Origin of the sequence: Actinomadura miaoliensis, from assembly GCF_039536785.1 — a bacterium.
Taxonomy (GTDB): Bacteria; Actinomycetota; Actinomycetes; order Streptosporangiales; family Streptosporangiaceae; genus Spirillospora; species Spirillospora miaoliensis.
In genome coordinates this window covers 56,915-114,585 of the sequence record NZ_BAAAZG010000020.1, presented here as the reverse complement: position 1 = coordinate 114,585, position 57,671 = coordinate 56,915, and the positions used below count along the sequence as shown (strand labels likewise).

The window sequence follows — 57,671 nt, the reverse complement described above, 5'->3', positions numbered from 1 at the left end:
CTTCCTGCATGAACGCGACGGCGGCCGCTACATCGGCACCGACGACCTGGTCATCATGCGCGACCCGGACGACGGCTGGGTGAACATCGGGACGTACCGGGTCATGGTGCACGGTCCCGACCGGGTGGGCCTGTGGATGTCACCGGGCAAGCAGGGCAGGCAGATCCGGGAGAAGTACTTCTCCCGCGGCGAGCCGTGCCCGGTGCTGATCTCCTGCGGCCACGACCCACTACTGTTCCTGGCCTCGGGGAACGAGCTGCGTTATGGCCTGTCGGAGTACGACTACGCCGGGGGCCACCGGGGCGTTCCGTTCGAGGTGGTGGAGTCCGAACTGCACGGGCTGCCCATGCCCGCCGCCGCCGAGCTGGTCCTGGAAGGCGAGATGTACCCGGGTGAGGTCGCCCCGGAAGGGCCGTTCGGCGAGTTCACCGGCTACTACGCGGGCGGGCAGTCCGACCAGCCGGTGGTGCGGATCCGCAGGGTCTACCACCGCGACGACCCCATCGTGACCGTCGCCTCCCCCATCCGGCCCCCGTCCAACTTCTCCTACAGCAAGTGCGTGATGAAGGCCGGGATGATCTGGGACGAGGTGGAGCGCGCGGGTCTGTCCGGCGTGCGGGGCGTGTGGTGCCACGAGGCCGGTGCCGCACGGCTGTTCAACGTCATCTCCATCAAGCAGGCGTACGACGGGCACGCCACGCAGGCCGGGCTGCTCGCCGCCTCCTGCCAGTCCGGCTCGTACCTGGGCCGGTTCGTCGTCGTGGTGGACGACGACATCGACCCGACCAACACCTTCGACGTGCTCTGGGCGATGTCGACGCGGTGCGATCCGGCCGAGGACATCGAGATCATCCGCCGGGCGTGGAGCGGGCCGCTGGACCCGCGCATCCCGCGCGGGCAGACCCACAACTCGCGCGCCGTCATCTCGGCGGTGCGCCCCTACCACCGCCTCGCCGAATTCCCGCCGGTCGCCGAGGCCGGCCCCGAGCTGCGCGACCGGGTCGAGCGCAAGTTCGCCGACGTCCTGGCCCGGCTCGACGCTCCCCTCTCGTCATCGGAGGACCTGAAATGAGACGACTTCCCCTCGTCGCCGCGGTCGCCGCGCTCCTGGGCACCGCCGGGTGCGGGGGCGCCGGCGCGGCGAGCTCCGGCGGCTCCACCACCCTCAGGTACGGAATCTACGAACCGGGCGCCGACTCGGGCTACCTGCTGATGGGCCAGGAGAAGAACTTCTTCGCCAAGCACAAGGTCAAGGTGGAGGTCGTCCGGTTCAACAGCGTCCAGCAGGCGTTCCCCGCGCTGCTGGCCAAGCAGGTCGACGTCGTCCAGGGCAATCCGAGCGAGGCGCTGCTCGGCACGCAGAAGGGCGCGAAGCTGAAGTTCGTCGGCTCCACCATGCCCGGGCAGAACTACGCGCTGTACGCCAAGCCGAGCGTGACCTCCTTGTCCGCCGTGTCGGGCGCCACGCTGGGCGTCTCCACCCCGACCGGGCTGCCCGCCGTGGTCGCCAAGGCGATGCTGCTGCAGTCGGGGGTGGACCCGTCCAAGGTGAAGCTGGTCAACGCTGGGGGCTCGCCGGACCGGTACAAGGCGGTCGTGTCCGGCCGCCTCCAGGTGGCCTCCGCGCCGCTGGACTACAGCTCCCAGGCGCAGAAGGACGGCATGAAGGTCCTCGCCCGGGCCAAGGACGTGGTCCCCGACTTCCCCCGGTACGCGCTGATCACCCGCGACGACGTGCTGAAGTCCAAGGGCGCCGAGGTGACGGGTCTCATCGCCGGGCTGGTCGAGGGCATCCGGTACGCCGACACGCACAAGGACGAGGCGGCGGCGCTGGCCGCCAAGACCCTCAATGTCGCGGTGACCGATCCGGTGATCAGCTCGACGTACCAGGAGTTCCACGACGGCGGCTATCTCGCCATGAACGGCGAGATCCCGGTCGAGCAGATCAAGTACCTCGCCGACCTGCAGGTCAAGCTCGGCATCACCAAGTCGCCGGTGCCGGTGGACCCGATGGTGGACGACAGCTACCGCAAGAAGGCCATCGCCGAGATCGGCGAGGTGGCGGCCAACTACTACGGAGCCGCCAAGTGACCACCAAGGCCTCCCCGTCCCGGACCGGGGCGGACCGGGACACCGATGTCATCGTGGACGTGCAGAACGTCTGCAAGTCCTTCCGGGACGACCGGGGCCGCGAGGTCCACGCGCTGCGCGACGTGTCGTTCCAGGTGCGGCGGTCGGAGATCGTGGCGCTGACCGGCCAGAGCGGCTGCGGCAAGACCACGCTGCTGAGGATCATCATGGGCCTGGAGCGGCCCACCTCCGGAGGCGTGTCCGTGAACGGCGTGCGGGTGCGCGGCTGCGGACCGGACCGGGGCATCGTGTTCCAGAACGCCGAACTGCTGCCCTGGCGGACCGCGCTCGGGAACGTGGAGTTCGGCCTGGAGGCCCGCGGCATGCCCAAGGAGAAGCGGCGGGAGGTCGCCCGGCAGGCGATCGAGCTGGTCGGGCTGGGCCATGCCGCGCACCGCAGGCCGCACGAGCTGTCCGGGGGCATGCGCCAGCGGGTGGGCATCGCCCGCGCGCTGGCCATCGATCCCGCCGTGCTGCTGATGGACGAGCCATTCTCCGCGCTGGACGCCCAGACCCGGGAGAACATGCAGGCCGAGCTGCTCGACATCCACGCCCGGACCGGCAAGACCATCGTGTTCGTCAGCCACGACCTGGACGAGTCGGTACTGCTCGCCGACCGGGTGGTCACGCTGGTGCCCGACCCGGGCCGGGTGCACGGCGTACTCGACACCTCCGTCGGCGCCGGGACGCCGCTGGACGAACGGCGCGGTTCACCGGAGCTCGCCGCGCGCCGCCATGAGCTGTGGCGGCTCATCCACGGCCGCGAGGTCGAGCGGCCTCAGAAGGGGCCGGAGCCGCACGAGTCGTACAAGGAGGAGCGCGCATGACGGCGTTGGCGGAACCTGCCGCCCCGGGCGCCGAGGACGAGGGCGCCCTGGCGGGGAAGTCTCGGGCGGGGCGGCGGTCCTGGCGCGACCGGCTGGTGACGGCGGGCGCCGTCATCGTGCTGCTGGCGATCTGGGAGATCGCGGCCCGGCAGGTGGAGCCGATCCTGGCCGCGCCGCCCAGCAGGGTGCTGCGGGCCATGGTCACCATGACCCAGGACGGCTCGCTGCCCAAGGCGGTGCTGGAGACCGCCAAGCCGTTCGCCGCGGGTTACCTGCTGGCCATCGTGGCCGGCGTGCCGATCGGGCTGCTCGTCGGCAGGTTCCGGGTCGTCGAGGCGGCCCTGGGCTGGCTCGTGATCGCGGGCTATGCCATGCCGATGATCGCGCTGATCCCGGTGTTCGTGCTGTGGTTCGGGCTGGGCTTCGCGGTCAAGACGGTGATGGTGATGGTGATGACGGTCTTCGCCATCATCATCAACACCTGGAACGGGGTGCAGAACGTGCCCCGGACGACGATCGAGGTGGGCACGGCGTTCAACGCCTCGCAGGCGCGGATCCTGCGGCAGATCGTGATCCCCTCCGTGATTCCGTCGATCATGACCGGGCTGCGGATCGGTATCGGCAAGGCCGTCATCGGCATCGTCATCGCGGAGTTCTTCACCGCGCTCGGCGGGCTCGGCGGGGTCATCGTGGAGGCCGGGCACAGCTTCCAGCCGGACCGGATGTTCGCCGCCGTCGTGGTGCTGATGGTGGCCGCCGTCGTGCTGACGTGGCTGATCGGCCTCGCGGAGCGGCGGATCGCACCATGGAACCGCTCGCTCACCGGAGACGGGCAGTGAGCGCGCCGCGCCGGGTCATCGTCGGCGTGTCGGGCGCGACGGGCACCGCGCTGGCGGTGCGGACGCTGCGGCTGCTCGGCGCAGCGGGGATCGAACGGCATGTGGTGGTGAGCCCGGCGGCCCGGCGGACGGCCGCCCACGAGATGCCGGACGCCGAGTTCGGCGAGCACGCCGAGGCGGTGCACAACTTCCGCGACATCGGCGCCTCCATCGCCTCCGGGTCCTACCCGGTGGACGCCATGGTGGTAATCCCCTGCAGTGTCCGGACGCTCGGCGCCATCGCCGCCGGGATCGCGGACAACCTGCTGGTGCGGGCCGCCGACGTCACGTTGAAGGAGCGCAGGCCGCTGGTGCTGTGCGTCCGCGAGACCCCGCTGCACCTCGGCCACCTGCGCGCGATGGTCACCGCCACCGAGATCGGCGCGATCATCGCACCCCCGATGCCCGCCTTCTACGCGGCCCCCGAGTCGATCGACGATGTGGTGGACCACACGGTCGCGCGGACGCTGTCGCTCATCGGGGTTGAGGCGCCGGGCGCCCCGCCGTGGCAGGGCACCCGCTCCTCCTAGAGCCGGACGGGCGCGGACGATGACGCTGGAGCGGGCCGAGCCGGCCCGCTGCCTGTGAGCGCGCCCACCGTCCCGGCCGGTCGGGATCCTCGCGGCCCCCGGCCGGCCGGCGGCGATCGGTGAAGCGGGGACGGACGCAGGAGCGCGCCGCGTTCAGTCGGGGATGGACTGTTCGGTCCAGATGGTCTTGCCGCTGCAGGTGTAGCGGGTGCCCCAGCGTTGGGCGAGGGCGGCGACGAGCTGCAGGCCGCGGCCGCCCTCGTCGGTGGGGGCGCTGCGGCGGATCAGGGGGGTGGTGAGGCTGCCGTCGGACACCTCGCAGATCAGCGTGCGGCTGCGCAGGAGGCGGACGCGGAGCGGGCCCTTGGCGTGCCGGATGACGTTGCCGACCAGTTCGCTCACCAGGAGCTCGGTGGTCATGAGCAGATCAGAGAGGTCCCAGGCGGCCAGCTGGCGCCGGACGAGCTCGCGGGCCTGGCCGGCGGCCTTGGGGTCCTCGGGCAGCGCCCACGAGGCGATGTTGTCGGGAGCGAGCCGATGCGTGCGCACGAGCAGGAGCGCGGCGTCGTCGCCGGCCCGGTGGCTCGGCGGGATGAAGGCGGCGGTGAGGGTGTCGCACACCGTCTCCAGCGACGCGGCCGCCCCGTTGCGCGCGGTGGCGCTGAGCGTCCGCGCGAGCTGCGCCATGCCCTTGTCGATGTCGCGGTCGGCCGCCTCGACGAGTCCGTCGGTGTAGAGGACCAGCAGGCTGCCGTCGGGCAGGTTGACGGAGGCCGTGTCGATCGGCGGAGAGGCCGCGCCCAGCGGCGGGTTGCCCGCGGTCGTCAGGTAGGTGACGGTGCCGCCGTGCGAGACGACGGCGGGCGGGGGGTGGCCGGCGCAGCCGAAGGCGAAGTCGCCCGTGACCGGGTCGTAGATGCCGTACAGGCAGGTGGCGTAGCTGTCCTCGCCCAGGTCGCCGACGATGCCGTTGAGGCGGTCGAGGATGTCATCGGGGGCCAGGTCGAGGTCCGACAGGGTGCGGACGGCGGTGCGCAGGCGCCCCATGGTGGCGGCCTCCGACAGGCCGTGGCCCATGACGTCGCCGATGACCAGGGCGACCCGGTCGGCCGACAGCGGGATGATGTCGTACCAGTCGCCTCCGACCTCCGTCCCGTTCCCGGCGGGCTGGTAGTGGGCGGCGGCCGAGACGGCGGGCAGTGACGGCAGGTCGCGGGGCAGCAGGTCGCGCTGGAGCTCCCGGGCGCGCGCGGCGGCGGCGTCGTACAGGCGCGCCCGTTCCAGCGCCTGGGCGATCAGGCTGCTGAGCGCGGTGAGCAGGGTGCGTTCCTCCTCGCCGAGACGGCAGGGCCGGTCGAACGAGAGGACGCCGACGCCGATGGCGCGTCCCGACGCGATGAGCGGCAGGAACACCCGGGCGTCCTTGTCCACGGACATGGGGAAGTCGCCCACCTGGGGGTAGCGCGCGATCAGTTCGTCGCCCGACTCGAAGAACAGCGGGATGCGGGTCCGCAGCACCTCCCCTATGGGCGAGTCGTCGGGGAACGGTTCGCCGGAGAGCTGGTCGATCAGCTCGCCGCTGTAGCCGGTGATGCCGACGAGGTAGAGGCGGACGTTCTCCACCGTGGCGATGATGAGTCCCGAGGCGTGGAAGGCCGGCAGGACGCTGTCGGCGAAGGCGGTGACGACGTCCTGGGTGGTCACGGCCTCGGCGAGGGCCCAGGTGAGCTGCTCCATGAGCGCCGCGCGGTCGGCGGCCTGCCCGGTGCCCCCGGGCCCGGCCCCGGGCGGGCACCGGTCGGAGATGTCGGTGATGGTGAGGGTGAAGCCGTCGGGGACCGGGATGATCCGCAGGCGGTACCACCAGTCGCCGCCCGGCAGGGTGATCTCCAGGTCGGCCGGCACGTCGTCGGCCATGGCCGTACGGCAGCGGTCCGCCAGCTCGGGCACGCCGCGGAACGCGGGCACGTCCCACAACCGCCGTCCGATCATGCGGTGCGAGGAGCCGAGCAGGCGGTCCGCCGCCTCGTTGGAGTAGGCGATCCGCCCGTCCGCCTCGACGAAGAGGAAGCCGTCACTCATGTGCCGCAGGGCACGCCCGACCGAGCCGAGGGCGGCGTACGTTTCGGTACCGCCTCCCGCGGCGCCGACCAGTCCGACCGACCGGCCCTCCCCAGACCATTCGTTCACCGAGCCCCCTCCCCCGGACGAAGCCGTCCCGGCACCGCCGTGGCCGACCTGCTCCCGGCGGCGGGACCTTTTGCTCCGAGGAGCGGGAAATTTCCGATTCCGCCAGTAACGATAGAGGCCGCCGGGCATCCGGCGTGGCGAGCGTTCTGCCGCCCGCCGTTGTTTTTAGGGATATTTGAGAATTTCTTGGAGACGGTCACAGCGCTTCACGGAACAGCTGCTCGACGTCGCTCTCGGTCGCCTCGCGCGGGTTGGTCGCCATGCAGGCGTCCTTGAGGGTGGTCGCCGCGAGCCGGGGGATCGCCTTCTCCGTCAGGCCGACGGCCCTCAGCCCCCCGGGTACGCCCACCGCGTCGGCCAGCCGCTCGACCTTGTCGGCGAGCAGGTACGCGGCGTCCTCCGGGGAGCACCTGCCGACGTCGATGCCCGCGGCGGCGGCCAGCGGGACGTAGCGGCTCGGGTCCGTCCGCGCGTTGAACCTGATCACGTGCGGGAGCAGCACGCCGTTGATGACGCCGTGCGGGGCGTCCAGCAGGCCGCCCACCTGGTGGCTCATGGCGTGGGTGGCGCCGAGGATGGCGCTGGTGAAGGCCATTCCGGCCTCCAGCGCGCCCTGGGCCATCGCCATCCGCGACCCGGCCTCCTCGGGACGGTCCATGGTGCGGTCCAGATGGCGGACCACCAGGCGCACCGCGTCCAGCGCCCGCCGGTCGGTGAGCGGGCTGTGCGCCCGCGACACGAACGACTCGATCCCGTGGGTGAGGGCGTCCAGCCCGGTCGCGGCGTTCAGCCACTCCGGCATCGTGGTCAGCAGCCGCGGGTCGATGATCGAGATGTCCGGCACGACCGCCTCGCTGATGATGACGGCCTTCACCAGGTGCACCGTGTCGGTGACGACCGCGAACTGGGTGACGTCCGATCCGGTGCCCGAGGTGGAGGGCACCATCATGGTGGGCGGGAGCGGCCGCGTGACCCGGTCGACGCCCTCGTAGTCGAGGATCCGGCCGCCGTTGCCGGCCAGGATCGCCACGCTCTTGGCCGCGTCGATGCAGGAGCCGCCGCCCAGGCCGATCACCATGTCGCAGGAGTTGTCCCGGTAGGCGGCGAACGCCGCCTCGACCTCGTAGTCCTTGGGGTTCGGCGTGATGTCGTGCCACACGACGGGACGGAGTCCCGACAGACGCAGGTGCCCGACGGCCTCGGCGACCCATCCCGCCTCGACCAGGCCCGGATCGGTCACCAGGAACGGCCGGTGCGCGCCGCCGCGCAGCGCGCAGCAGCCCACGTCGGCCAGCGCCCCGGGGCCGAAGACGATCTCGGGGGTGCCCGTTCTGGCCACTCTCGTCTGAGCGGGGACCGACTCCAGATTCTTCGTCCGCGGGCCAGTGAGTTCCACCGCGTCCACGCTTCCGCACATCCGGAATATCCGTCCCGCGCCGGACGGTCGTCCATGCGGCGCCGGCCGGATGCCAAGGAATTCCGGTGCGCTCACTGGTGAGAAAAGCCTTGGCCGTAAAAAGTATACGCGCAGGTCAGCCGCCTTGCCTGCCTCGTCGCGCCCCACGAGACACAACGCGGCTGCGGAATTCAGGTGCGCGAGTGGCGGCGGCGGACCAGGCGGCGGGAGCGCCGGGGCGGGGGCAGCCATTTGGTGCGGAACCACATCTGGACCTGGGCGCCGCCCAGGACGGAACGGTGGATCCGCAGGTAGCCGCCGGTGGCTTCGGCGGCGCGGCGGGCGATGTCCAGGCCGAGGCCGGTGGAGCCGCCGCCGCTGCGGCCCCGCTGGAGGGCCGCGTCGGGGTCGGCGATGCCGGGGCCCGCGTCGGCGACCAGGATCCCGGTGATGCCCTCGCCGACGTGCAGGGTGACGGCGAAGCCGGTGCCTTCGGGGGTGTGGCGGAAGACGTTGCCGAGAAGGGCGTCCACGGCGGCGGCCAGCTCGGTGGCGGGCAGCGGCAGCGGCGCCGGGCGGTCGGCGCCGATCAGTTCGCAGCCGCGGCCCTCGTCCTCGGCCAGGACGGACCAGAACTCGACGCGTTCCCGCAGCACCTTGGCGGCGTCGCAGCTGCCGCGGCCCTGCGGGCGGCGGACGGTGCGGATGATCTGGTCGACCTCGCGTTCGATGCGGTCGACGGCCTCGCGGGTCTGGTCGGCCACGGGACCCGCGCCCAGGGCCTCGGCGTTCAGCCGCAGCGCGGCGAGGGGCGTGCGCAGGCGGTGGGACAGGTCGGCGGCCATCTCCCGTTCGGCGGCCAGGAGCTGGACGACGTGGTCGGCCATGGCGTTGAAGGCGGTGCCGGCCTCGACCAGTTCGGGCGGGCCGTCCGGTTCGATGCGGACGCTCAGGTCGCCCGCGCCGAAGGCGCCCGCCGCCTCGGCCAGGCGCCGGGTGGAGCGGATCATGCGGGCGCCCAGCCGGTCGGCGACGGCGACCGAGCCGGCGACCAGCGCGGCGGCGACGGCGGTCATGACGCTCCACGCCTGCCAGACGCCCCGGGTCAGTTCCTCGTCGGGGATGAAGACCTCGACGACGGCGGTGCGGCCCGCGTCCAGCGCGACGGGCTGCAGCAGGGCCCACCCGCCGGGGACGCGGGCGGTGTGCCAGCGGCCGCGGCGGCCGGCCTCGGCGAGCTGCTCGGGGCGGGCGCGGACGGCCTCGCCGCCGGTCTGCTCGGGCACCACGGTGCCGTCGGGCATGTGCACGGCCATCCGGCGGGCGGCGCCCGCCTGGGTGCTGGCGACGGCGCGTTCGAGGGCGGCCGGGTCCTCGGTGACGACGAGCACGGGGCCGAGGGCGCTGGCCTGCCGTTCGGCGGTGGTCAGCGCCCGGTCGCGGGCGATCTCACGCACGGTCAGCGCCAGCGGGATGAGGAACGCCAGCGCGACCATGGAGGTGACCGCCAGCGACACCAGCACCAGCGTGCGCCTCACGCTCGCCTCCGCGCCACGACACCGTCCCGGCGAGTCGTACGGTCCGCGGCCGGCCGCGGTTCGATCACGCCCTGTCGTCGGGCTCGGCGAGCCGGACGCCGACGCCGCGCACCGTGTGCAGGTAGCGGGGCTTGGCGGCGGTCTCGCCCAGCTTGCGGCGCAGCCAGGACAGGTGGACGTCGATGGTCTGGTCGTCGCCGTAGGCCTGGCGCCACACCTCGGCCAGCAGCTCGCGGCGCGCCACCACGCGGCCGGGACGGGCGGCCAGGTAGGCCAGCAGGTCGAACTCGCGCCGGGTGAGCTCCAGCGGCGCGCCGTCCAGGGTGACCTCGCGGCGGTCCAGGTCGATGCGCAGGCCGCCCACGCGCAGCTCGGCGGTCGGGCCCGAGCGGGACGCGCGGCGCAGCACCGCGGTGAGCCGGGCGCTCAGGTGCTCGGCCGAGAACGGCTTGATCAGATAGTCGTCGGCGCCCGCGTTGAGCAGCCGCACGATCTCCGGCTCGTCGTCGCGGGCGGTCGCGATGATGACCGGCACGTCCGACACGCCGCGCAGCATCTTCAGCACCTCGCCGCCGTCCAGGTCGGGCAGCCCGAGGTCGAGTATCACCACGTCGGGAGGCGTCTGGGTGACCTCGCGCAGCGCGTCCATCGCGGTCCCCGCGCTGCGCACCACGTGCGACCGCGCGCTCAACTCCCGGATCAGGGCGGTACGGACGTTCGCGTCGTCCTCCACCACCAGCACACTCGCCATGCCCGAACCGTATGCCACCATGTGGTAGTGCGTCGCGGGATGTCATATGTTGCCCCTGGGGACCACATTTCCTCGGTGATTGCCAGTCGGTACCGGCACGCCCCGATCGTGCGGATGTACGAGTATGTCGGACAGGTCACCCCAGACCGCACAACCCTTGATCAGGTCGCGTGTCGCACCCCGTACCGCGCGGCGAAGTCGATGAGCGCCGGGACGGCGTCGCGGGTGCGGGTCCAGGGGCGGACGATCAGACGGTCGACGCCCAGGCGTTCCCAGTGGCGGATCTCGTCGGGGCCGGACAGTTCGTAGGCGTGCACGGTGATCTCGAACGGGGCGTCGGCGCGTCCGGCGGTGGCGCGCAGCTCACGGAGAAGGTCGAGTTTCGGGCGGACGCCCCGCAGGGTCTGCGGCATGCTGATCCAGCCGTCGCACAGGGTCGCGGCGCGGCGCAGGGCGGCGCGTGACTCGCCGCCCGCGTGGACGGGCAGCGGGCGCTGGACGGGTTTGGGTTCGAACGCCACCTGGGGGAAGTCGAAGAACTCGCCGTGGTGCTCGACCGTCTTGTCCGTCCACAGGCGGCGGGAGACGGCGATGGCCTCGTCGAGGCGCCGGCCGCGGGTGGCGAAGTCGACTCCGGCGGCCAGCCATTCGCCCTCGTACCAGCCCGCGCCGACGCCGACGACGGCGCGGCCGCCGGAGATCTGGTCCAGGGTGGCGAAGGCGCGGGCGGCGATGAAGGGGTGACGCAGTCCGTAGAGGTAGACGGCGGTGCCCAGCCGTACGTGTTCGGTGACGGCGGCCAGCGCGCACAGGTAGGCGGGCGCGTCGAACAGCGGCGTCTGCGGGCGGATGCCGGGTTTGCCGGTGCCGGGGTAGGTGGCGGTGGACAGGTCGGTGGTGAAGACCAGGTGTTCCGGCAGCCACACCGATTCGAAGCCGAGGCGGTCGGCCGCCACGGCGAGGTCGCGCCAGGCCCCGGGGTGGACCAGTCCGAGCGGTACGCCGAACCTCACGACCCCTCCCAGTGGGTGACGCGGCCGTCGGCGAGGTCGCGTTCGACGGCCTCGGGCGCGCGGGCCGCGGGGTCGCCGTATCCGCCGCCGCCCGAGGTCTCGACGACCAGGGCCTCCCCGGCGGCCAGCGGCTGGCGGGTGGCCTTGGTGCCGAGCGGTTCGCGGGTGCCGTCGGCGCGTTCGCGGTAGTAGCCGCCCGCGCGGCCGGGACGGCCGCCGGACGCGCCGGGCGGGGGACGCAGCAGCCGGTCGCCGCGCGTGTCGACGCGGGCGTCCTCCAGCATGCGGATCACGGTGCGGGTGCCGAGCCCGCCCCGGTGGCGGCCGGCGCCGCCCGAGTCGGGGATCAGCGAGACCTCCTCGATCCGGACGGGCAGCCGCGCCTCGATCGGCTCGGCCTGCGGGATGATGTTGCGTCCGCCGCCGAACAGCGCGCCGGTGGCGTCGGGGCCGTCGCAGCCGTCGCGGGCGCCCATGCCGCCGAGATCGAACGACATGTGCAGCCAGGGGCGGCGCGCGCCGCTGACGCTGAACGCCTGCAGGATGCCGGACGCGGCGACGCCGCCCGTGGGCAGCGCGCCGGTGAGGGCCGCGAAGATGGCCTCCTCGGCGGCGGCCACGGTGCCGAAGCGGCCTCCGCCGGGGTACGGGGGCGTGCAGTTGACGAGGGTGCCGCGGGGCATGCGCACGTCGACGGGGGCGAAGCAGCCCTCGTTCATGGGCAGGGCCGGGTCGACGAAGCAGCGCAGCGCGTACATGACGCCGCCGTGGGTCTGGGAGAAGCCGGAGTTGACGGGCAGCGGGACCTGCTCGTCGGTGCCGTCGAAGTCGACCACGGCGCCGCCGGCGCCGTCCACGGTGACGGCGACGCGGACCAGGTGGCCGTCGTCGAGCCGGTACTCGCCGTGGTGGGTGCCGGGCGGCAGGGCGGCCAGGCCGTCGCGCATGCGGCGTTCGGTGTGGGCGAGGTAGTCCTCGACGCCGCGGGCCAGGCCGTCCGGGGTGTGGGCGTCGATGATCTCTTCGAGGCGGCGGGCGGCGACGTTCGCGCCCGCGACGAGCGCGCGCAGGTCGCCGACGAGCCGGTCGGGGGTGCGGCTGTTGGCGGCCAGCACGCGCACCATCTCGTCCACCAGGCCGTCGGCGGTGGCGACGCGGACGGGCGGCAGCTGCAGGCCCTCCAGGTAGACGTCGGTGGCGTCGGAGGCCATGCCGCCCGCCGACAGCCCGGACAGGTCGGCGACGTGGATGAGCGTCCCGGTGAAGTAGGCGGGGGCGCCGTCCACGAAGACCGGGCGGAACACCAGCAGGTCGTTGGCGTGGATGCCGCCCTGGTAGACGTCGTTGAGCGCGAACACGTCGCCGGGGCGCATCGTGGCGGGCGGGTAGGCGCGCAGGACGTACGGCAGGGCGCTGCGCAGGCTGGCGCACTGGATGAGCGCCGTCGACAGGGAGTGCGCGACGAGGCGTCCGCGCGCGTCCAGGACGGCGGCGGCCGCGTCGGCGCCCTCCACGATGAACGTGGAGTAGGCCGAGCGCACCACGACGATGCCCGCCTCCTCGGCGGCCACGCACAGCGCGTTGCGCAGGATCTCGGCGGTGAGGTCGTCGCCGCCGCTCATGTCGTGCCTCCTTCGAGGAGCAGGGCGCCGTCCCGGTCGACGGTGCCGCGCCAGCCGGGCGGGATGAGGAGCGAGCACTGGGGCTCGGTGACCAGGCATGGGCCGGGCAGCTCGGTACCTGGGGCGCAGCCGTCGCGGGGGTGCACGGGGACGTCGCGGAAGGCGCCGTCCAGCCACACCGGGCGGGTGCCGTCCGATGGCGGGCCGTGGCGTGCCGTGTGCGTCGACGTGACGGACCCGGACGGCAGGACGACGCGCACCCTCGCCGTGGTCACCTCCACCGGGTCGCGCAGCTCGATGCCGTACGACTCGTGGTAGCGCTTGTAGAACTCGTCGGTGGCGCCCTGCACGACCTCGGGCGTGACGGGGCCGGACGGCAGTTCGACGGTGAACGCGTGGGCCTGCCCGATGAACCGCATCCCCAGCGACCGCACGACCGTGCCGGGCTCGCCGGTCTCCAGGTCGGCGCGTGCGGCGCGTTCCAGGTCGGCCAGGACGGACGCCAGTTCGCCGAGCGTGTCGCGGCTCGCCGAGCAGGAGACGAGCGTGCTCACCGGGGCGAGGAACGTGCGGGCCCGTTCGATGGCCAGGTCGGCGTACAGCAGCCCGACGGCGGAGCCGACGCCGGCCTGCGGCGGCACCAGCACCCGGCCGATGCCGAACCGCTCGGCCAGCCGGACGACGTGCGTGGGGGCGGCGCCGCCCAGGGCGACCAGGGTGAAGCCGCGCGGGTCGATGCCGCGCCGCACGGTGACGACGTGGACGGCGGCGCCCATCTGCGCGTTGGCGATGTCGTGGATCGCGGCCGCCGCCTCCACCACGTCGACGCCGAGCGGGCGGGCGACGTGCTCGGCGATCGCGGCGCGCGCCAGGTCGGGCGACAGGCGGAACTCGCCGAAGCCGCCGGGGTCGAGGTGGCCGAGGACGAGGTCGGCGTCGGTGACGGTGGGCAGGGTGCCGCCGCGTCCGTAGCAGGCGGGTCCGGGGTCGGCGCCGGCGCTGCGCGGGCCGACGCGCAGGGTGCCCGCGTCCACCCAGGCGATGGAGCCGCCGCCCGAGCCGACCTCGGCCAGGTCGATCGCGGGGACCTTGATGGGCACGCCGGTGCCGGGGCGGCGTCCGCCGAAGCTGCCCTTGCCGCCGACCTGGAACTCGTGGGTGATGCCGGGGCGTCCGCCCCGTACCAGCCCGGCCTTGGCGGTGGTGCCGCCCATGTCGAAGGAGATGAGGTCGGCCAGGCCGCGTCGCGCGCCCTGTCGGGCGGCGGCGATGACTCCGGCGGCGGGACCCGACTCGATGGTGTAGACGGCGCGGGCGGCGGCGAGCGCGGCGGGCAGCACGCCCCCGGCCGACTCCATCACGTGCACGGGGGCGGTGACGCCGAGGGCGCGCAGCCGTCCGCCGAGGCGTCGCAGATACGCCGCCATGACGGGGCCGACGTAGGCCGACATCAACGTCGTGGTGGCCCGTTCGTACTCGCCCAGTTCGGGCCACACCGACGACGAGGTGACCACGGGGGTGCCCTGGGGGAGCCGCGCGGTGATGATGTCGGCCAGGCGGTTCTCGTGGACGGGGTTGAGGTAGGAGTGCAGCAGGCATATCGCCACCGCCGACACGTCCAGGGACGCGATGTCGTCGGCGACGCGCGCGGCGGCGTCCTCGTCCAGGGGCTGGAGCACCGCGCCGTTGGCGGCGATGCGTTCGGGCACGGCGAACGTGTGCGTCAGGGGGACGGGCGGTTCGGGGGGCTCGAACGCCAGGTCGTAGCGCTCCTCCTCCACGCGGGCGCGCCGCCCGAGCGCCAGCATCGACCGGAAGCCGCGCGTGGTGACGAACGCGACGGGCACCCCGGTGCGTTCCAGGATGACGTTGGTGGCGAGTGTGGTCGCGTGGACGAACCGGTCGACGGCCTGCGGCGGCGTGCCCGACGCGGCGAGCACCTGCTCGACGCCGCGCAGCAGCCCCTCGGTGGGGTCGGCGGGCGTGGTGAGCGTCTTGGCGACGTGCACCCGGCCGTCTGTCCCGGCAAGGACCACGTCGGTGAACGTGCCGCCGACATCGCTGGCAAGGGTGATGCCCATGGACGCGTCCTCCCCGCTGCCGGCGGCCCGCCTGACCGCCGCCACCAACCTAGCGACCGCTTGGTACGCTAGCCGTCATGATGCTGGACGGCAAGGTCGCGGTGATCGCCGGAGCCGGGCCGGGGCTCGGCCGGACGCTGGCGGTCCTCATGGCCCGCGAGGGCGCGGACGTGGCGGTGGCGGCGCGCAGCGCGGACGTCCTCGACGCGATCGCCGCCGAGGTCGCGGCGGAGGGCCGGGCCGCGCTGGCGGTGCCGGCCGACGTGTCCCGCCCGGACGACGTCCGCCGCCTGGCCGACGCGGTGACGGGGCGTTTCGGCCGCGTCGACGTGCTGGTCAACGCCGCCTTCCCCGGCAGCCACCGGCGCGCCGTCCTGGACATGGACGAGGAGCACCTGGAGCGGTGGCGCGCGGCCGTGGAGATCGCCACCTACGGGACGCTGCTGACCTGCCGGTACCTGGCGCCGCACATGGTCGCGGCGGGCGGCGGCTCGATCGTCAACGTCACGTCCATGTCCAGCCGCACCGGCTACGCGGGCCGCAGCGACTACGCGGCGGGCAAGGCCGGGGTCCACCTGCTGTCGCACTGCCTGGCCGACGAGCTGGGGCCGTCCGGCGTGCGCGTCAACTGCGTGGCGCCGGGCTGGATCGCCAGCGACGTCCTGGACGACTGGATGCGCACCCGGGCCGCCGCCGAGGGCGTGACGTTCGAGGAGATCCGGGCGCGGGACGTGGCCGCGATGGCGCTGCGCCGGATCGCCACCGAGGAGGACGTGGCCCGCGCGGTGATCTTCCTCGCGTCCGACCAGGCGCGATCCACCACCGGAGCGACGCTCGACGTCAACGGCGGCCAGTTGTTCACGTGAGGACACCCGGCGACGGCCGTGATTCGGACCACATCCGCCGGTTTGCCGACTGATCTTTCCGGGGTATCACCCTGCCCGGAAAAGCCGCGATCGGGGGCGGAAAGGAGAGTCCCCGATGGTGCTCGATCCCGGCGGGCCCGGCCGCGCCCGCGGCGTGGACACGGCCGCGCGACGCGACCAGGTGCGCAAGGCCGCCGTCGCCAGCGTCGTCGGCACGTCCATCGAGTGGTACGACTTCTTCCTCTACAACACGGCCGCGGCGATCGTCTTCAAGGACGTCTTCTTCCCCAGCTCCACCGACTACGCGGGCACGCTGTCGGCGTTCGCCACCTACGCGGTCGGGTTCGCCGCCCGGCCGGTCGGCGCGGCGCTGTTCGGCCACTGGGGCGACCGGCTCGGCCGCAAGGCCACGCTGATCGTCACGCTGCTGCTGATGGGGATCTCCAGCGCGCTGATCGGCGTGCTGCCCGGCACCGAGACGATCGGCGTGGCCGCGCCGGTGCTGCTGGTGGCGCTGCGGATCCTGCAGGGCATCGCGGTCGGCGGCGAGTGGAGCGGCTCGGTGCTGCTGGCCATGGAGTGGGGCGACCAGCGGCGGCGCGGGCTGATGGCCAGCCTGCCGCAGATCGGCGTGCCGATCGGGCTGATCCTCGGCACCGGCGCGATGACCGCGATCGCGCTGTCGGCCGAGGACGCGTTCACCTCCTGGGCCTGGCGGGTGCCGTTCCTGCTCAGCCTGGTGCTGGTGGCGGTCGGGCTGTGGGTGCGGCTGCAGGTCCTGGAGACCCCGCTGTTCGCCGAGATCGTCGAGCGGCGCGAGGTGTCGCGGGTGCCGGTGGCCGAGGTGGTGCGGCGCCATCCCCGGGAGATCGTGCTGAGCGCGCTGCTGCGCTGCTCGGAGCAGATGCCGTTCTACATCTTCACCTCCTTCGCCCTGACCTACATTCATGACGACCTGGGCATGGCGCAGGGGCTCGCGCTGGGCGCGGTGACGCTGGCGGCCGTGCTGGAGCTGTTCGCGATCCCGGCGGCCGGGCACCTGGGCGACCGGATCGGCAGCCGCCGCGTGTACGCGACGGGGGCGCTGCTGGTCGCGGTGCTGGCCTTCCCGTACTTCGCGCTGCTCAACACCGGGATCGCCGTCGTGGTGGTGGTCGCGGTGGTGCTGGCGCAGATCCCGCACTCCCTGCAGTACGGGCCGCAGGCGTCCATGATCGCCGAGAGCTTCCCGACCCGGCTGCGCTACGGCGGGGCGGGCCTGGGCTACCAGCTCGCCTCGGTCGTCGCGGGCGGCCCGGCGCCGCTGCTGGCGACCTGGCTGCTGCACGACTACGGCTGGTGGGCCATCTCCGCCGCCATGGTCGTCGCCTCGGCGCTGACGCTGACGGCGATGGCGCTGCTGCCCGACCGCTCCCGCGCCGACATCACCGCCGACGACGCCTACTCCGCGTCCGCCCCCTCAGCGCCTACTCCGCGGCCTGAAGCACCTCGGGGCTGAGGCCGCGGGGCAGGACGAAGACGGCGGTGGCCTCGACCGTCACCGTGCCGTCCGGGGCGATGATGCGGGCGGCGGTGTGCGTGCGGCGGCCCACGACGCCGGTGACCTCGGCCTCGCCACGCAGCGGGACGCCGTAGGGCGTGGGCCGCCGGTAGCGCAGGTCGAGCGCGGCGGTCATGCCCGGCGCGCCGGCCGCGTGGGCGGCGGCGCCGAGCAGCTGGTCGAGGACCATCGCCGACACGCCGCCGTGCACGAACCCGGGCGGGCCCTCGTAGACCGACGTCAGCGTGAAGTCGCAGAACACCGTGCGGTCGGGACGCGTCTCGATCGTCACCGGCGGGGCGATCGGGTTGAGCGGACCGGTGACGGGGTTGGCGAGCTGGCGGCCGATCTGCGGCGCGCCGGGGACGGGCGCGGCGATCGGCGGGGCGGAACGGCGCGCGGCCGACAGCCGCCGGGTGAGCGCCGCGATCTCCTCGCTCACGGCGGCGACCTCGGCGGCGTCGACGTCGGTGTGCACGACGGCCTCGGTCAGCTCGCGGACCCGCGCCGCCAGCCCGGCCAGCTCCGCCACCCGCGACTCGTCCAGCGCGGCCCGCTCGCCGTCCACGAAGACCCGACGCATCGCCGCCCCGGCGCCGCTCATGCCGCCTCCCGTTCCTGTCGACCGAGTCGGATTCTAGAAGGCGACCCCGTCCCCGTCCCGCACCGGGGGTGCGCCCTCAGGAGGGTCGTCCTTCATGACCGCCGACCGTAGCGCAGGGCGCGGGCCAGGAGCTGTGCCAGGTGCAGTCCCTCCCGGTGCGTCCCCTGGGCGATCTGCGTGCGGCAGGAGAACCCGTCGGCGAGGACGAGGTCGTCGCCGGAGGCGGCCCGCACCTTGGGGTACAGCTCGCGTTCGGCGCAGCCCTGGGACACCTCCCAGTGGCCCGGCTCGAAGCCGAAGTTGCCCGCCAGCCCGCAGCAGCCCGCGCCCACCACGTCGGGGGCGACGTTGAGGCGTGCCAGGACGGCGCGGTCGGCGTCGTAGGAGCCCTTGGCCTCCTGGTGGCAGTGCACCTGCGTGACGGCCCGCGCGTCCAGTCCGGCGAACGGCCAGTCCCCGTCGTGCGCGGCGACGACCTCGGCCAGGGTCCTCATGCCGGCCGCGAGCTTCTTCGCGCGCTCGTCGTCCGGCAGCAGTTCGGGTGCCTCCGCGCGGAGCATGACGGTGCACGACGGCTCCAGGCCGACGATGGGCAGGCCGCTGTCCAGGGCGGGTCCCAGGACGTCCAGCGTGTGCCGCAGCACGCGTCGCGCCACCGTGAGCTGCCCCGTCGAATGCCACGTGAGCCCGCAGCAGACCCGGCCGGGCGGGATCAGGACGCGGTATCCGAGTGCCTCCAGTACGTCGACCGCGTCGCGCCCCACCCCGGGCGTGTGGAAGTTGGTGAACGTGTCGGGCCACAACACGATCGTCCGGCCGTCCCCCGGTCTGGGCCCGCGCCGCCGGAACCACCGTTGCAGGCTCTCCTCCGCGAACCGCACCATCTGCCTGCGGGGCTCCACCCCCGCGACGCGCTTGACGACCCCGGCGACACGGTCACGCGCCAGGGCGGCGTTCACGAAACGTGCGGGCGCCCCGGACACCATGCGCGACCACAACGGCAGCCACCCCATGGAGTAGTGCGCCATGGGACGCCGCCGCCCGGCGTAGTGGCGGTGCAGGAACTCGGCCTTGTACGTGGCCATGTCGACGTTCACCGGGCATTCGTGCGCGCACGCCTTGCACGACAGGCACAGGTCGAGCGCGTCCAGCACCTCGGTCGACCGCCAGCCGTCGGTGACGGTGCGGCCGCGCAGCATCTCGGCGAGCACGCGCGCGCGTCCCCGTGTCGAGTGCACCTCGTCCCGGGTCACCTTGAACGACGGGCACATCGACCCCACGTCCAGGTTGCGGCACGCGCCCACGCCCACACACCTGTGCACCGCCGCCGCGAACGAGCCCCCGTCGCGTGTGAGCGCGTGCACCGGCGTGACGGGCAGCGCGTCGCGCCCTGGGCCGGGCCGCAGGTCGGCGTCCAGCGGCGCCGGATCGACGAGCACTCCGGGATTGAGCCCGCGGCCGGGGTCGAAGACGCCCTTGAACGCGGCGAACGCCTTCAGCAGGTCCCCGGAGTACATCTTCCCCAGCAGCTCCGAACGGGCGCGCCCGTCGCCGTGCTCGCCCGACACCGAACCGCCGTAGGAGACCACCAGGTCGGCGGCGCGTTCCACGAACTCCCTGTAGGCCGCCACACCCGGCTCGTCGGAAAGGTCGAAGTCGACGCGCAGGTGCACGCAGCCTTCACCGAAGTGCCCGTACGGCACGCCCTGGAACCCGTGCCGCCGCATCAACGCGTACAGGTCGCGCAGGTAACCGGCGAGGCGGGCGGGCGGCACGGACGAGTCCTCCCACCCAGGCCACGCCTCCCCGCCCTGCGGGAGCCGCGTGACGATGCCCGACCCGGCCTCCCGGATCCACCACAGCGCCCGCATCTCCCGCGGTTCGTCCACCACGACCGACGTGACCTCGGGCAGACGCCGCCGCACGCCGTCGACGAGAGCACGCGCCGCCTCCCGCGCGAGCTCCACGGAATCGCCGCCGACCTCGCAGTACAGCCAGCCACCGCCCTCGCACAGCTCGGCCCCGGCCGTGGCCCGCCCCGGTTGTGAACGCAACGCGGCCAGCAGATCGGCCGCCATGCCCTCGACGGTCAACGCGCCCATGCCCGCCACCACCGGGGCCATCTCGGCGGCGACGAACACGTCGGGGAATCCCAGGACGACCAGCACCCTGGCGTTGGGAACCGGCACCAGCCGCACGGTCGCCTCGGTGATGACCCCGCAGGTGCCCTCACTGCCCACCAGCGCCTTGGCCACGTCGAACCCGCGCTCCGGGAGCAGGTAGTGCAACCCGTAGCCCGACACCTGGCGGCTGAACCGGCCCAGTTCCCTGCGCAACGGGGCCAGATGGGCGTCACGCAGCCGGGTCAGTTCCGCGTCGAGGGCCGCGTCCCCGGAGGTGCCCTGCCGCGCGTGCAGTTCCCTGCCGTCCGCCGTCAGCATCTTCAGGGCCACGACGTTGTCGGCCGTCGTCCCCCACGCCACCGAATGCGATCCGCACGCGTTGTTGCCGATCATCCCGCCGAGGGTGCACCGCGAATGCGTGGACGGGTCCGGCCCGAACGTCAGGCCGTACTCGCCGGCCGCCGCGCGCAGGTCGTCCAGCACCACCCCGGGCTGCACGACGGCCGTCCGCGCGTCCGGGTCGATCTCCAGGATGCGGTCGAGATGGCGCGAGGTGTCGACGACGACGCCCGTGCCGATCGAGTTGCCCGCGATGGACGTCCCGCCGCCGCGCATGGTCACCGGCAGGCCCGCGTCCCGCGCGATCTCCAGGACCCGTGCCAACTCCTCCACCGAGCGCGGCTCGGCCACCGCCGCCGGGACCCGCCGGTAGAGGGAGGCGTCGGAGGAGTAGGCCGCGCGCGTGGTCAGGTCCGTCCGGAAGACCCCGGGCAGCCGCCGTGCCAGCTCGACCCCCACGCCAGACCCCTCTCACCGACGACCGCACCGGGCGTTCCCATCATGCCCCCGCCCGCCGCCCGCTGGACGAGCAGGACCGGCCCGACACCGATCAGCACGCAGGTGACCCCGCTCCGACGGCCGGCCGGGGCACGCCGGACCGCCCGATCACGCCGGGGCCACGTAGATCAGCGGCAGGAACGGCAGTGACCGAATCGTCGCCGTCCCCGGCACGCTCATGCGAGCCGCTCGCGCACGCCCAGGCCGTACTCGCCGCGGCGGCGGAGCATGACCAGCAGCATGAGCACGAACATCGCGACGTGCTCCAGCATCATCATCGTCCCGGTGTCCACGACGTCCAGCCACAGCAGCGGGATCAGCACCACCGCCGGGGCGAACATCGCGCCGCACATCTCCAAGGTGCTCGCCCACCCGTGGCCGCGACGGCGCATCCAGAGCACCATCCCGGCCGACATGTCGAACGCCATCTCCAGCGTGACCAGTTCGGGCTGGGTCGTCATGGAGTACTCCACGCCCGTCGGCGCGAGCACGCCCCGCACCACGGCGCCGAGCACGACCATCCCGGCGAGCATCGCCACCACCATCTCCAGGTAGTGCCGGACGAAGTGCCGCCACCCGTGACCGGATCTCCCGGACGCGCCGTCGCCTGCCTGCATCCCACGTCTCCTCTCATACGGGCGCGGGGTATTGACCGCATACGGTACAGGGGTATGTAGAGGGAGACAAGGCTCGAATTCCGCTTGGAAGTGAACAGAGCGGCAGTCATACGCCCACCCCGTGCCGGTTACGTCCACACGTCCCGCACAGCCCCCGGGCGGTCGCGGACATCAAGTGACCGCCACTGTCCCTAGCGTCTGCGCCACGACGGAAAGGGAGATTCCATGACCATTCTCGTAACGGGTGCCACCGGCAATCGCCGGGCTCCGGGCACGGCGGCGGCCGCGCCCGGAGCGCCGCCGGGGCCGGGCGGGGCATGACGGGCGCCGGTCTCGGGCATACGCTGGGGAAATACGGGGGGCTTTGCCATGGTCGAGGGATTCGAGCACCGGGCGGGCGACGGCGCGTCCCGCTATCTTCCGGTGGCCGAGCACGGGCTGATCGGCGACCTGCAGAGCGTGGCGCTGGTGGGCACGGACGGCACGATCGACTGGTACTGCTGCCCGTCGTTCGACTCGCCCAGCGTGTTCGCCTCGATCCTGGACGCGGACCGGGGCGGCTCGTTCGAGCTGGCCACCACGACACGGGCGACGACCAAGCAGTTCTACTTCCCCGACACCAACGTGCTGATCACCCGGTTCTTCACCGACGACGGGGTGGGCGAGGTCCAGGACTTCATGCCCGTCGCCGGCTCGGGAGAGTGCGAGCGGCACCGGCTGATCCGGCGGGTGGTGTGCGTGCGCGGGTCGGTGCCGTTCCGGACGCGGGTGGCGCCCCGGTTCGGGTACGGGGCCGAGCCCCACGTCCTGCGCCCGCACGACGGCATGGCGATCTTCGAGTCGGCGTCGCTGACGCTCGCGCTGACCTCCACCGTCCCGTTCGAGCACGACGACCGGGACGCCTGGGCGGACTTCAAGCTCGCCGAGGGCGACGCCGAGGTGTTCGCCCTCGACCGGATCAGCGACTGCGTCCTGCCGCGCGGATGCCCGCACGCCGAGGCCGACCGGGAGTTCAACGCCACGGTGAAGTTCTGGCGGCGCTGGCTGTCGTCGTCGCGCTACCGGGGCCGGTGGCGGGAGATGGTGCACCGCTCGGCCCTGACGCTCAAGCTGCTCACCTACGCCCCGACCGGGGCGATCGTGGCCGCGCCGACCACCAGCCTGCCCGAGCGGATCGGCGGCGAGCGCAACTGGGACTACCGGTACGTGTGGGTGCGCGACGCCGCGTTCTGCGTCTACGCGCTACTGCGCCTGGGCTTCACCGACGAGGCCGAGGCGTTCATGGACTTCCTGATCAGGTACGTGAGCCTGCGCGGCGACGGCGCCGACGGCCCGCTGCAGATCATGTACGGCATCGACGGGCGCACCGACCTGCCCGAACGCGTGCTCGACCACCTGGAGGGCCACCGCGGCTCGTCGCCGGTGCGGGTCGGGAACGACGCCGTCGGCCAGCTCCAGCTCGACATCTACGGCGCGCTGATCGACTCGATCTACCTGTACGACAAGTGGGGGCAGCCGATCTCCAGCGACCACTGGGACCAGGTGTGCACGCTGGTCGACTGGGTGTGCGACCACTGGGACCAGCCCGACGAGGGCATCTGGGAGACCCGAGGCGGACGCCGTAACTTCCTGTACTCGCGGTTGATGTGCTGGGTGGCGATCGAACGCGCCATCCGCCTGGCCAACCACCGCGGCCTGCCCGCCGACCTGCGCCGCTGGCGGGAGGCCCGCGACACCATCTACCGGCGGATCATGGACCGCGGCTGGTCGGCCGAGCGGCGCGCGTTCGTCCAGTACGAGGGCGGCGGCGTCCTGGACGCGGCGCTGCTGATGATGCCGCTGGGCAAGTTCGTCTCCCCCACCGACCCCAAGTGGCTGTCCACCCTGGACGCGCTCACCGCCGACCTGGTGTCGGACTCGCTGGTCTACCGCTACGACCCGCAGGCCAGCCCGGACGGCCTGCGCGGCGAGGAGGGCACCTTCTCCATCTGCTCGTTCTGGTACGTCGAGGCCATGGTCCGCGCCGGCCGCGTCGACGAGGCCCGCCTGGCCTTCGAGAAGATGCTCACCTACGCCAACCACCTGGGCCTGTACGCCGAGGAGATCAGCCGCACCGGTGAACAGCAGGGCAACTTCCCCCAGGCCTTCACCCACCTGGCCCTCATCAGCGCCGCCTTCAACCTCGACCGCGCCCTCGGCTGACCCGCCCGGGCCGTCGTGGCGCGGACGGTCAGCCGAGGTAGGCGGTGCGGACCCTGGGGTCCCTGCGGATGTCGTCGGGCGGGCCGTCGGCGATGACCTCGCCAAGGTCGAGGACGACGACGCGGTCGCAGGTGGTCATGACGAAGCCGACGTCGTGTTCGACGAGCAGGACGGTGGCGTCCAGGGACGCGATGACCTCGGCGAACAGGGCGGACTGGTCGGCGTCCAGGCCGGAGGTGGGCTCGTCCAGCAGCAGCACGGCGGGGTCGTCGACGATGGCGCGGGCCAGCTCCACCATGCGGCGGCGGCCGATGGGCAGGTCGGCGGCGTGGGCGTCGCGCAGGTCGGCGATGCCGCAGCGGTCCAGGGCGGCCAGGGCGCGGTCGCGGCGGGCGGCCTCCAGGCGGCGGCGGGCGCGCCCGCCCACCAGGTCGGCGGCCAGGCCGCCTCCGCCGCCGTGCCATTCGAGGGCGGCCAGGACGTTGTCCAGCACCGTCAGGCGGCCGAAGACCTGCGGGCGCTGGAAGGTGCGGCGCAGGCCGAGGCGGGCGCGGTGCACGGCGCCGGTGGACGTCACGTCGGCGCCGCGCAGCCGGACGCTGCCGGCGGTCGGGCGGCGCAGGCCGGTGACCACGTCGAACAGGGTCGTCTTGCCGGCGCCGTTGGGGCCGATGACGCCGCAGAGGCCGCCTTCGGGCACGGCCAGGCTCACGCCGGTCAGCGCGTGGACTCCGCCGAACCGGACGCTGACGTCGTCGATCTCGATCACTGGTCGGCCTCCGTGGCGGGCATCAGCGGGCCCTCGTCCAGGCCCAGGTAGGCGGCGGCGAGCCGGTCGTCGTCGACCTCGGCGCGCGGGCCCGTCCACACGACGCGGCCCAGGCGCATGAACGCGACGGTGTCGGCCAGCGCCAGCACCTCCCCGGCCTTCTCCTCCACGATCAGCAGCGCGACGCCGTTGTCGCGCAGCTCCCCGAACATCTGGAAGATCTGCTCGACCACCAGCGGCGCCAGGCCGAGGGACGGCTCGTCGGCGATCAGCACGCGGGGCGGCCGGACCAGCGCGGGCGCCAGGGCGAGGATCTGCTGCTCGCCGCCGGACAGGGCCCCGGCGGGGACGTCCCGGCGGGCCGCGAGCTGCGGGAGCCGGTCGTGGACCTCGGCGCGGTCGGCGGCGTCCGGCAGCCACAGGGTGAGGTTCTCCTCGACGGTGAGGGACGGGAACACGCCTCTGCCCTCGGGGGCGAGGTAGACGCCCGCGCGGGAGCGGCGGTGCGCGGGCCAGGCGGTGATGTCCTCGCCATCGAGCAGGACGCGGCCGGAGGTGGGCGCCATCCCGCCCGCCACGGCGCAGAGGGTCGACTTGCCCGCGCCGTTGGCGCCGAGCAGGGCCACCACCTGGCCTGACGGCACGGCCAGGTCGACGCCCCGCAGGACCGTCGCGTCGCCGTAGCCCGCGACGATCCCTTCGAGGCGGAGGGCGACGGGGCCGGGGGCGGGATCGGCGGCGGACCCGGACGGCTGCGCGGAGGGCGCCTCGGCGGGCCGCGGTGTGCGTCTGCGGCGGCGGTAGCGGCGTTCGGCGAACTGGGCCAGGACGCCGTCGGGGTGCTTGGCCAGGATCATGCCGCCGAGCCCGAACAGGATCATCCCGACGTACTGCGAGTCGGTGACGTTGTCCAGGACCTCGGGGAACAGCGCCATGACCAGCCCGCCGAGCACGGCGCCGCCGATGCGCCGCACGCCCTGCAGCACCACGACGGCCAGCCACACGAAGCCGGTCAGCGCGGGCAGGTCGGTGGCGGTGATCTGGCCGTTGAACGTGGCGTACAGCACGCCGCCCAGCCCCGCGACGCCGGACGCCAGCGCGAACAGCGTGATCTTGGCGCGGGTGGCGGAGATGCCGACGGACAGCGCGGCGGTCGGCGCCGACCGCACGGCCAGGATGGCGCGGCCGGACGGCGAGCGTTCCAGGTTGCGCACCAGCAGGGCGACGACGCCGATGAGCAGGAGCAGCACGACGACGCGGGTGCGGGGGTCGTTGGTGTCGGTGATCCCGAAGGAGACGGCGGGCAGCTTCCAGCCGACGGTGCCGTTGCTGAACGCGTCGATCTGGAAGAGCACCTGGTCGGCGAGCAACGCCAGCGCGAGGGTGGCGAGGGCGAGGACGCGGCCGCCCAGGCGCAGGGCGGGCAGGGCGACGAGCACGCCCGCCGCGACGGCGGCCAGGACGCCGAGCAGCACGGCGGCGGGGAACGGCAGCCCCTTGCCGAAGGCCAGTCCCGCCGCCAGGGCGGCCAGCGCCGCGAACGACGCCTGCGCCAGGTTGACCATGCCGCCGATGCCGGTGACCACGACGAACGAGCAGAAGATCAACGCCAGCACGAGGCCCTGCGCGACGAGCCCCACCCAGTAGTCGTCGCCGATCGTGAACGTCCACAGCAGCAGCGCCGCGACCGACGCGCTCCACGGCAGGACGCGGCGCCAGCGCGGCAGGTCGGCCAGGTAGTCGGGCGGCGGGGCGTCCTCGGCGATGGAGCCGGCGAGACGTTCGCGCGAACGCCCCAGGACCAGCAGTCCGGCGAACAGCAGGAGCGCGGGGACCGCCGTCCGGAAACCGGTGACCTTCTCGGCGAAGTCGGCGTAGCCGGCGACGAGGTTCTGCACCACGCCCAGCCCGAGGCCCGCGGCGAACGTGACGGGGATGGACTGGAGCCGCCCGAACACCGCGGCGGTGGCCGAGGCGAACAGCAGCACCGTGAACGCGTTGGAGTCCAGGCCGAGCGTGGGCACCGCGAGCACCCCGGCGAGCCCGGCCAGCGTCGAGCTCAGCATCCACGCCTGGGCGGAGGCGGCGTCGGCGTCCACGCCGCGCAGCGTGGCCAGGCGGCGCCGGTCGACGGTGGCGCGCATCCGCAGGCCGAGCGGCGTGTGCCGCATGACCGCCCACAGCGCGGCGGCGGCCAGCACCGCCAGCACGAACGTGGTGAGCTGGTCGGAGTCGACGGTCAGCCCGCCGAACGGGTGCCAGGTCTGCACCGGACGCGGGCCGAGACCGCGCGCGACGGCGCCCTCGGTGACCCGGGGCAGGTCGGCGCCGAACGTGCCGACCAGCACGTCCACCGTCCACAGGCCCAGGGCGGGCAGCGCGATCGTCAGGCCGATGGTGGCGACGATCTGCGCGGTCTCCCCCGCCGACGCCAGGCCGCGGAACATCAGCCGGTGCAGCGCGTACCCCAGCAGGGGCGCCGCGACCAGCACCGTCACTGGCCCGGCCGCCCACACCGGCCAGCCGAGCCCGGCGGTCAGCTCGAAGAACAGCAGCGCGGCCAGGAAACCGACGGCCCCGTGCGCGAAGTTGAACACGCCGGTGGCCGAGTAGGACAGGGTCAGCCCGGACGCCATCAGCGCGAACACCGCGCCGGTCACCAGGCCGCTCAGGACGTAGCCGACGAGTTCGCTCACCCGTCACCTCCGGGTGCTTGGCGGGGACGGGTCACAGCGTGGTGTTGGTGAAGCAGCGCAGGTTCTGCGCGACGACGAACTTTCCGTCCCGCAGCCTGACCAGCGCGCCGCAGCCGTTGGGCTCGGTCTTGCCGGACGGGAACCGCACCCGCCCGAAGCCCCTGTTGTCGTAGGAGAAGTTCTCGGCGGCCGCGAAGAACGACTCGCGGGTGAGGTCCCTGCCCGCCTTCTCCAGCATCTTCAGGAACACGTCCGCGGTCCAGTAGCCGGTGGCGACGTGCTGGTCGAGCACGGCGTCGGCGCCGCCGGCCTTCCGCACGTCCGCCTTCATCCGGGCGACCTCGGGCGCGTCGGACTCGTAGGGCTCGAACTGCGGCGCGGCGTACACGCCGTCCAGGGCACGGGTGGTCTGCGGGTCGCGCAGCACGTGCGGGTCGTAGGACGTGGCGTCGGTGATCAGGCCCTTGTAGCCGGCCTTCTTCAGCGCCGCGTACAGCCCGGAGTTGAACTTGCCGCCCGCCATCACCGACACCACCACGTCGGGCGCCTTCCCGCCGGCGCTCTTCATGATCTTGTTGACGTAGGGCGACCAGTCCTGCGGCGGGGACTGGGCGGGCAGCGCGGCCGACGATCCGGCCAGCGCGAACCCGGCGGCGGTGAACGACCTGGAGATGGTCTGCACGCCGTACTTGCTGGCGGAGGAGTCGGTGGCCTGCACCCACACCGACCTGCCCCGGGCGCCGCCGAGCTGCGCGGCGATCTGGTTGCCCCACCAGGTCTGGGTGCCGTGGCCGGGACTGGGCGCCAGGCAGCCGTTGAAGCCGAACGCGCTGCGCTTGCCGCACCAGAACGGCCCGGTCGCCCAGCCCAGCCACGGCACGCGCTGCCGTTCCAGGAACTCGGCGCCGCCGAACTGCGGGGCGCTGACCGGCACCAGCGCGAACACCTTCTCCTTCTGGACGAGCTTCCGGGCGGCCGCGGCGCCCTTGTCGGGGGTCATGCCGTCGTCCTCGACGCCGATGAACTCGATCTTGCGGCCGTGCACGCCGCCCTCGGCGTTGGCGCGGGCGAAGCGGGCCTTGGCGCCCAGCTCGGCGCCGCCGGTGGAGTAGCCGGTGGCGCTGGTGACGGTGAGCACGCCGCCGACCTTCACCGCGTCGTCGGTGACCCCGGCCGCGCCGCCGGACCCGCCCGGGGACGCCTCGTTGCTCGTCGCGCAGCCGGTCAGAAGGGTCAGCATGGTGAGCGCGGCGGCGGGGACGGCCGCGGACGGGGAGCGGAGCGTGGGAGTGGTCTTCATCGCGCGCCTCCGGGCACGGGTCGGCGTGGACGAGCCGTGGCAGCCGCGCCCCCGCCGTCCGGGATGTGATCCCCCGTGCGGCCCCCGACGAGGCAAAACTACCTAGCGCTCGCTTGGGCGTGAGCGTAAGTTGGCCGGTCGGAACGTGTCAACGGCGAGTTCCCGAAGCCGGCCGCCGGAACGGACATGCCTGGACGCTCGACCAAGCAAGTGCTTGGTGTTAGCGTGCTGCGCGGAGGTGAGCGACGTGGCGAGCACGGTGATGCGCGCGGCGCTGCTGCGGGAGTTCGGCGCCCCGCTGCAGGTGGCCGAGGTCGAGGTCCAGGCCCCCGGAGCGGGCGAGGTGCGGGTCGCGGTGGCCGCGTCCGGCGTCTGCGGCTCCGACCTGAAGGCCCTGGACGGCAAGAGCCCGGTCGTGTCGCATCTGCCGTGCGTGCTCGGCCACGAGAGCGCGGGCGTGGTGGAGGAGGTCGGCCCCGGCGTCACCGCGGTCCGGCCCGGCGACCACGTGATCGTCGCGATGAACGGGCCGTGCGGGCGCTGCCGCGACTGCGCCCGCGGCCGGGCGCACCTGTGCTCGGGCCCCGCCCGCCTGGCCGCGATCATGGGCACGATGCCGGACGGGAGCACCCGGCTGTCGGCGGACGGCCGCGCCGTGCGGCCCTACATCGGCATCGGCGCGTTCGCCGAGAAGGTCGTGGTCGCCGAGGCGATGTGCGTCAAGGTCGCCGAGGACGCGCCGCTCGACCTGCTCGCGCTGACCGCCTGCGGCGTGGTCACCGGCGTGGGCGCGGTGCTCAACACCGCGCGGGTCGAGCCCGGCGCCAGCGTGCTGGTGGTGGGCTGCGGCGGCGTCGGGCTGAACGTGGTCCAGGGCGCCGTGCTGGCCGGGGCCACCACGATCATCGCCGCGGACGTGGTGGACGCCAAGCTCAAGCTGGCCGAGGAGTTCGGCGCCACGCACACGCTGCCCGCCGGCGACCTGCCGCGCCGGGTCGGCGAGATCGTCCGCGGCGGCGTCGACTACGCCTTCGACGTCACCGGCGTGCCGCGGGTGCTGACCGAGGCGTTCGCCGCGACCCGGCGCGGCGGCACCACCGTCATGGTCGGCAGCCCCGCCGCCGACGCCGACCTGCGCCTTCCCGCCGGGCAGCTGTTCGCGTCGCGGCGGCTGATGGGCACCCAGGGCGGCGACGCCGTGCCCGCCCGCGACCTGCCCCTGCTGGTCGACCTGTACCGGCGCGGCCGCCTCAACCTCGCGGGCCTGGTCAGCGAGCGGGTCCCCCTGGAGGAGATCAACGAAGCGGTCGCACACGTACGGTCGGGCGCCGTGGCCCGCTCCGTCATCGTCTTCGGCTGACGCATGCGGTGACGGTGGGCTCGTATAGATTCCTCCTGACCTCCCGCAGGCGAGAGGAACGACGTGAACGACCAGCCGCCGCCGCACCACTCCCCCTATGGGCAGGCGCCCGGAGCGCCCCCGCCCCCCGGATACACGCCTCCCCCCGGGTACGGCTCTGGCCCCGGGGCCGGAAACCCCTACGGCGGGGGACCCCAGCCGCCGTGGGGGTACGGGCCGCCCGGAGTCCCCCCGAACCCGCAGGGCCCGGTCAGGTCGGATGACACCACCTGGGCGCTGATGTGCTACGTGCTCACGATCGCGGTGGGCTTCCTCGGGCCGCTGGTGCTGTATTTCGTCAAGAAGAACGAGTCGCCGTTCGTGCGGCACCATGCCGCGCAGTCACTCAACATGCAGATCACCTACCTGCTGCACGTCATCATCGCGCTGGTGGTCGGCGGGGTGCTCGCGCTGGTGTTCCAGCATCCGGCGCCGCTGGTCATCGTCTTCGTGCCGGTGCTGCTGTTCCACATGGTCGCGCAGTGGGTGCTGCTGATCCTGGGCGCCGTCCGCGCCAACCAGGGGGTCGCCAACCGCTTCCCGACGTGGCTGTGCTTCCGGATGGTGCGCTAGCACCGCGCGGAGCGTCAGCGGTCCAGGTAGGCGGCGGCGTAGTCGTCCAGGACGGCCAGCACGGCGTCACGGCCGCCGGCTGGGACGCGCAGCACCACCTCGTCGATCCCCAGCGAGGCGTAGTAGTCGAGCTTGCGCGCGGTCGGCAGCGTCCCGAACGGGACGACCCGCGCCATCGCGCGCCCGGCGGCCTCGCACGCCTCGCGCAGGGCGGGCAGTGCCTCGCGCACGCCCGCCCCGCCGATCGGCATCCATCCGTCGCCGTACTCGGCGACGTGCGCGAACAGCGTGGGGCCCGGCGCCCCGCCCAGCAGCACCGGCACGCGGCCGGCGGGCTTGGGCCATGACCAGCAGGGCTCGAACGACACGAACTCGCCCTTGAAGGACGCCTCGTCCCTCGTCCACAGCTCGCGCATGGCCAGCATGTGCTCGCGCACGACGGCCCGGCGGCGCGTCCAGGGCACGCCGTGGTCCTCGGCCTCCTCGGCGTTCCAGCCGTAGCCGACGCCGAGCACGACGCGTCCGCCCGAGATCCGGTCCAGCGTGGCGACGGCCTTGGCGGTCACGATCGGGTCGCGCTGGGCGGGCAGGCACACCCCGGTGCCGAGGACGATCCGCTCGGTGACCGCAGCGGCGGCGGCCAGCGCGACGAACGGGTCGGGCGTGCGGGCGTACTCCTCGGGCAGCGCGTCGTCCCCGGTCGGCGGGGGCGTGCGCCGCGAGACCGGGATGTGCGTGTGCTCGGGCAGGTAGAGCGACGCGAAACCGCGCTCCTCGGCCGCGCGGGCCAGCTCGTGCGGCGCCACCGTCAGGTCGGTGGCGAACATCGTGATCCCCAGCCGCATCCGCGTGCTCCCCTCCTGAACCGGATTCTGTTCCGATCTCCCCGGCCCACGTTACACAGCCTAACCAAGCGATTGCTCGGGTATCGGCGATTGATGTAGCGTGCGCTTGTTCGGGTTCGACGGGACCGCCGTCCGGACGGATCGATCGGAGGGGCCATGCCTTTCGCGGAGCTCGGCGAGGTCCGCCTGTTCTACACCGACGACGGACCGTCCGCCGCGAACGGCGTCCCCCTGCTGCTGGTGCACGGCTTCGGCGCCGACTCCCACGACTGGGTGCCGCACCTGCCGCACCTGGCCGCCGAGCACCGCGTCATCGCCCCCGACCTGCGCGGCCACGGCTACTCCTCGGCGCCCGAGTCCGGGTACCGGCCGCGCGACCTGGCCGCCGACCTGGTGCGCCTGCTGGACCACCTGGACGTGCCGCGCGTCACCGCGTTCGGGCACTCCATGGGCGCCCTGGTGGTCAGCGCGCTCGCCGTCGAGCATCCCGGCCGGGTGCGCGCCCTGGTCTGCGTCGACCCCGGATACGGGCAGCCGCCGGAGATCGCCGCCGCGTTCCCCGCGATGATCGAGGGACTGCGCACCGACCCGTACGGCACCGCGCTGGCCAACGACGCCTGGTGCTACACCCCCGCCTCGCCGCCGTGGCTGCGCGAGTGGCACCGGCGCAAGATCCTCGGTACGTCGCCGCGCGCCCTGGCCGAGGCGTTCGCCGGGATGTACACCGGCGACGACCAGTTCGGCGTGCGTCCCGCCGCCGACGCCTACCTGGCCCGCCGCGCCTGCCCGGTGCTGTCGTGCTGGTCGCACGCCCAGGCCGGGTCCGCCGACTGGGAACGCGGCCTGTTCAAGCATCCCGCCTCCCGCGCCCTGGCCTGGCCGGGCGGCGGGCACCGGCTGCACGCCGAGCGGCCGGCGGAGTTCCTGCACGTCGCCACCGCCTGGCTCGCCGAACTCGACAGGCTCGACACGCTCGACAAGGAGATGCCCGCGTGAAGTTTGCGATCATGATGAACCCCCAGATCCCCGGATCCGGGTACGCCGCCGAGGAGAACGCCAAGGCCCGGCGGCCGATCGGCCGCGACGTCGAGTCGTACCAGAAGCTGCTGGACGAGGTGCGCGACATCGCCGTGCACGCCGACCAGATCGGGTTCGACGCGCTGATGATGACCGAGCACCACTTCCATTCCGAAGGGTTCGAGTTCTCGGTCAACCCGCTGATGTTCCTCACCGACCTGGCCGCCCGCACCGAACGGATCCTGCTGGCCCCGCTCGGGCTCGTCCTGCCCGCCTGGGACCCGATCCGCGCGGCCGAGGACGTGGCGCTGCTGGACCACTTCTCCAAGGGCCGGCTGCGCCTGGGCGTGGCGCGCGGCTACCAGAACCGGTGGATGAACGTGCTCGGCCAGCGCTGGAACACCGCCGCGGCCCGCTCGGACGGCTCGGCGTCCGACACCCGCAACTTCGACGTCTTCGGCGAGATCCTGAAGATCATGAAGCTGGCGTGGACGCAGGACTCGCTGCGCTACAAGAGCGACGTGCTGGACTACGAGATCCCGGCCCCGTTCAGCGGCATCGAGGGCTGGCCCGCCACCGAGTGGACCCGCGTGTTCGGCGCCCCCGGCGAGATCGACGACGACGGCGTGATCCGGTCGGTGTCGGTGTGCCCGCGCCCGTACCAGAACCCGCACCCGGAGCTGTGGCAGCCGTTCACCATCTCCGACCGGTCGGTCATCCGCTGCGCGCAGGAGGACATCCTGCCGTGGATGTTCACCCCCAACCCCGACGAGCACGCCAAGAAGGCCAGGCTCTACCAGGAGGAGTGCGCCAAGGCCGGACGGAACTACAGGCTCGGCGAGCACACCGGCATCCTGAAGGTCGTCGGCATGGCCGACACCAAGGAGGAGGCCGTCGAGATCTACGGCAAGGGCATGCAGAAGGACTTCGCCGCGTTCTTCGGCCCCTTCGGCTACCTGGAGGTGCTGCGCAAGAAGGAGGACGACCGGCACCAGCCCATCTCGCCGGAGAAGGGCGACTTCAACCGCATGAGCGAGGTGGAGCTGGCGCTGCTGGGCACCCCGGACGACGTCAAGCGCGGCATCCAGCGCATGCTCGACCGCATGCCCGACCTGGAGTGGTTCGGGCTGTTCATGCAGGGCCAGCAGGGCGTGCTGCCGACCGACACGGTCAAGCGCAACCTCGAGATGTTCGCCACCAAGGTCATCCCCGAGTTCCAGGACTGACCGACTGACCGGCACCCGTAACGGAGCGCAGCGGAGTGTAGGGATGCCGGTCAGTCTCGGGGGGTTGAAGGGGGTCGTCCCCCCAGGGTTACGCGGGCCCCGGTCCCTTCCGGGGCCCGGCGCGGGAGGCCGCCGTGGAAGGAGACGCGCATGGAGTTCTGGCTCGGGGCCGCGTTCGTCGACACCCACGAGTTCGTTCCGCTGGCCAAGGCGGCGGACCGGCTCGGATACGCCACGGTGGCGGTGTCGGACCACATCTTCTACACCGACTACCAGTCCGCCTACCCCTACAGCGACACCGGCGCGCCCCCGTACAAGCCCGACACGCACTGGCCGGACGTGTGGGTGACGATAGGCGCGATGGCCGCCGTCACCGAACGGGTCCGCTTCGCCACCAACGTCTACATCGCTCCCGCCCGCGACCTGTTCACCGTCGCCAAGGCGGTGTCCACGGCCGCCGTCCTGTCGGGCGACCGCACGATCCTCGGCCTGGGCGTCGGATGGTGCAAGGACGAGTTCCTGCAGACCGGGCAGGACTTCCACACGCGCGGCAGGCGCCTGGACGAGATGATCCCCGCCCTGCGGACGCTCTGGCAGGGCGGGACGGTCGAGCACCACGGCACCCACTACGACTTCGGGCCGCTGAGCATCGCGCCCGTCCCGGACCGACCCGTCCCCGTCTACATCGGCGGCGACAGCGACGCCGCCCTGCGCCGCGCCGCCCGCGTCGGCGACGGCTGGATCGGCAACCGCGTCTACACCGAGGACCAGCTCGCCGACCTGCTCGCCCGCCTCACGCGGCACCTGTCCGAGCACGGCCGCACGCTCGACGACCTCAGGGTGATCGCGCCGATCGCAGCCATGCCCAGCGCCGACCTCTACCGCAGATGGGCCGACCGCGGCGTCACCGGCACCATGGCCGCGCCCTGGTGGCTGGCCACCCCGGACGAGAAGGCCCGCCACGGCCGCACCCTCGCGCTCAAGCTCGCCACCATGGAGCGCTTCGCCGAGGAGGTCATCGCCAAGATGTGATCAGCCCACCCGGGCGACCGCGCGCACCGGCGCACCGTCCCCGTCCAGCCGCATCGGGAACATCGACACCTCGACGCGCCGCCCCGCCGCCTGCGCCTCCAGCAGCACGTCGAGGCCGGTGAGGTTCTCCGCGATCACGGCCCCGGCGCCGCACAGCGCACGGTGCGCGTCCAGCGAGAACGTCTCGTCGCCCGGCGGCGGCGTGCGGTCGACGCTGAGCGCGTCGATGCCCACCGTGCGGACCCCGGCCGCCACGATCGCCTCGGCCGTCTCCACCGCCGGGTACGGGTGCGCCAGGTACTCCTCGGTCCCCCACCGCGCGGACCACCCGGTCGCGATGAGCAGCACCACGCCCGGCGCCAGGCCGTCCGGCAGCGCCTCGGGGCCGATCGCGGTACGGGGTGGCAGCCCGCGCGCGTCCATGACCACCGCCGGGCCGGTGAACCGGCCGAGCGGCACCTCGTCCAGGCGAGGCCACGCGTCGTCGACGTGGTACGGCGCGTCCACGTGCGTGCCGGACTGCGACCCCATGTGCACCCGCTGCACGTTCACGCCGTCCCGCGCCACCGTCAGCGCCCGGCCGATCTCCACCTGGGGATCGCCCGGGTACACCGGCATTCCGGTCACGACGGGCACCGACAGGTCCACGAGCGTCGCCATACGCCCATCCTTCCAGCCGCCCGGTGCCCCGAACGGTGCCCGCACCGGATAGCGTGATCGCGTGTTGCCGCTCGTGACCGCCATCAGATACGTGACGCCCCTGCGGGAGGGCGGATCGCTGCCCGGCGTCGTCGAGGCCGACGACCTCGGCACCTACGTCATGAAGTTCACCGGCGCCGGGCAGGGCCGCAAGGCCCTGGTCGCCGAGGTGATCGCCGGGGAGCTGGGCCGCCGCCTCGGCCTGCGCGTCCCCGACCAGGTGATCATCGATCTGGATCCGGTGATCGGACGGCACGAGCCCGACCCCGACGTGCAGGACCTGCTCAAGGCCAGCACCGGCTGGAACCTCGGCGTCGACTTCCTGCCCGGCTCGCTCGGCTTCGACCCGCTCGGCTGGACGCCCGACGCCGGGTTCGCCTCCCGGGTCCTGTGGTTCGACGCGTTCATCGGCAACGTGGACCGCAGCTGGCGCAACCCCAACATGCTGGTCTGGCACGGCGACGTGTGGCTGATCGACCACGGCGCCAGCCTGTACTTCCACCACGCCTGGGCCAACGCCTCCCGCGTGTTCTCCGGTCCGTACGACGTGGACGACCACGTCCTCACCCGCTACGCGACCGGCCTGGCCGACGCCGAGGCCGAGTTCGCGCCCCGTATCACCGAGCCCCTCCTGCGGGAGATCCTCGGCCTGGTGCCCGACCGCTGGCTGGACGGCGACCCCAACTTCGACGGCCCGGACACCGCCCGCGACGCCTACGTCGAGCTGCTGCTCGCCCGCGCCGCCAACCCCCGCGACTGGCTGCCGCAGCTGGACGTCGCGCACCGCCGGCCCGACACCGGAACGCGCCGCGGCGAGAAGCGCCCGAGCTGGCTGGGCGGGGGTGGCTCCTGATGAGCACCGTCTTCGAGTACGCGACGCTGCGCGTCGTGCCCCGGGTCGAACGCGGCGAGGCCATGAACGTGGGCGTCGTCGTCTACTGCCGCGCCAAGGACTTCCTGGGCTGCCGGACGCACCTGGACGAACGCCGCCTGCTCGCCCTCGACCCGTCCCTCGACCTGGACGGCGTCCGCAAGGCCCTGCACGCCGTGGACGCCCTGTGCTGCGGCGGCGAACGCGCCGGCCAGGCCGCCGAGGAACCCCCCGGCGGCCGCTTCCGCTGGCTCACCGCCCCGCGCAGCACCATCGTCCAGCCGGGCCCCGTCCACGCCGGCCTCACCGACGACCCGGCCGCCGAACTGACCCGCCTCCTCGACCTGCTCGTCAAGTAACCGCGCAAAAGCCGCCGCGTTGGCGCGATGCCGCATCCGCACAACCACGCGCCGTACCGCATCCGCACCGCGAGCGCGCCACCTGCGGGTGAAGCGAGCCGCCAGGCGAAGCTTCACCCGCAGAACGCGAAGCGATGAACACTACGTCCATTCCCAGCGGATGCCGTGGTAGCCGGCGGCCATGCCGAACTCGATGAAGTGGACGCTGTGGTAGGCGGACATGCGCAGGTCGGCCGAGTCCTTCAGGGCCGTGTGGGCGTCGGGGCGCCAGGTGCGGTAGCAGCGGGCGGGCAGGGCGGACGGGTGGAAGCGCACCTCGATGAGGTACTCGTGCTGCGGGGTGCGGAAGCCGCGGCCCTCCTCGGTGACAGGCGGGCCGCCGGTCTCCTCGAAGCCGAACCCGTACTCCAGCAGGTACGTCTCGCCGCGGCCGAGGGCCCGGTCGAACAGCAGCTCGGCGGCGATCAGGCCGCTGGCGCCGTCCATGCGGACGCGGCCGAAGCGGCAGCCGTGCGCGCTGCGGGAGGTCGGCAGGACGCCGTGCGGGTGATGGTAGACGGCGATCCAGCGGTCGGCGCCGCGCTGCTGGGCCTGGAACACCGCGCGGGTGCGCACCTCGCGCAGCTCCCCCTCGGGGCCGAGGACGTACTGGTCGTGCAGGCTGAGCCCGGTGAGCTGGCGTTCGCCGCGCTCGCCGATCTCGTCCACCAGGTCGCGCACGCCCGGCTCGGGGCACAGCGCCTCCACCGGCAGCCAGGGGCCGGCCGACCGTTCGGCGGTCGGCTTGAGCAGGGTGAGCAGGGAGTGGCGCGGCAGGCCGAGGATGACCTCAAGCGCCCGCACCGCGCGCAGCGAGTCGGCGCGTTCGGGGCGGGTGCGGCCGCGCTGCCAGTAGCTGAGGGTGGACAGGCTGACCGCGATGCCCTGGTCCTCCAGCCGTCGCCGCAGGGCCTCCAGGCTGAGCCCGCGCGCCTGGATCGCCGCGTGCAGGGCCACGTTGAACGGGCCGTACCGCAGCACCTGGACGAGGTCGTCCTCCGTCGTGACGCTCTGCACCGTCATCATCGGCCTCCGGTAGACAGGGCAACGGCCGCGCCCCCTGTCATCGGCCTTGACAACAGCAGTGAAAACCTCCGGGGTAACTGTAAGGCGACGGCCCGGCTTTTCCAACGGGCAACTTTCCACAAAAACAGGGACCCCGCGAGCCGCCGGAGCGGCTTCGCGGGGCCCGTGTCAGGGTCTGCGCGGCGGGGTTCCGTCACACGGAGTCATGCGCCGGACGCGCGGACACCTGGCGCTGGTCCACCCGTCACAGGGAGCGCTTGTTCAGCAGCAGGTTCGGGGTGCCGGCCGGGTTCCCGGTGATGACGCCGGAGGTGGCGTTGCTGGTCAGCCAGCTGCGGATGGTGCTGAACGACGCGTCGCCGTAGGTCGCCTTGTACAGGGCGGCGACCCCGGCCACGTGCGGCGTGGCCATCGACGTGCCGCTGATGGAGTTGGTGCCGCCGTTCAGCCAGGTGGAGGTGATGCCGGAGCCGGGCGCGTACAGGTGGACGCAGGAGCCGTAGTTGCTGTACGAGGCCCGGGCGTCGGTGCTGGTGCTCGCGGCGACCGTGGTGGCGTTGGCGGCGCTGGCCGGCGAGCGGTTGCAGGCGTTGGTGTTCTCGTTGCCCGCGGCGGCGGCCAGGAACACGCCGGCGTTGGCCAGGTTGTTGGCGGCCGTGTTGATGGAGGCGGAGTAGCCGCCGCCCAGCGACATGTTCGCCACGGCGGGCTTGACGTGGTTGCTGGCCACCCAGTTCATGCCGGCGATGACACCGGAGGTGGTGCCGCTGCCGCTGCAGTTGAGCACGCGCACGCCGCGCAGGTTGACCGACTTGGCCACGCCGTAGCTGGAGCTGCCGACGGTGCCCGCGACGTGGGTGCCGTGGCCGTTGCAGTCCTGGCCGTTGCCGCCGAGGGCGTCGTAGACGTTGGTGGCGCGGCCGCCGAAGTTGGAGTGCGCGGTGTAGATGCCGGTGTCGATGATGTAGGCGTTCACGCCCGCGCCGGTGGAGTTGTAGGTGTAGCTGTTCGACAGCGGCAGGTTCGTCTGGTCGATGCGGTCGATGCCCCACGACGGCGGGTTGGTCTGCGTGGCGTCGGCCTTGATGACGGCGTCCTGCTCGATGGACGCGATGCCCGGGGTGGTGCGCAGCTTGGCCAGCTGGGCGTCGGTGAGCTTGGCGGAGAAGCCGTTCAGCACCTTGCCGAAGCGGTACTGGGTGCGGATTCCGCGCTTGGAGACGGTCGAGTCGACCGAGACGCCCTTCTTGAGCGTCACGATGTACTGTCCGGCGACGCCCTGGCCGGAGGCCGCCATGGCGACGGGGACGGCGGGGGCGGCGGGAGCGGCGCCGGCGGGCAGGGCGCCCGCCATGGCCAGGGGAACGGCGGCGAGGACGGCGATGGGCAGGGTACGTCGTCTCATCGTTTCTCCGTGTGCGGGAGGACTGGGGAACCGATGAGATCCTCGTTTCGGGGCGGGACCCCCGTCAATGTTTTCGAGGGCACCCCGAATTTCACATCGAGCCCTCTGGATAACGATTGCATCGCGTTCACGTCAGCGACGTTTACCGGGATCCGCGTTTTCGGACGGCACGTTTCGAATGCGGCGACGTTTCGCGGGCCGGTTCGGTCAGTCCCATTCCCATTCGACGCCGAGGACGCCGCGCCGCACCGCCCCGGCGGCGATGTGGGCGCTTCCGGACGCGCCGATCCACAGCTCGCCGAGCCGTTCCCGAGGAGCGTCGCCGGTTTCCTGGAAGAAACCGTAGCAGCGCGCGGGAATCATTTCCTGATGAAACTGCACAACCGAAAGATAATCACGCACCGGGCGGTGGAAACGGCGCCGGTAGTCCGCCGCGGGCGGTCCGTCGGCGGGCAGGACGAGCTCGTATTCGACGACGGCGGTGTCCCCGGCCGCCAGGACGCGGTCCAGGACCAGCTCGAACGCCATCAGCCCGGCCTCGGCCCGGATCCGCCCGGCGCGACAGTACCGCAGCCCGGTCAGGTCGGCGCGCGGCGCTCCGTCCGCGGGGGCGTCCGCCGGGAGGGCGAGGGGATGGACGCACACGACGCGGTCGACGTCGTCGCCGATCGCGCGCAGCACCTCGCGCACCGACAGCGAGCGGGGACGGCGCGAGGCGTCCAGCCGGTACACGTCGTGGGCGCTGAGGCGTTCGAGCCGGTGGTCGGCCGAGCGGTCGAGCTGCCCGACGACGCGTGCGTACAGCTCGGGGTCGGGCCACAGGTCGGCGGCGGCACGCGCGCGGTCGGCGCGGTCGCTCCAGCCCGCCGCGCCGCGCCCGGCGACGGCGCCGCCCGGGCCCGGCGGCTCGTCCAGCAGGCCGGTGAGCGTCCCGGCGGGCACCTGCAGGATCTCCTCCAGCGCCGCCACGACGGAGCGGGACCGGGGCCGGCTGCGCCCGCGCTGCCAGTAGCTCAGCGTCGCCACGCTGACCGACACTCCGCGGCGGGCGAGACGGTGGCGTATGCGCTCCAGGGTCAGGCCGCTGCCCTGGATGGCCTGCCGTAACGCGCCGGCGAACTCCACGGCCGGATGCTAGCGGTCGGCGCGTCCCACTCAGAAAAGAATCGACATGAACGTGTCGACCTCCACAAAGCCGACACGCCGGTACGCGGCGCGCGCCCGCGCGTTGTAGTCGTTGACGTACAGCGTCACGGTCGGCGCGACGGTGCGCAGGCACTCCTCCACCAGCGCCGCCATGCCGCCCACCGACAGGCCGCGTCCGCGCAGGTCGGGCGGCACCCACACGCCCTGCACCTGGCACGCGTACGGGGTGACGGCGCCCACCTCGGCCTTGAACATGACCCGGCCGTCCTCGATGCGGGCGAACGCGCGGCCCGCGCGGATCAGCTCGGCGACCCGCGCGCGGTAGAGCACCCCGCCGTCCCCGGCGTGCGGGGAGACGCCCACCTCCTCGGTGAACATCGCCACGCAGGCGGGGTAGACGAGGTCGAAGTCGTCCATGCGCACCCGCCGCACGTGCGGGTCGGCGGGCACGGGCGGCATCGTCGAGGTCGACATGACCGGCTGAACGGACCGGATCGCCCGGGGCGGCCCCCAGTACGGTTCGAGGATCTCCCACATCTCGCCGACAGCGTCGATCGGGCCGACGATGGACGAGCAGCGGCGGCCCTGGGCGCGGGCCCGTTCAGCGAACGCCCGCACCGCGGCCGAGTCGGCGTTGACGGGGATGAGGTTGGCGCCCGAGTAGCACAGCGCGGTCGGGCGTCCGTCCCTCAGGTAGCCCCACATCTGCGCGCCGAGCCGGCCCGGGTCGAGCCCGGAGGCGTGCACGCGGGAACCGACGAAGACGTTGGCCACCGGGTCGGCGTCGAGGATGGCCAGCGCCTCGTCGCGGTGGCGGTCGTCGAGAACCCGCACCGGCAGCGACCCCAGCATGCGCATGGCCTTACCGGCCCCCTGAGGGCAGTGGCCGCCACGCGCAGGCCACGTTCGTCAGCACCACGTAACAAGCCTATGACGTTCACCGCCCGGCCGTGGCAACCGGCTCCCCTTCCGGCGTCCCTTCCGCGGGGCCGGTGCGGCGTTCCCGCCGCACGGTGCCGGCTTTGGGCGGGGGCGGAGCGGGGCACGCCAGGTCCGAGCCGGCGTGGGACGGCGGCAGCGCGCCGGTGGCGAGGTAGGCGGCCACGGCCTTGTCCACGCACCGGTCCCCGCTGAAGGTGACGCCGTGGTTTCCGCCGCGGACCTGCGTGATCAGCCGGGAGCGCGGGAACAGCCGGTGCGTCTCCAGCGCGCCGGCGTACGGGGTGGCGGCGTCCCCGGTACTGGCGACCAGCAGCATCGGGGGCAGCCCCCGCCTGTTTCGGACGGCGGGTTTCGGTCCCCCGGGCACCCGCCAGAAGGCGCACGGAGCGTTGTACCAGGTGTTGCTCCAAGTCTCGAAACGATAACCCTCGCGGTACAGCCGCGAGGCGTCGCGGTGCCAGCGGGCCCAGTTGCGGGGCCATGCCGCGTCACGGCACTCCACCGCGTTGTAGACGGTGTAGTTGTTCTGGTCCAGCCATGTCGGTTTGTGCCAGAGCTTGCCCAGCGGCTTGGGGTCGCGCCGTACGAGGTAGTCCGAGAGCGCGCGCGCGTGCGCCGGCCAGGTGCGGTTGTTGTAACCGTCGGTGAGGAACACGTCGTCCAGTTCGGACGGACCGACCCGGCCGTTGACGGGTTTGCGGGTGACCGCCCTGTGCACCTTGGCGTAGGACCGGGCCACGGCCTCACGGGTGCGTCCCAGCTTGTACGTCCTGTGGTTGCGGGCGATCCACGCGAAGAAGGACTGGATGCGGCTCTCGAACACGACGTTCTGGAAGAGGTTGCTGGGATACCACACGGCGCTCGGCCGGATCACGCTGTCGAGCACCATGCGCCGTACCCGGTGCGGATACATCGACGCGTACACCGCGCCCAGGTACGTGCCGTACGAGTAGGCGAAGTAGGTGACCTTCTTCTGGCGGAGGGCGGCGCGGACGTAGTCGATGTCGCGGGCGGAGTCCACCGTGCGCATGTACGGCAGGATCGAGCGGTAGCGGCGGGCGCAGTCGTCGGCGAATCGGCGGGCCCGGTTCTTCCAGGCGCGCTCCTCGGCGGCGCTGCGCGGCACGTAGGGGGCGCGGGGCCGTCCCGGGTCCTGGTACGTGCGGTCGCAGACGAGGGCGGGCCTGCTGCCGCCCACGCCGCGCGGGTCCAGGCCGATCCAGTCGTACTGCGCGGCCACCTTCTTGTCCAGGTTGCCGGTCACGAAGCGCGGCAGGTCGCGGGCGTGCGCGCCGGGACCGCCGCGGTTGAGGAGCACCACGCCCTGGAAGGTGCGGGAGGTGTGCCGGATCCGGGTCAGCGCGAGCCTGATCTTCCTGCCGCGGGGCCGGGCGTGGTCGAGCGGGACGGCCAGCGTGGCGCACTCCATGCCCCGCAGTGCGGTCTTCTCGACCGGGTCGTTGGCCGGGCAGGGGCTCCAGGACAGGCGCGGCGGCCGGGCGGTCGAGGCGGCCGCCGGGAGCGGCGCGAGCACGGTGAGGGCGAGGGCCGTGGCCGCCGCCGCGGCGGCGGCGCCCTTGCCGGTCCCGCCGACCGGCGCCCCGCCCGCAGAGAAGACAGTGAGCACCCCTCGTTATCTACCGGGCGGACGCGTCCCGGTCCGGGAGCGCCGGATCAGCGCGATTCCGCGCGATACACCGGCAAAGCCGACGCCCGCGGACCGGCCGTGCGGTCCGCGGGCGTCGTCTCACCCGAAGGCGTCCGGGATCAGTCCGGGATCAGGGACGGCCGATCAGCACGTCCTTGCCCTTGGGCGCCGTCGCGGCCTTGACCGCGTACGGGTTCGGGTCGTTCAGCCTGGGGTCGGCCTGGCAGGTGACGTCCGCGCCCTGGCCCGGCCTGCGGGCCGGCAGCGTCCCCGCGTTCAGGTACGCGGCGACCCGGTCGTCCAGGCAGGCGTTGCCGTTGAGGGTGTTGCCGTGCGTCTTGCCGCCCTCCTCGGCGATCAGCCGCGCGGACGGGAACAGCTTGCGCATCTGCGGGCCGCCCGGGTACGGGGTGGCCGCGTCCAGCGTGGACTGCACCAGCAGGAACGGGGGCACCTTCCTGCTCTTGTCGCCGACCTTGAACGCGCGTCCGCCCGTGGCGGGCCAGAAGTGGATCGGCGCGTTGAACCAGGTGTTGGACCAGGAGTTGAAGCGGATGCCGCTGCGGTATTGGCGGACGGCGTCGTTGTGCCAGGTCTTCCACTTCGGCGGCCAGGGGGCGTCCACGGCCTGCACGGCGTTGTAGACGGCGAAGCCGTTGTCGCCGCCGCCCTCGCTGACCCACTCCAGCAGCGGCCCGGCGTCCTTGTTCGTCGCCCACGCCGACAGCGCCTGGGCGAAGTAGGTGTAGTACACGGTGTTGTAGCCCGCGCTGAGCACGATGTCGTCCAGCTCGGACGGGCCGACCTTGCCGCCGATCGGGGACTTCTTGGCCTCGGCCCGGATCCGGTAGTACGTCGCCTCGACCTCCTTGGCGGTCGCGCCGAGGTGGTAGAGCGAGTCGTACTTGGCCGTCCACGCCCACCAGAGCTTCATGTTGCGCTCGAACGCCTCGTTCTGGTTGAGCTGGGACTGGTACCAGACGTCGCGGACGTCGACGTTGCCGTCCCACACCATCCGCTTGACGTTGCCGGGGAACAGCGTCGCGTACGTCGCGCCCAGGTACGTGCCGTAGGAGAAGCCGTAGTAGCTGATCTGCTGGGCGCCCAGCGCCTTGCGGATCGCGTCGATGTCGCGGGCCGAGTCGGTGGTGCGCATGTGCGGCAGCATCCAGCCGTACTTCTCACCGCACGCCTTGGCGTACTTCTTCGAGCGCGCCAGCCAGGCCCGCTCCTCCTTGGCGTTGGACGGCACGTAGTCGGGCCGCACCGGGTCGGAGTAGTCCGGCACGCAGCTCAGCGCCGGCTTGCTGGACTCCACGCCGCGCGGGTCGAACCCGATGATGTCGTACTTGGCGGCGACCTCCGGGGGCAGCCACGCGGCCATCCCGCCCGCCAGGTACAGCCCGGCGCCGCCGGGACCGCCCGGGTTGGCGAGCAGGACGCCCTGGTAGTTCGCCGTGTCGGTGGCCTTCACCCGGGACACCGCGATCGAGATCTTGCGGCCGTTCGGCTTGGCGTGGTCGAGCGGCACCTGCAGCTGGGCGCACTCGGCGTCGCGCAGGTACGCGCCGCCCGTCACGTCGGTGGGGCACGCGCCCCACGCCAGGCCGCCGGCGGCGGGACGCGCGGCCGCCGGGGACGCCGGGGACGCCGTCCCGGCGCTGGCGGCGACCGCGGTGCCGCCGACGCCGAGCGCAGCGGCGGACATGATCAATACGAGCCTTCTCAACGAACCCCCTCGGGAACGGGTTGGTCGGGGCAGAACAGGGCCCCGTTCCGGCGCGGGGAACGGGGCCCTGGGGCTTGTCAGCGGATCACCGCGACGTCGTCGGCGGCGGAGGCGTTCACCGCCGCCGAGACGGCGGCCGGGGTGGGGGCGGGGTTGGCCTTGCAGAACGCGTCAGCGCCCTTCCTGGAGGCGGGCAGCGTGCCGTCGCCCAGGAAGGCCGACACGTGGCCGTTCATGCACTGGTTGCGGTTGGCCGTGATGGAGGTGCCGTGGTTGTTGCCGCCCAGTTCCAGCACCATCCGCGAGGTGGGGAACAGCCGGTGCACCTCGTAGGCGCCGGGCAGCGGGGTCGCCGCGTCGTTCTCCGGCTGGACGATCAGGATCGGCGGACCGTCCCCGCCCGCCCCGATCCTCTGCGGGGTGGCGCCCTTGACCGGCCAGAACGCGCACGGCGCGTTGTACCAGGCGTTGCCCCACGTCAGGAAGGTGGCGCCCTGCCGGTACTGGCGCGAGTGGTCGGCGTGCCAGCGGCTCCAGTTCCGCGGCCACGGCGCGTCCTGGCACTCCACCGACGTGTAGACGGCGTAGCTGTTCTGGTCGAGCCAGGCGGGCTCGGCGAAGTTGTCGCGCAGCCCGGACGGGTCGTCGCGCAGCACCCAGTCGGCCAGCGCCTGGGCGTGCGCGACCCAGGTGTAGTTGCGGTAGCCGTCCGGCAGGAAGATGTCGTCGTACTCGGAGGGGCCGATCCTGCCGTCCACCGGCGCCTTCTTGATCTTCTCGCGCCCCTTGCGGAAGGCGGCCTCGACCTGCTCACCGGTCGTGCCGAGGTGGTAGACGGAGTTCCAGTCGGCGATCCAGTCGAAGAAGATCTCGGCGCGCTTCTGGAAGGCCTCGTTCTGGTCGAGGTTGTCGGCGTACCACACCCCGCTGGGCCGCACGACGCTGTCCAGCACCATCCGCTTGACGTTGCGCGGGAACATCGACGCGTAGACCGAGCCCAGGTACGTGCCGTAGGAGTAGCCGAAGTAGCTGGTCTGCCGCTGTCCCAGCGCGGCCCGGATGGCGTCCATGTCGCGGGCGACGTTCCGCGTGGTGATGTGCTTGAGCGTCGCGCCGTACCTGTCACCGCAGTCGTCGGCGAACGCCTTGGCCTTCTTCACCCACGCCGCCTCCTCGGCGGCGTTGCCGGGCACGTAGTCCGGCCTCGCCCTGCCCGGGTACAGGTAGCCGGGGTCGCACGCGATCTGCGGCTCGCTGGCCGCCACACCGCGCGGATCGAACCCGATCCAGTCGTACCGTGCGGAGATCTCCCTGGGCAGGCCGTTGGCGGGGTTGGTGAACCGCGTGGGCAGGTCGCGCCCGTACCCTCCGGGGCCGCCCCGGTTGAGCAGCACGATGCCGTCGTACCGCCTGGTGTCGGTGGCCCTGGCCCGGGTGAGCGCCAGCTTGATCGTCTTGCCGCGCGGATCCGCGTAGTCCAGCGGGACGCGCAGGGTGCCGCACTCCAGCCCCTTGAGCGCACCGCCCAGGAGCGGATCGTCGTCCGGGCAGGCCGTCCACGCGATCGCCGGCCGCACCGGCGCGCCCGCCCCCGCCGATGTCTCCGCCGATGCCGCCGCCGCGGTGCCGGCGAGCCCGGTGCTCACCGCCGCGGTGATCAGTACGAGTCTCCTCACGGATCCTCCCTCGGTCCGCGCGGGCTCCCGATGGAGCCCACCAAGCGGAACAACGGAGAAATATTGACGATCGGGACATGTACGACGGGAGATCCAACGGCGAGTGATGCACAATCGTGACGAATCCCGAAAACTCCGCGAACCACCCCCTTTTTCCGGCCCCCCGTATCCACGCGACCGGGCGTCCAGGGGTTGAGCCGGTGCGCGGGCTCACGCGCATGGGTGGTCGGCGCCGGCGGTCGCCCGGCGCAAGGTGCTCAGGGGCGAAGGGCTGGGCGTGGCGGAGGCGCCATGAAAAGGACCCGGGAGCGGGTTTCTACGGCGGTGGTCACGCGCATTCACCGCCGGGGCGCGGGAGTGCGCCGGGCGGGAGGTAGGTGACAAGCGCCGGAACCACGCGGGCGGCCAGCGTGGAGCGAGGGGGGCGGGGCGGCGGAGCGCCCGAGATGTCGTGGGTGTGGGTGTGCGCGGGCGCGTGGGGCGCCCGCGCGCGGGAGGTCAGTGGACGGTCACCTGCGGGGCGGCGGAACCGTCCTCGTCGATGTCGATGCCCATCTCCTCGGCGAGGCGCATGGCCTCCTCGATCAGGGTCTCGACGATCTGCGCCTCGGGGACGGTCTTGATGACCTGGCCCTTGACGAAGATCTGGCCCTTGCCGTTGCCGGAGGCCACGCCGAGGTCGGCCTCGCGGGCCTCGCCGGGACCGTTCACCACGCAGCCCATGACGGCCACGCGCAGCGGGACGGGGAAGTCCTTCAGACCGGCGGTGACCTCTTCGGCGAGCTTGTAGACGTCCACCTGGGCGCGGCCGCAGGACGGGCAGGAGACGATCTCCAGGCCGCGCTCGCGCAGGCCGAGCGACTCCAGGATGGCGATGCCGACCTTGACCTCCTCGACCGGAGGGGCCGACAGCGACACGCGGATGGTGTCGCCGATGCCCTGCGACAGCAGGGCGCCGAAGGCGACCGCGGACTTGATGGTGCCCTGGAACGCAGGCCCGGCCTCGGTGACGCCCAGGTGCAGGGGGTAGTCGCAGCGCTCGGCCAGCAGGCGGTACGCCTCGACCATCACCACGGGGTCGTTGTGCTTGACCGAGATCTTGATGTCGCGGAAGTCGTGCTCCTCGAACAGCGAGCACTCCCACAGCGCCGACTCCACGAGGGCCTCGGGCGTGGCCTTGCCGTGCTTGGCCAGCAGGCGCTTGTCGAGGGAGCCGGCGTTGACGCCGATGCGGATCGGCACCCCGGCGTCCTTGGCCGCCCTGGCGATCTCGCCGACCTTGTCGTCGAACTTCTTGATGTTGCCGGGGTTGACGCGGACTGCGGCGCAGCCCGCCTCGATGGCGGCGAACACGTACTTGGGCTGGAAGTGGATGTCGGCGATGACCGGGATCGGGGACTTGCGCGCGATGGCGGGCAGCGCGTCGGCGTCGTCCTGCGACGGCACCGCGACCCGCACGATCTGGCAGCCGGACGCGGTCAGCTCGGCGATCTGCTGCAGCGTGGCGTTGACGTCGGCGGTCAGCGTCGTCGTCATCGACTGCACCGACACCGGCGCGTCGCCGCCGACCGGCACGTTCCCCACCATGATCTGCCGCGACCTGCGGCGCGGCGCCAACCGGCGCGGTTCGTCGCCGCGGACCGTCGGAATACCGAGTGAAACGCTCATCCCTCTCCTTTACCTCGCCCTCCTACCCTAGGCGGCGCGGGCGAATGGAAAGGCTCGACCGGGTGTCGAATGCCCGGTGAGTGGTGATGTCATGACCGATCCGATACTTTGTGTGACCGGATGTGGACGTTCCGCTCACCGCGGCAACCGCAGGGGGTTGACCAGGTCGGCGAGGATGAGCAGCAGGCCCAGCCCCACCAGCAGCATGACGGCCAGATAGGTGACGGGCAGGAGCTTGGTCATGTCGACGGTGCCGGGGTCGGGGCGGCCGCGGGCGCGGGCCACCCGGGCGCGGGCGCGTTCGTAGCCGACGACGGCCAGGTGCCCGCCGTCCAGCGGCAGCAGCGGCAGCACGTTGAGCGCGCCGAGGAAGATGTTCAGCGAGACCACCAGCGACAGGAACAGGGCGATCTTGTCGCGCCAGGAGGCGTGCGCGGAGAAGATCTGCCCGGAGATGTCGGTGGCGCCGACGACGCTGCCGACCTGGCCGCCCGGGGTGCTGGCGCGCTCGGGTGAGAACAGCTTGGGGATGGCGGCGGGCAGGTCGACCACCACCTGGCCGATGCCGGCGAGGGTCTGGCCGATGCCGGCGACGGCGAACTCGGCGGCGCCGAGCGGGCCGGTGCGCCGGTAGTCCTGGCCGACGACGCGCGCGGAGACGCCGACGAACGGCCTGCCCTCGACCTGCGCCGGACGCAGCGGCACGGTCATCTGCCCGTCGCCGCGGCGCACGACCACGGGGACGGCCTGGCCCGGCCTGGACTCCCCGATGGCGGCGCGCAGCCGCGCCCAGTCGCTGACGGGCGTGCCGTTGTAGGACACGACGCGGTCGCCGGGGCGCAGGCCGGCGGCGGCGGCCGGGGAGGGCGGGCGGCCGGGTCCGCACGGCTGCCGCAGGGCGGCCGGGACGCAGGCGGACACGTGGGCGACCGTGGTGGTGGCGGTGCCGGGCTGGCGCACCCCCACGGCCATCGCCAGCACCATGAGCAGGACGAAGGCGAACACGAAGTTGGCGACCACCCCGGCGGCGATCACGACGACGCGGCGGGAGGCGGGCTGGCGGTAGAAGGCGCGCGGACGGTCGGCGGCGGGCACCGGCTCCAGCGGCGTGTAGCCCACGATCCGGACGAAGCCGCCCAGCGGCAGGGCCTTGACGCCGTACTCGGTCTCCCCGACGCGCCGCGACCACAGCGTCGGGCCGAAGCCCACGAAGAACTGGGTGGCCTTCATCCCGAACCGCTTGGCGGTCAGCAGGTGGCCCGCCTCGTGCAGCATCACCGACACCAGCAGCGCGACCACGAAGGCGATCGCGCCGAGGAGAAAGGCCATCGCGCTCCTTCCCGCGGCGGGGCGGGCCCGGGACCCCGGGAAGGAGCGGCCGTCAGCCGTCGCGTGCGGTCAGCTCGCGCGCCCTCGCCCGTGCCCATGCGTCGGCGGCCAGCACGTCGTCCAGCGTGAGCCGGGCCTGCGGTCCGCCCGTGTCGTGCTCCTCCACTACCCGCGCGACGGTGTCGACTATCCCCAGGAACGGCAGGCGGCCCGCGCGGAACGCCTCCACGCACTCCTCGTTGGCCGCGTTGTAGACGGCGGGGGCGGTGCCGCCGCGCTCCCCCACGCGGCGGGCCAGCGCCACGGCGGGGAACGCCTCGTCGTCGAGGGGGAACAGCTCCCAGGTGTGGGCGCGGGTCCAGTCGACGGCGGGGGCGGCGTCCGGGACGCGCTCGGGCCAGTCCAGGCCGAGCGCGATCGGCAGGCGCATGTCGGGCGGGCTGGCCTGGGCCAGGGTCGAGCCGTCCACGAACTCCACCATCGAGTGGATCACCGACTGCGGGTGCACCATGACCTCGATGCGGTCCATCGGGACGTCGAACAGCAGGTGCGCCTCGATGACCTCCAGGCCCTTGTTGACCAGCGTGGCGGAGTTGATCGTGACGACCGGGCCCATGTCCCAGGTGGGGTGGTCGAGGGCCTGCTCGGGGGTGACGTCGGTCAGCTCGGCGCGGTTGCGGCCGCGGAACGGCCCGCCGCTGGCGGTCAGCACCAGCCGCCGCACCTCGGCGGCGCGGCCGCCGCGCAGGCACTGGGCCAGCGCGGAGTGCTCGGAGTCGACCGGGACGATCTGCCCCGGCCGGGCGCGCTCGGCGACCAGCGGGCCGCCGACGATCAGCGACTCCTTGTTGGCCAGCGCGAGGGTGCGGCCCGCGTCCAGCGCGGCCAGGGTGGAGGCCAGGCCGAGCGCGCCGGTCACCCCGTTGAGCACCACGTCGCACGGCCAGGCGGCCACCTCGGCGACGGCCTCCGGGCCCGCCACGATCTTGGGGATGGCGTAGTCGCCGGAGGCGTAGCCGTGCCGCTTGGCCTCGGCGTAGAACGCCAGCTGCAGGTCCTGGGCGGCGGACGCGCGGGCCACGGCGACGACCTCGGGCCGGAACTCCAGGGCCTGCCGGGCCAGCAGGTCGACGCGGCCGCCGCCGGCGGCCAGCCCGGTCACCCGGAACCGGCCGGGGTTGCGGCGGATCACGTCCAGGGCCTGCGTGCCGATGGAGCCGGTGGAGCCGAGCACGACGACGTCGCGCGCGCCTGCGGCGCCCTCGGCGCCCCCGGCGGGCCCGTCGGCCGGGGCGGGGGCGGCGTTCGAGTCTGCGGTCACCCGTCCATTGTCGGCCATGGGCGGACGGTCCCGCGCGCGGCCGTCAGCGGCCGCGCCGCCCGCCCGCATCCCCGGGCTGAAAAGCGGTGACGCCCAAAGGTACGGATCCCGCCCCCGGCATTTGTGGAGTTATGCCACTAGTCCGGACATAGAAGGCGAAACTACCGTCCGCTCACAGGCGTACACCTCTTTCCCGATCCCTTTACCCCCCGTCTCCCCCCGATCTCCGGAGACCAGATGAAACGCCTTCTGCGCAACGCGGCCGTGGCCGCGGTGGGCGGCGCCGCGCTGGTGCCCCTGCTGACCGTCCCCGCGCACGCGTCCGCCCCCGCCGCTCCCCTCCTCCCGACGTCCCCCGGCCCGGTGGCCCGGGTGCAGGCGTCCGACAACTCAGAGCAGCAGCGCGTGCTGCGGTTCTGGACGACCGAACGCATGCGGTCGGCCGTCCCCATGGAGAAGCTGTTCAAGCCCAAGTACAAGAGAACCCTGGAACAGGTGCGGCGCGGGCTGGCCAAGGTGCTGCCTCCCTCCGCCCTGTCCATCCCCAACGGCGGCAGCCCCTGGAGTGGGGGCGGCAAGGTGACGCACACGGCGGGACGGGTGTTCTTCACCTATCAGGGCCGTACCGCCTCGTGCTCCGGGGACGCGGTGACGAGCGCCAACAAGAGCACCGTCATCACCGCCGGGCACTGCGTCAAGCTGGACGGGGCCTGGCACACCAACTGGGTGTTCGTGCCGGGCTACGACAACGGCGCCCGCCCCCACGGCACGTGGACCGCCAGCAAGACGCTCGCCACCCCCCAGTGGACGGCCAGCGAGGACCTCAACTACGACGTGGGCGCGGCCGTGGTGAACGAGCTCGACGGCCGCAAGCTCGTCGACGTCGTGGGCGGCCAGGGCATCGCGTTCAACCAGCCGCGCAGGCAGAACATGTACGCCTTCGGCTACCCGGCGGCCGACCCCTACGACGGGTCCGCGCTCATCTACTGCAGCGGCCGGTCCATCGACGACTTCCTGCTGAGCAACGACCACGGTCTCGCCTGCGACATGACCGGCGGGTCCAGCGGCGGGCCGTGGTTCATCAGCTTCGACGAGTCCACGGGCACCGGCATCCAGAACTCGGTCAACAGCTTCAAGTACAACTTCCTGCCGACCCACATGTTCGGCCCGTACTTCGGTACGGACGCCCAGAACCTCTACAACGCGGCGCAGTCCTCGTAGGCCTCTCAGAGTCCGCTGGGCACGCCGTCCTCCCGGAGGCCCGGCGGCCGGTGTCTCCCCCCGCGCACCGGCCGCCGGGCCGTTCCGTCACCTGGGCTCGTCCAGGAACGTCGACCGCACCAGGAGCGCTCGCCGCGCTAGAAGCGCCTGCCGGGCCCGTCCGGCTGGCACGCCCCCCAGCTGGACTGCTGCGATCCCTGTGCGGCGACCGGCCGCGACGGCCCGGGCGGCGCCGGCGGATCCTCCGGCGGTGCCGGCGGGACGGACCGGTCTGATGACGGCGCCGGGCCGGGACGGTCCGCGTCGCGCAGCAGGGGCAGGCGCAGCATCAGCCGGGCGCCCCGCAGGCTGTCGGCGACGTACAGCCTCCCGCCGTGCGCGACGGCGATGTCCCGCGCGATCGTCAGGCCCAGCCCGGTGCCGCCCGCCGCACGGCTGCGCGCGGTGTCCAGCCGCGTGAAGCGCTGGAACACCCGTTCCCGGTCGGCGGACGGGATGCCGGGGCCGTCGTCGCAGACCTCCACCACCGCCTCCTCGCCCTCGGTCCGCACCACCACCTCGACGTGGCCGCTGGCGTACCGGTCGGCGTTGGTGAGCAGGTTGACCAGCAGCCGGGCGAGCTGCAGCCGGTTGCCCTCCACCCGCACGCCCGGATCGACGCGGGCGGAGACCGGCAGCCGCGGCGACCGCTGGGCCAGCTCGGTCTCCACCAGCCGGCCCAGGTCCAGCGGGACGCGGGCGGGCTCCACGCCGGCGTCCAGCCGGGCCAGCGCCAGCAGGTCCTCGACGATGTGGTGCAGCCGCTCGGCGTCGTCCAGGCACTCGCGCAGCGTCTCCAGCAGGTCGCTCTCCTCGGGGGCGGCCAGGGCCAGCTCGACGCGCGTGCGCAGGGCGGTCAGCGGGGTGCGCAGCTCGTGCGAGGCGTCGGCGACGAAGCGGCGCTGCTGCTCGGCCGACCGCTGCAGCCGGTCCAGCGTGGCGTTGAGCGTGGCGGCGAGCCGCGCCACCTCGTCGGCGCTGTCGGGCACCGGCATGCGGCGGCTCAGGTCGGTGCTGGTGATCTCGGACATGGCCGTCTCCATCTGCGCGACCGGACGCAGCGTGCGGCCCACGGCGCGCCAGGTCACCCCGGCGGCGACGATGACCACGACGATGCACAGTCCCGCCACGGTGACCGCCGGGACGGGGCTGCCCAGCGCCCACGGCTCGGGAACGGCGCCGTACACCATCACGGTGCCGTGCCCGGGTACCGCGGTCCGGTATCCGACGATGTTCAGGCAGTCCGACTGCCAGGCCGGATCGCCGCAGACCCGGGTGTCGACGCGGTTCCTCCCCGAAGGGGGCAGGCTGTGGCTGAGCGGGGCCCTGTTCTGCAGCGGCGCGCTGGCCGCCAGCACCCGCGGGGTGCGGCCGGTGGACACCACCTGGAGCAGGGTCACGCCGTCGCGTGCCGGCAGCACCCCGGCGGTGGCCCCGTGGCGGTACGCCGCCGCGGTGTCCTGAGCGGCCCGGGCGGCGTGGGCGGTCAGACGCGAGGTGATCAGGTGCTGCGCCAGTACGGCCGCGGCGATGCCCACGACCAGCAGCACCGCGCCGATCAGGCCCACCGCCGCAAGCGTCACCCTGGCACGAAGCGAACGGGGCCAACGCCGCCCGTTCCGCGCACGTCGAGGCGGGGCGGTGACGCGCATGAGTCCTTTGTATGTCCCACCCGTACAACGTCGGGCAAAGCGTACTTCCCGATTCAAATGTGAAACTTCTCCGGATTTCTACCTTTGGTCGGGAAAGTACCCGCCGATCGCATCACGCCCACCGCCCCCGGCGCGGCCCCTCGGACCCGGGGCCGAACTTTGCCCGGCTTTTCACCGACGGTAACTGATACATCACACTGGCCCGCCTATAAAGGAAAGCGTGCATCGGCACCCGTCACGGGAGACAGGGATGGGCCGTATGGGCGAGGTGACGTTCGACCCCGGCGCGCTGACCGCCGCGCAACGCGACGGGGACGCATGCGTCGTCTGTCACAAGAAGTGGCCGAGACCGCGCGTCCGGGTCGGTCGCCTGCCCGAAGGCCAGGGCGTGTTCGCGTGCGACGAGTGCGCGCCCGCCATTCGCCCTGTCCCCCGCCCCCGCCGGGGGGACGGGGAGCCGGACACGAACGCCGGGACTCCGGTCCGGGAACCGGAGCCGGCGCGGACGGCGGTCGTCACATAGACCGTCGTCACGGAGGTCTCTCATGGAGGAGGGTGACCCGGGCTTTCGGGGGGACGCCCGGGACCACCCGTAAGGCGCGCCCGACTGGGGGCGGTCGGGCGCGCCGGAGACCCCTCTCCCCGGCTCACGGGACGCGTTTGCCGCCCTTGGTGGCCTCGAACCACGCCTTGGTCCACTCGGCGTAGTCGGTGCAGTCGCGCCGCCCCTTGTCGCCGCCGCCGTCGGCCGTACCGCACTGCCTGGACGGCGTGTGCGCGAAGATGACCTTGTCGAGGTAGTCGCGGTCGCCCACGTGGTAGGCGTTGCAGAAGGCGGCCCTCAGCCGGTCGCCGCCGCACGCCTGGGGATTGGCGGGCGCGACCCCGGACCACTCGGCGATCTGCTGCTGCACGTCGGGCGAGGCCGTCCACTGCAGCCACTGGTACATGCAGTTGGGGTGCTCCGCGCGCGCCCCGATCATCCAGGCGTTCATCCACCCCGTCACCCCCTCGGAGGGGGCGACGCCCTGCACGGACTTGCCCGCCCGGCTCAGCACGTCCACCTGGTACGGCCACACCTGCCCCACGGCCGCCTCGCCCCCGGCGAACGCGCTGATGGAGTCGGCGGGCAGCTCCCAGTACATCTTCACGTGGGGACGCTGCTCGGCCAGCACGCGCTTGGCGGCGTCCAGTTGCTCGCGGGTGAGCGAGTACGGGTCGCCGATGCCCAGATCGCGGTCCTTGCCGCGCAGGTAGAGCGCGGCCTCGGCGATGGCCAGCGGGCTGTCGCGCATGACCAGCCGTCCGGAGTACCGGCGAGCCTGCGCGGGGTCGAACAGCGCGGCCCAGCCCGACGGGGCGGGCTGGGCCGACCGCGTGTCGTACATCAGCAGGTTGGAGCCCCACACGTAGGGCACCCCGTAGACCGTCTTGCCGCGCCTGAGCAGGTTGCGCAGCCGCGGCTCCAGCTTGCGGTAGCCGTCGACGAGGCCGGTGTTGACCGGCGCGACGTCCTCGCTGGCGATGAGCCGCCCGGCCACCTCCGGCGGCGCGGCCACGCCGTCGTAGCGGCGGGACTTGTTCTGCATCACCTCGGCCATGTCCTGGGCCGTGCCGACCACCTTCAGGCCGACCTTGCAGCCGGTGCGCTCCTGGAACGGCGTCACCCAGTCGACGCGGGGGTCGCTGCCGCCGTTCTCGATGTAGCCGGGCAGGGTCACCAGGTTGAGGGCGCCCTCCCCCGGCCCGAGGGTGCTCGCCACCCGCACCGTGCCGACCGGCTCCTCCTCGTCGCCGCTGCAGGCGCCCAGCGCCGTGACCAGAACCGCGGCCATCCCCGAGGCCAGCACCTTGGCCCTCAGCCTCATGTCGCTCCCGAGTCGCGTGTCGTGTCCGCCGCGGCCAGCGGGCCCCCGGCTCCCCGCGGGCGGCCCGTCCCCGGCGCCGACCCGCCCCATCGGCGCAGCGTAGCGTCTCCGGCCGAAGGATCACGCCCGTCCCCGATCTCCACCGCGGCGGCGTGCGGAACGCGCCGAGCACGCGCACGAGGACACGCGGCGCCGTCCGAACGAAACTCGTTGACGCCGGGCACCGCCGTTCTCCCGGCCCGCAAGAATGGGCGCCGAATAAATCAACGGAGCGAACGGCGTCTTCCGCGCACATCGTCCCGCCATTTCCCGTCGCACCGGCACAGCGGTTTCCGGCGACGCGGGAAAAGAATTGCGCGGGACGGGGAGTCCGCCACGGCCCGGGAGGACAGCGGGTGCTGGTGACCGCGCCACACACGGAGGTTGCTGGAGAGGGATATGGCGCGGGCTACTGCCCTTCCCGGAGCCGCGGCGGCACCGGCGGACGTGGCGCGGTGGGGGAACAGCGGATCACCTTGCGGTGCTGCCTGGCCACGCCATCGCCGGCACCCGGCGGAGCGGCGACGGGGTGCCGCCCTCGAGACGGAGGAGATTCGAGGGGCGCCGCGTGTCCGGCCGGGGGCTCTCGGAGGGCCGTTGACCGTGCCCGGTCACCGGCCCTGTCGGCCGCGCGGGCGGCCGTTGTGCCGGCTGGGGCGCCGGCTGCCTGGACTCGGTGTGTCGGATCACCTCGATGCGTGCGATGAGCCGTTGCGGCGTCTCGGCCTCGACGAAGGCGCCGACGTCCCGCTCGCGCGGGGGCAGCGCCCACCACCGGCCGGTGCTCGGACCGAACCAGATGGTCCAGCCGGGATAACGTCTGCTGAGCGCGTCGACCTCAGCGGCATGCTCGTCAGCAGTCATCACGCGACTCCCTGTGCCCGGACGTTCCCGGGCGGCGGCACTTCGACCGAAGACCCTTTTCGAAAATTGCCCCATTTAATTGGGACAATCAGATTGTGTCGTCCGCCACAGACCCAGTCAATACTTGTAGCTATTATTTGTCGGGGCCCGGCCGACGGAGATTCACGACGAAAACCTACGACCGGCAGAAAGTCCCGGAGCCGCCGACCAGCGACTTCTCACCGCCCGCCATCCGCCGTTCACCCCGGCGTCACCGGCGCCCCGTACGGTGTGCTCCCTGGTGATCAACGAAACGACCGGCCGCCCGGCGACGCCCCGGCGGCCCTTTGCGATATTTACTCCCCTGTGGGCGATTCGTCCGACTTGGCGTCCACGGCGCCGCGGCGACCACGTCACGGCACGGGCCGACGCGGCACCGGCAGACGCGGCACACACCGAGGTGGTCACCCGGGAGGCCGGGCGGAGCGAGGCCGAGGACGGCGACGGCGAGACCCGCGACGCCTCGCGGAGGGAGTCCGGGGATGCCGCGCCTGCCGCAGACGAGGGCTCGGAGGCGGGTGGCAGGCCCAGGCTCGCGAGACGCATGGCGCGGTGGTTCGGCACCCACTCGTTCTTCCTGGTGGCGCTTGCGGGCGGCGTGTTCCTGCGCTGGACGGCGGTGCTCGGCTACCCGGGCGTGCTGTGGTTCACCGGGGACTCCTACTTCTACCTGGGGCGGGCGCTGCGCCCGCATCCGTCGCCCAGCAAGACGCTCGGGTACTCGTTCCTGCTGAACCTGATGGAGCCGCTGCACAGCCTCACCGCCGTGGCGGTCGTCCAGCACCTCATGGGGCTCGCCGTCGCGGTGATGATCTACCTGCTGCTGCGGCGGGCGGGGCTGCCCGGCTGGGCGGCCACCCTGGTCACGCTGCCGGTGCTGTACGACGCGTACCAGATCGAGCTCGAGCACCTGCTCATGTCGGAGGCGCTGTTCACGTTCCTGATCGCCGCCGGCGTCACGCTGCTGCTGTGGCGGACCCGCACCGGGCCCACCTGGTGGCTGGCGCTGCCCGCCGGGCTGCTGCTCGGGTACGCGGTGCTGGTCCGCTCCGCGGGGGCGCCGCTGATCCCCGTCATCCTGGTGTGCCTGCTGCTGCGGCGGCGCGGCTGGCGGGCGGGAGTCGCATTCGGCGCGGCGGCCGCCGTCCCGATCGTGTCGTACATGGCGTGGTTCCACTCGGTGCAGGGCAGCTACGGGCTGACCAACAGCGACGGCCTCTACCTGTGGGGACGCACGGCGGTGTTCGCCGACTGCGCGAAGATCCGTCCGCCCATGCACGAGGACGGGCTGTGCCTCACCCCCGAGCTGAAGAAGGAGGGCTACGCTCCCGGGCACCTGATCTGGCGCGGCGAGGCGCCCCCGCGCGTGATCTTCGAGAGCACCGTCACCCCGGAGGCCAACAAGGTCCTGCGGGACTTCGCGATCCGCGCCATGCTGGCGCAGCCCGGCGACTACCTGCGCACCGTCGCCGACGGGGTGGGCAAGGCG

The 57,671-nt window shown here is 72.9% G+C and carries 44 protein-coding genes (2 of these 44 running past the window's edge); 17 read left to right on the top strand and 27 right to left on the bottom strand.

Annotated features, from left to right (window positions below):
- The 5 genes in view from ABD811_RS17445 to ABD811_RS17425 are tightly spaced (each overlapping or abutting the next) and all read left to right on the top strand, a layout consistent with a single transcriptional unit that may run on beyond the window.
- A protein-coding gene (locus ABD811_RS17445) for a UbiD family decarboxylase (RefSeq protein WP_344948295.1) crosses the window boundary here: on the top strand, nucleotides 1-1,072 show its 3' portion. 413 nt of this gene lie to the left of the window's left edge; only the last 1,072 of its 1,485 coding nucleotides appear in the window; its start codon lies beyond the left edge, outside the window; the stop codon is at nucleotides 1,070-1,072.
- On the top strand, nucleotides 1,069-2,091 hold the full coding sequence (locus tag ABD811_RS17440) for an ABC transporter substrate-binding protein (RefSeq protein WP_344948292.1): 1,023 nt from the start codon (nucleotides 1,069-1,071) through the stop codon (nucleotides 2,089-2,091). The genes ABD811_RS17445 and ABD811_RS17440 overlap by 4 nt, the downstream gene beginning before the upstream one ends.
- A complete protein-coding gene (locus ABD811_RS17435) occupies nucleotides 2,088-2,957 on the top strand; it encodes an ABC transporter ATP-binding protein (RefSeq protein WP_344948289.1) in 870 nt (289 codons plus the stop codon). Before ABD811_RS17440 ends, ABD811_RS17435 begins: the two co-directional genes overlap by 4 nt.
- Nucleotides 2,954-3,796: an ABC transporter permease gene (locus ABD811_RS17430; RefSeq protein ID WP_344948286.1), complete on the top strand. Its 843-nt coding sequence runs from the start codon at nucleotides 2,954-2,956 to the stop codon at nucleotides 3,794-3,796. The genes ABD811_RS17435 and ABD811_RS17430 overlap by 4 nt, the downstream gene beginning before the upstream one ends.
- Nucleotides 3,793-4,365, top strand: a complete 573-nt coding sequence (locus ABD811_RS17425) for a UbiX family flavin prenyltransferase (protein ID WP_344948284.1) — start codon at nucleotides 3,793-3,795, stop codon at nucleotides 4,363-4,365. Before ABD811_RS17430 ends, ABD811_RS17425 begins: the two co-directional genes overlap by 4 nt.
- Nucleotides 4,366-4,518: 153 nt before the next feature.
- On the opposite strand, the gene ABD811_RS17420 is transcribed toward ABD811_RS17425, so the two are convergent.
- The 7 genes from ABD811_RS17420 to ABD811_RS17390 all read right to left on the bottom strand — a co-directional run bounded on the left by ABD811_RS17420 (nucleotide 4,519) and on the right by ABD811_RS17390 (nucleotide 14,956).
- Nucleotides 4,519-6,555, bottom strand: coding sequence for an ATP-binding SpoIIE family protein phosphatase (locus tag ABD811_RS17420; protein ID WP_344948281.1), 2,037 nt, complete (start codon nucleotides 6,553-6,555; stop codon nucleotides 4,519-4,521).
- Nucleotides 6,556-6,751: 196 nt separating this feature from the next.
- Nucleotides 6,752-7,894 carry an iron-containing alcohol dehydrogenase gene (locus ABD811_RS17415; protein WP_344948280.1) on the bottom strand — a complete coding sequence of 381 codons (1,143 nt, stop codon included), beginning with the start codon at nucleotides 7,892-7,894 and terminating at the stop codon, nucleotides 6,752-6,754.
- 248 nt (nucleotides 7,895-8,142) lie between these two features.
- Nucleotides 8,143-9,489 carry a sensor histidine kinase gene (locus ABD811_RS17410; protein WP_344948278.1) on the bottom strand — a complete coding sequence of 449 codons (1,347 nt, stop codon included), beginning with the start codon at nucleotides 9,487-9,489 and terminating at the stop codon, nucleotides 8,143-8,145.
- A gap of 64 nt (nucleotides 9,490-9,553) precedes the next feature.
- Nucleotides 9,554-10,240 (bottom strand): response regulator transcription factor, encoded by a 687-nt coding sequence (locus tag ABD811_RS17405; RefSeq protein ID WP_344948276.1) that lies wholly within the window; start codon nucleotides 10,238-10,240, stop codon nucleotides 9,554-9,556.
- 161 nt (nucleotides 10,241-10,401) lie between these two features.
- Nucleotides 10,402-11,253: an LLM class F420-dependent oxidoreductase gene (locus tag ABD811_RS17400; protein ID WP_344948275.1), complete on the bottom strand. Its 852-nt coding sequence runs from the start codon at nucleotides 11,251-11,253 to the stop codon at nucleotides 10,402-10,404.
- Entirely contained in the window at nucleotides 11,250-12,875 is a 1,626-nt protein-coding gene (locus ABD811_RS17395) for a hydantoinase B/oxoprolinase family protein (protein WP_344948273.1), read from the bottom strand. Before ABD811_RS17395 ends, ABD811_RS17400 begins: the two co-directional genes overlap by 4 nt.
- Nucleotides 12,872-14,956: a hydantoinase/oxoprolinase family protein gene (locus ABD811_RS17390; RefSeq protein WP_344948271.1), complete on the bottom strand. Its 2,085-nt coding sequence runs from the start codon at nucleotides 14,954-14,956 to the stop codon at nucleotides 12,872-12,874. Before ABD811_RS17390 ends, ABD811_RS17395 begins: the two co-directional genes overlap by 4 nt.
- Nucleotides 14,957-15,033: 77 nt before the next feature.
- Here ABD811_RS17390 and ABD811_RS17385 point away from each other — a divergent pair, with 77 nt between their 5' ends.
- Together ABD811_RS17385 and ABD811_RS17380 are read left to right on the top strand one after the other, a co-directional pair.
- Nucleotides 15,034-15,822, top strand: a complete 789-nt coding sequence (locus ABD811_RS17385) for an SDR family oxidoreductase (RefSeq protein WP_344948270.1) — start codon at nucleotides 15,034-15,036, stop codon at nucleotides 15,820-15,822.
- A gap of 115 nt (nucleotides 15,823-15,937) precedes the next feature.
- Complete coding sequence (locus ABD811_RS17380; RefSeq protein ID WP_344948268.1) at nucleotides 15,938-17,320, top strand: MFS transporter; 1,383 nt, start codon at nucleotides 15,938-15,940, stop codon at nucleotides 17,318-17,320.
- Here ABD811_RS17380 and ABD811_RS17375 read toward each other — a convergent pair.
- The 3 genes from ABD811_RS17375 to ABD811_RS17365 form a co-directional block, all read right to left on the bottom strand.
- Nucleotides 17,289-17,966: a PaaI family thioesterase gene (locus ABD811_RS17375; protein WP_344948266.1), complete on the bottom strand. Its 678-nt coding sequence runs from the start codon at nucleotides 17,964-17,966 to the stop codon at nucleotides 17,289-17,291. The two genes, ABD811_RS17380 and ABD811_RS17375, sit on opposite strands and share 32 nt — an antisense overlap.
- 92 nt (nucleotides 17,967-18,058) lie before the next feature.
- Entirely contained in the window at nucleotides 18,059-20,887 is a 2,829-nt protein-coding gene (locus tag ABD811_RS17370; protein WP_344948263.1) for an FAD-binding and (Fe-S)-binding domain-containing protein, read from the bottom strand.
- 215 nt (nucleotides 20,888-21,102) lie between these two features.
- Nucleotides 21,103-21,543 carry a hypothetical protein gene (locus tag ABD811_RS17365; RefSeq protein ID WP_344948261.1) on the bottom strand — a complete coding sequence of 147 codons (441 nt, stop codon included), beginning with the start codon at nucleotides 21,541-21,543 and terminating at the stop codon, nucleotides 21,103-21,105.
- A gap of 369 nt (nucleotides 21,544-21,912) precedes the next feature.
- Between ABD811_RS17365 and ABD811_RS17360 the strand changes: the two genes are divergently transcribed.
- Complete coding sequence (locus ABD811_RS17360) at nucleotides 21,913-23,745, top strand: glycoside hydrolase family 15 protein (RefSeq protein WP_344948260.1); 1,833 nt, start codon at nucleotides 21,913-21,915, stop codon at nucleotides 23,743-23,745.
- Between the two features lie 28 nt (nucleotides 23,746-23,773).
- Here ABD811_RS17360 and ABD811_RS17355 read toward each other — a convergent pair whose 3' ends face one another.
- Genes ABD811_RS17355 through ABD811_RS17345 form a run of 3 tightly spaced genes read right to left on the bottom strand, consistent with a single transcriptional unit; the run spans nucleotide 23,774 to nucleotide 28,510 of the window.
- Nucleotides 23,774-24,514, bottom strand: coding sequence for an ABC transporter ATP-binding protein (locus ABD811_RS17355; RefSeq protein WP_344948257.1), 741 nt, complete (start codon nucleotides 24,512-24,514; stop codon nucleotides 23,774-23,776).
- Entirely contained in the window at nucleotides 24,511-27,210 is a 2,700-nt protein-coding gene (locus ABD811_RS17350) for an ABC transporter permease subunit (protein WP_344948253.1), read from the bottom strand. The genes ABD811_RS17355 and ABD811_RS17350 overlap by 4 nt, the downstream gene beginning before the upstream one ends.
- A gap of 31 nt (nucleotides 27,211-27,241) precedes the next feature.
- Nucleotides 27,242-28,510 (bottom strand): ABC transporter substrate-binding protein, encoded by a 1,269-nt coding sequence (locus tag ABD811_RS17345; RefSeq protein ID WP_344948250.1) that lies wholly within the window; start codon nucleotides 28,508-28,510, stop codon nucleotides 27,242-27,244.
- A gap of 262 nt (nucleotides 28,511-28,772) precedes the next feature.
- Here ABD811_RS17345 and ABD811_RS17340 point away from each other — a divergent pair, with 262 nt between their 5' ends.
- Together ABD811_RS17340 and ABD811_RS17335 are read left to right on the top strand one after the other, a co-directional pair.
- Complete coding sequence (locus ABD811_RS17340; protein ID WP_344948502.1) at nucleotides 28,773-29,870, top strand: alcohol dehydrogenase catalytic domain-containing protein; 1,098 nt, start codon at nucleotides 28,773-28,775, stop codon at nucleotides 29,868-29,870.
- Between the two features lie 63 nt (nucleotides 29,871-29,933).
- On the top strand, nucleotides 29,934-30,482 hold the full coding sequence (locus tag ABD811_RS17335) for a DUF4870 domain-containing protein (protein WP_344948247.1): 549 nt from the start codon (nucleotides 29,934-29,936) through the stop codon (nucleotides 30,480-30,482).
- Nucleotides 30,483-30,496: 14 nt separating this feature from the next.
- Here ABD811_RS17335 and ABD811_RS17330 read toward each other — a convergent pair whose 3' ends face one another.
- Nucleotides 30,497-31,327: an LLM class F420-dependent oxidoreductase gene (locus ABD811_RS17330; RefSeq protein WP_344948244.1), complete on the bottom strand. Its 831-nt coding sequence runs from the start codon at nucleotides 31,325-31,327 to the stop codon at nucleotides 30,497-30,499.
- Between the two features lie 156 nt (nucleotides 31,328-31,483).
- Here ABD811_RS17330 and ABD811_RS17325 point away from each other — a divergent pair, with 156 nt between their 5' ends.
- The 3 genes from ABD811_RS17325 (at nucleotide 31,484) to ABD811_RS17315 (ending at nucleotide 34,602) form a co-directional block, all read left to right on the top strand.
- Nucleotides 31,484-32,323, top strand: a complete 840-nt coding sequence (locus ABD811_RS17325; RefSeq protein WP_344948242.1) for an alpha/beta fold hydrolase — start codon at nucleotides 31,484-31,486, stop codon at nucleotides 32,321-32,323.
- Complete coding sequence (locus tag ABD811_RS17320; protein ID WP_344948239.1) at nucleotides 32,320-33,570, top strand: LLM class flavin-dependent oxidoreductase; 1,251 nt, start codon at nucleotides 32,320-32,322, stop codon at nucleotides 33,568-33,570. The genes ABD811_RS17325 and ABD811_RS17320 overlap by 4 nt, the downstream gene beginning before the upstream one ends.
- 150 nt (nucleotides 33,571-33,720) lie before the next feature.
- A complete protein-coding gene (locus ABD811_RS17315; RefSeq protein ID WP_344948236.1) occupies nucleotides 33,721-34,602 on the top strand; it encodes a TIGR03619 family F420-dependent LLM class oxidoreductase in 882 nt (293 codons plus the stop codon).
- Here the strand turns inward: ABD811_RS17315 and ABD811_RS17310 are convergent, their stop codons facing one another.
- Nucleotides 34,603-35,262, bottom strand: a complete 660-nt coding sequence (locus ABD811_RS17310; protein ID WP_344948234.1) for a cyclase family protein — start codon at nucleotides 35,260-35,262, stop codon at nucleotides 34,603-34,605. It lies immediately after the preceding gene.
- Nucleotides 35,263-35,323: 61 nt separating this feature from the next.
- Here ABD811_RS17310 and ABD811_RS17305 point away from each other — a divergent pair, with 61 nt between their 5' ends.
- A complete protein-coding gene (locus ABD811_RS17305; protein WP_344948232.1) occupies nucleotides 35,324-36,154 on the top strand; it encodes a HipA family kinase in 831 nt (276 codons plus the stop codon).
- A complete protein-coding gene (locus ABD811_RS17300) occupies nucleotides 36,154-36,531 on the top strand; it encodes a DUF3037 domain-containing protein (RefSeq protein WP_344948229.1) in 378 nt (125 codons plus the stop codon). The genes ABD811_RS17305 and ABD811_RS17300 overlap by 1 nt, the downstream gene beginning before the upstream one ends.
- Before the next feature lie 141 nt (nucleotides 36,532-36,672).
- Here ABD811_RS17300 and ABD811_RS17295 read toward each other — a convergent pair whose 3' ends face one another.
- The 10 genes from ABD811_RS17295 to dxr form a co-directional block, all read right to left on the bottom strand.
- The gene (locus tag ABD811_RS17295) at nucleotides 36,673-37,596 is read right to left on the bottom strand and encodes a hypothetical protein (RefSeq protein WP_344948226.1); all 924 of its coding nucleotides are present in this window, start codon (nucleotides 37,594-37,596) and stop codon (nucleotides 36,673-36,675) included.
- A 244-nt stretch (nucleotides 37,597-37,840) separates the two neighbouring features.
- Nucleotides 37,841-39,001, bottom strand: coding sequence for a S8 family peptidase (locus ABD811_RS17290; protein ID WP_344948224.1), 1,161 nt, complete (start codon nucleotides 38,999-39,001; stop codon nucleotides 37,841-37,843).
- A gap of 207 nt (nucleotides 39,002-39,208) precedes the next feature.
- Nucleotides 39,209-40,126 carry a hypothetical protein gene (locus ABD811_RS17285; RefSeq protein ID WP_344948221.1) on the bottom strand — a complete coding sequence of 306 codons (918 nt, stop codon included), beginning with the start codon at nucleotides 40,124-40,126 and terminating at the stop codon, nucleotides 39,209-39,211.
- A gap of 30 nt (nucleotides 40,127-40,156) precedes the next feature.
- A complete protein-coding gene (locus tag ABD811_RS17280; protein WP_344948500.1) occupies nucleotides 40,157-40,999 on the bottom strand; it encodes a GNAT family N-acetyltransferase in 843 nt (280 codons plus the stop codon).
- Nucleotides 41,000-41,084: 85 nt separating this feature from the next.
- The gene (locus tag ABD811_RS17275; RefSeq protein WP_344948219.1) at nucleotides 41,085-42,716 is read right to left on the bottom strand and encodes an alpha/beta hydrolase; all 1,632 of its coding nucleotides are present in this window, start codon (nucleotides 42,714-42,716) and stop codon (nucleotides 41,085-41,087) included.
- Between the two features lie 151 nt (nucleotides 42,717-42,867).
- A complete protein-coding gene (locus ABD811_RS17270) occupies nucleotides 42,868-44,445 on the bottom strand; it encodes an alpha/beta hydrolase (protein WP_344948216.1) in 1,578 nt (525 codons plus the stop codon).
- A gap of 98 nt (nucleotides 44,446-44,543) precedes the next feature.
- Nucleotides 44,544-46,142, bottom strand: coding sequence for an alpha/beta hydrolase (locus ABD811_RS17265; RefSeq protein ID WP_344948213.1), 1,599 nt, complete (start codon nucleotides 46,140-46,142; stop codon nucleotides 44,544-44,546).
- Between the two features lie 498 nt (nucleotides 46,143-46,640).
- Entirely contained in the window at nucleotides 46,641-47,810 is a 1,170-nt protein-coding gene (gene ispG / locus ABD811_RS17260) for a flavodoxin-dependent (E)-4-hydroxy-3-methylbut-2-enyl-diphosphate synthase (RefSeq protein WP_344948210.1), read from the bottom strand.
- A gap of 135 nt (nucleotides 47,811-47,945) precedes the next feature.
- Nucleotides 47,946-49,139 (bottom strand): M50 family metallopeptidase, encoded by a 1,194-nt coding sequence (locus ABD811_RS17255; RefSeq protein WP_344948207.1) that lies wholly within the window; start codon nucleotides 49,137-49,139, stop codon nucleotides 47,946-47,948.
- 52 nt (nucleotides 49,140-49,191) lie between these two features.
- The gene (gene dxr / locus ABD811_RS17250; protein ID WP_425549422.1) at nucleotides 49,192-50,478 is read right to left on the bottom strand and encodes a 1-deoxy-D-xylulose-5-phosphate reductoisomerase; all 1,287 of its coding nucleotides are present in this window, start codon (nucleotides 50,476-50,478) and stop codon (nucleotides 49,192-49,194) included.
- A 219-nt stretch (nucleotides 50,479-50,697) separates the two neighbouring features.
- Here dxr and ABD811_RS17245 point away from each other — a divergent pair, with 219 nt between their 5' ends.
- Nucleotides 50,698-51,681 carry a trypsin-like serine peptidase gene (locus tag ABD811_RS17245; RefSeq protein WP_344948204.1) on the top strand — a complete coding sequence of 328 codons (984 nt, stop codon included), beginning with the start codon at nucleotides 50,698-50,700 and terminating at the stop codon, nucleotides 51,679-51,681.
- A 137-nt stretch (nucleotides 51,682-51,818) separates the two neighbouring features.
- Here ABD811_RS17245 and ABD811_RS17240 read toward each other — a convergent pair whose 3' ends face one another.
- Both ABD811_RS17240 and ABD811_RS17230 read right to left on the bottom strand, forming a co-directional pair.
- On the bottom strand, nucleotides 51,819-53,303 hold the full coding sequence (locus ABD811_RS17240; protein WP_344948202.1) for a sensor histidine kinase: 1,485 nt from the start codon (nucleotides 53,301-53,303) through the stop codon (nucleotides 51,819-51,821).
- 716 nt (nucleotides 53,304-54,019) lie between these two features.
- Entirely contained in the window at nucleotides 54,020-55,240 is a 1,221-nt protein-coding gene (locus ABD811_RS17230) for an ABC transporter substrate-binding protein (protein WP_344948197.1), read from the bottom strand.
- A gap of 1,486 nt (nucleotides 55,241-56,726) precedes the next feature.
- Here ABD811_RS17230 and ABD811_RS17225 point away from each other — a divergent pair.
- Nucleotides 56,727-57,671, top strand: the 5' portion of a protein-coding gene (locus ABD811_RS17225; protein ID WP_344948194.1) for a phospholipid carrier-dependent glycosyltransferase. It continues 495 nt past the right edge of the window; only the first 945 of its 1,440 coding nucleotides appear in the window; its start codon is at nucleotides 56,727-56,729; the stop codon falls past the right edge of the window.

What these genes read in the sequence shown, in the direction of transcription:
- ABD811_RS17440 (WP_344948292.1), top strand. Translation starts at nt 1,069, where the DNA reads ATGAGACGACTTCCCCTCGTCGCCGCGGTCGCCGCGCTCCTGGGCACC.
- ABD811_RS17430 (WP_344948286.1), top strand. Translation starts at nt 2,954, where the DNA reads ATGACGGCGTTGGCGGAACCTGCCGCCCCGGGCGCCGAGGACGAGGGC.
- ABD811_RS17405 (WP_344948276.1), bottom strand. Translation starts at nt 10,240, where the DNA reads ATGGCGAGTGTGCTGGTGGTGGAGGACGACGCGAACGTCCGTACCGCC.
- ABD811_RS17395 (WP_344948273.1), bottom strand. Translation starts at nt 12,875, where the DNA reads ATGAGCGGCGGCGACGACCTCACCGCCGAGATCCTGCGCAACGCGCTG.
- ABD811_RS17390 (WP_344948271.1), bottom strand. Translation starts at nt 14,956, where the DNA reads ATGGGCATCACCCTTGCCAGCGATGTCGGCGGCACGTTCACCGACGTG.
- ABD811_RS17385 (WP_344948270.1), top strand. Translation starts at nt 15,034, where the DNA reads ATGATGCTGGACGGCAAGGTCGCGGTGATCGCCGGAGCCGGGCCGGGG.
- ABD811_RS17380 (WP_344948268.1), top strand. Translation starts at nt 15,938, where the DNA reads ATGGTGCTCGATCCCGGCGGGCCCGGCCGCGCCCGCGGCGTGGACACG.
- ABD811_RS17375 (WP_344948266.1), bottom strand. Translation starts at nt 17,966, where the DNA reads ATGAGCGGCGCCGGGGCGGCGATGCGTCGGGTCTTCGTGGACGGCGAG.
- ABD811_RS17365 (WP_344948261.1), bottom strand. Translation starts at nt 21,543, where the DNA reads ATGCAGGCAGGCGACGGCGCGTCCGGGAGATCCGGTCACGGGTGGCGG.
- ABD811_RS17360 (WP_344948260.1), top strand. Translation starts at nt 21,913, where the DNA reads ATGGTCGAGGGATTCGAGCACCGGGCGGGCGACGGCGCGTCCCGCTAT.
- ABD811_RS17345 (WP_344948250.1), bottom strand. Translation starts at nt 28,510, where the DNA reads ATGAAGACCACTCCCACGCTCCGCTCCCCGTCCGCGGCCGTCCCCGCC.
- ABD811_RS17340 (WP_344948502.1), top strand. Translation starts at nt 28,773, where the DNA reads ATGCGCGCGGCGCTGCTGCGGGAGTTCGGCGCCCCGCTGCAGGTGGCC.
- ABD811_RS17330 (WP_344948244.1), bottom strand. Translation starts at nt 31,327, where the DNA reads ATGCGGCTGGGGATCACGATGTTCGCCACCGACCTGACGGTGGCGCCG.
- ABD811_RS17325 (WP_344948242.1), top strand. Translation starts at nt 31,484, where the DNA reads ATGCCTTTCGCGGAGCTCGGCGAGGTCCGCCTGTTCTACACCGACGAC.
- ABD811_RS17315 (WP_344948236.1), top strand. Translation starts at nt 33,721, where the DNA reads ATGGAGTTCTGGCTCGGGGCCGCGTTCGTCGACACCCACGAGTTCGTT.
- ABD811_RS17310 (WP_344948234.1), bottom strand. Translation starts at nt 35,262, where the DNA reads ATGGCGACGCTCGTGGACCTGTCGGTGCCCGTCGTGACCGGAATGCCG.
- ABD811_RS17300 (WP_344948229.1), top strand. Translation starts at nt 36,154, where the DNA reads ATGAGCACCGTCTTCGAGTACGCGACGCTGCGCGTCGTGCCCCGGGTC.
- ABD811_RS17295 (WP_344948226.1), bottom strand. Translation starts at nt 37,596, where the DNA reads ATGATGACGGTGCAGAGCGTCACGACGGAGGACGACCTCGTCCAGGTG.
- ABD811_RS17290 (WP_344948224.1), bottom strand. Translation starts at nt 39,001, where the DNA reads ATGAGACGACGTACCCTGCCCATCGCCGTCCTCGCCGCCGTTCCCCTG.
- ABD811_RS17280 (WP_344948500.1), bottom strand. Translation starts at nt 40,999, where the DNA reads ATGCTGGGGTCGCTGCCGGTGCGGGTTCTCGACGACCGCCACCGCGAC.
- ABD811_RS17270 (WP_344948216.1), bottom strand. Translation starts at nt 44,445, where the DNA reads ATGTCCGCCGCTGCGCTCGGCGTCGGCGGCACCGCGGTCGCCGCCAGC.
- ispG (WP_344948210.1), bottom strand. Translation starts at nt 47,810, where the DNA reads ATGAGCGTTTCACTCGGTATTCCGACGGTCCGCGGCGACGAACCGCGC.
- ABD811_RS17255 (WP_344948207.1), bottom strand. Translation starts at nt 49,139, where the DNA reads ATGGCCTTTCTCCTCGGCGCGATCGCCTTCGTGGTCGCGCTGCTGGTG.
- dxr (WP_425549422.1), bottom strand. Translation starts at nt 50,478, where the DNA reads ATGGCCGACAATGGACGGGTGACCGCAGACTCGAACGCCGCCCCCGCC.
- ABD811_RS17245 (WP_344948204.1), top strand. Translation starts at nt 50,698, where the DNA reads ATGAAACGCCTTCTGCGCAACGCGGCCGTGGCCGCGGTGGGCGGCGCC.
- ABD811_RS17230 (WP_344948197.1), bottom strand. Translation starts at nt 55,240, where the DNA reads ATGAGGCTGAGGGCCAAGGTGCTGGCCTCGGGGATGGCCGCGGTTCTG.